Origin of the sequence: [Mycobacterium] fortunisiensis (assembly GCF_019050325.1) — a bacterium.
GTDB lineage: Bacteria > Actinomycetota > Actinomycetes > Mycobacteriales > Mycobacteriaceae > Mycobacterium > Mycobacterium fortunisiensis.
Genome location: NZ_VOMB01000016.1, coordinates 1 through 55598 on the forward strand (window position 1 = coordinate 1; position 55598 = coordinate 55598).

Genomic DNA, 55598 nt, shown 5'->3' on the forward strand with positions numbered 1-55598 from the left:
CCAAGACCGCCGACCAAATCCTGGCCAGCATCGCCAACTACTGCCGACGAATTAATGACTCAGGACACTAGATGTCGACCGCCGCCGGTTGCTGTTCTTCGGTGACGAATTAATGTGCGACATGCCTATTCGCCGCGCGATGATGGAGGTGTTGGCGAAGATGTGGCCGGACTATGCCGTCGGATGGGCTTACGGCGGCACCGCGGAACTTGCGGCGTATGTCGGAGCCGATCCGCGAGCAGATCGAGATCTGCACCCTCCGAACCTGAAACTGGCTCGCGGTCGCAGCGGCCTGTGCCATGTCGTGTCGGCGGCCGATAACTCTGGACAGGTGCGCCTCTGGCCATTGTGGTGGGGCGTCAGTTCCGCACGGCACGGCCCAGCGATGTTGAAGCTCTTGCCGGGCAAGGGTTTGACGCGCCTCAAGCTTGGCCAGATTCCGGTGGGCGGCGTGCACATCGATGTCGCACGACAACGCGTCGGGGTCTGGTACACGGATGAGCCGCAGGATCTCTTCGACCGCCTTCCTGGGCTTTGGCCGGGCTGGCAGACGGAGTGCTGGGACGACCGCTATGAGGAACACGTTGCGAAGTGCGGTGGCAAGCTGCGGCTACCCGCGATGGACCTTGCTGCCGGGGTGATCGCCGGCCGAGATTGGATACACAAGCGGGTGTACCAGAGCTTCGAAGATTCTCCGGCCGGCGCGATTATGCGGATAGCGAGTCTTGTGTCACCCCTGCACCCCGGGCTGGAAGTCAGTGCCGATGCGCTCTCCAATGGAACCACTCGTCCCACGCCGAACCAATGGGCCCAGTTCGAGTCAGCCTGCAGCCAAGTATCCGGACTATATACTCAGAGTGCCTGATGTATATACCGGAGGTCTCTATGACGAAGCGTCTGATCGACATCGATGACGAATTGCTGGCCGCTGCGCAGCGCGAACTCGAAACCACCGGGATTGCAGACACCGTCCGATCGGCATTGCGGTTCGCGTCAACCCGATCGGCCCGTGTGCGGCAGGCGGATTGGCTCGCTTCGGGCGGCTTGGCATCGCTGGCGGAGAAGCGCGACAGGGACGAGGTATGGCGCTGACGGCGCGTTTCCTCATCGACACCAGCGCAGCCGCCCGGATGTCACGCCCCGAGGTCTCGGAAAGACTCCGTCCGTTGATCGAAGCAGGCCTGGTGGCCACCTGCGCAGTACTTGACGCCGAGGCGCTCTTCAGCGCCCGGTCGGCGGACGAGTATGCGCAATTGCGCGCCGACCGTCGCGATGCGTACGAGTACCTGCCCACCGACGATGAGCATTGGCAGTTGGCCTTCGATGCGCAGTTCCGATTGGCTCGAGCCGGCCGGCATCGCTCGGTGGGCATTTCCGACCTGCTGACGTCTGTGATTGCGAGCCGACACCGGTTGACAGTGGTGCACTACGATGCGGACTTCGAAATCGCAGCTACGGTATTGGATTTCGAACACGCGTGGGTGGCACCGGCTGGCACCTGTTGAATCACAGGAGGATTCAGTCGCCGGGCACGATCAGCGCGATCATGGTCTCGAGCTGGCGGGCCATCTGTCGATAGCTCATCGCGCCCGACTGCGCCTGTAGGAGTGCACCCCAGAACACCGACTCCAACGTGGCGAGCACCTCCGGCCAGGCGCCACCGCCCAACGCGGTCGAGATCCGGCGATTGACCTCGGCGGCGATCCGGGATCGGACGTCTTCGACCATCTCGTCGTCGGTGCTCACCAGCGCTCGGGTGCAGGCACGCGCCAACCGAGGCTCATCGGCCATCAACAGCGTGAGTGCCGTGAGCTGCTCGACGACTCGGCTGGTGCTGCTGGCCGCGGGATCGATGTCCAACGGCAACTGGATCACCCGGTCCAGGTACAACTCGGCGAACACCACCTCGATCGAGGGGAAATGTGCGTACAGCGCGGCGGGCGCCATCTTCGCGCACGCGGCCAGCGCCGGCACCGAGACGTCGGTGTGTGCATCGAGTAGTTGCGTCGCTGCACCGAAGACACGACGCTGCGTGCGGATGCGCTGGCACTGGGCGTCGTGGAGGCGGGTGACCGTAGCCACCACTGGCCTGGACATGTGTCCAAGATATAGCCAGGTCGAGCGATTGGCAATTGCTCCCTAAAAACCCATGTATCGACACATTTTCAGGTCTGTCATTTGCGCAGTTCGACTGCTGGTGAGTGGATAGGTGGTCCTTTCGACTCGAGAAACCGGACAGGTGTCCAGTACGATGGGTGGCGATCTGAAAGGAGAGGTCCGATGGCTTACGTGATCACGCAGAACTGCTGCAAGGACGCCAGCTGTGTTCCGGTGTGTCCGGTGGACTGCATCCGCCCGGCCGAGGCCGGCCTGGATTCCGCGTCGGCTGAGATGCTCTACATCGACCCGGAGTCGTGCATCGACTGCGGCGCCTGTTTCGAGGAGTGCCCGGTCGGCGCGATCCACTACGAAGAGGATCTGCCCGGTGAGCTGCAGCGGTTCAAGGACCTCAACGCCGCGTACTTCGAGCGGCATCCACTCGAGCCGGTCACCGTGTCCGCGCCGACGTCCCGCGCACGGGTGGAGGCGGGGTCGCTGCGGGTGGCGATCGTCGGGTCGGGGCCGGCAGCCTGCTACGCCGCAGCGGAGTTGATCGATGTCGACGGTGTGGAGATCAACCTGTTCGAGCGTCTGCCCACGCCGTTCGGTCTGATCCGGGCGGGAGTGGCGCCCGATCATCAACACACCAAGTCGGTCGTCGACATCTTCGAGCGGGTGTTCACCAGCCCACGATCCGCCAGCCATTTCAACGTCGAGGTCGGGCGCACCATCAACCATGACGAGCTGCTGGCCCACCACCACGCGGTGATCTACGCGGTGGGTGCGGCCACCAGTCGACGACTGGGAATCGAAGGCGAGGATCTCATCGGCCACCACGCCGCGGCCGAATTCGTCGGTTGGTACAACGGCCACCCCGACCACGCCGCGCACCGGTTCGACCTGTCGGGCGAGCGCGCGGTCATCGTGGGCAACGGCAACGTTGCGCTCGACGTCGCCCGGGTGCTGCTGATGGACCGCGCCGCTCTGGCCGCCACCGATATCGCTCAGCACACCCTGGATGCGTTGGCCGACAGCGCAATCCGGGAAGTCGTGATCTTGGGCCGGCGGGGCGTCGAGCATGCTGCGTTCTCGGCTGGAGAATTCCTGGCGTTGGGGCACCTGGAAGGCGTCGACGTGATCGTCGATCCGGCGGATCTTCCCGCCGACGACGTGCACGACGACGTCGAGACGTCGTTCAAACTCGCCATCGCCCGCGAGTATGCCCAGCGCACCCCGACACCGGGAAACAAGCGGGTGGTGTTCCGTTTCGGCGCCGCGCCCACCGCCATCGTGGGCACCGATCACGCTGAAGGACTTGAGGTCACGGGCGAGGCAGGAACCGAGGTGATCGAGACGCCATTGATCCTGCGGTCGATCGGCTACCGCGGCCTGCCCATCGCGGGCCTGCCGTATGACCAGGACACCGGAACGGTGCCCAACGACTCGGGCCGTGTCGTACCCGGTACCTACGTGACCGGCTGGATCAAACGTGGGCCCCGCGGCGTGATCGGCACCAACCGGTTGTGCGCCGAACAAACGGTGACGCAAATGTGGGCAGATTTCGATGCCGGGCTGCTGAATCGGGATATCGCCGACCGGGATTCGCTCGAGGCGCTGCTGACCTCACGCGGAGCCGAGCCGCTGAGCTGGCCGGGCTGGCGGGCGATCGATGCCGCCGAACGCGACCGCGGGGTTCAGGCCGCGCGGCCGCGGGTGAAATTCGTGTCGATCGAGGAGATGCTCAGCGCGGGGTTGCGCCGCTGAGCCCGGTTCGGTTCCGCGGATCGGGATCGCGAGGTGTGCGGATCGCCAGGATCGATCCGGTGTCCCGAACCGCCTTATGACGCGGTCAGATCGAGCGCGATGTCGACGAGCATGTCTTCCTGGCCGCCGACCATGCCGCGGCGACCGGCCTCTTCGAGCAGCGAGCGTGCGTCGACACCGTAGCGCTCGGCAGCGGCCTCGGCGTGGCGCAGAAAGCTCGAGTACACCCCGGCGTATCCGAGCGTGAGCGTTTCGCGGTCCACCCGGACCGGCCGGTCCTGCAGGGGGCGCACGATGTCGTCGGCGGCATCTTCCAGGGCATGCAGGTCGCAGGCGTGCCGCCAGCCCAGTTTGTCGGCGGCCGCGACGAACACCTCGAGCGGTGCGTTGCCGGCTCCGGCGCCCATGCCGGTCAGCGACGCATCGACCCGGTTGGCGCCATGCTCGACCGCGACGATCGAATTGGCCACGCCCAGCGACAGATTGTGATGAGCATGAATGCCGATCTCGGTGGCGGGGGACAGGACCGCGCGGAGGGCGTCCACCCGGTCGGCGATGTCGCGCATGGTCATGGCGCCACCGGAGTCGACGACGTAAACACACGTGGCTCCGTAGCTTTCCATGAGTTCGGCCTGACCGGCGAGCCTCGCCGGCGTGGCCATGTGGCTCATCATCAGGAAGCCGACAGTGTCCATACCGAGATCGCGTGCGGCAGCGATGTGCTGGGCCGAGATGTCGGCTTCGGTGCAGTGGGTGGCGACGCGCACGACCGAGGCGCCGGCGCGGTGGGCGTCCTTGAGGTTGTGCACGCTGCCGACCCCGGGCAACAACAGCGTTGCGACCCGGGCGTCGCGTACGGCCGCGGCGACCGCTTCGATCCACTCCAGGTCGGTGTGCGCCCCAAAGCCGTAGATGCAGCTCGATCCGCCGAGACCGTCGCCGTGGGCGACCTCGATGGAGTCCACACCGGCGGCGTCAAGTGCGGCGGCGATGGTGGTCACCTGGTCGAGGCTGTACTGGTGGCGCACTGCGTGCATGCCGTCACGCAGCGTGACGTCGCTGACGTACAAGTCGTGAATCATGATTGTGTGATGGCACTTTCGGAGGCGGCGATGTGTTCGGCGGTTGCTTTGGCAGCCGAGGTCATGATGTCGAGATTGCCTGCATAGGCGGGCAGGTAATGCGCGGCGCCGGTGACTTCGAGCATCACGGTCACCCGGGTCCCGCTGAACTTTCCGGTTTCCGGGATGTACAGCGGCCTTGCGGCACTGAACGTATCGAACTGGACCCGTTGTTTGACCCGGTATCCGGGGACGTAGCTGCTGACCCTGTCGGCCATGGCCACGACGTCGTTCTCGATGGTGTGCCGATCGGCGTCACCGTCGACGAGGCAGTACACGGTGTTGCGCATCAGGACCGGCGGGTCGGCCGGGTTGAGAATCATCACCGCCTTGCTCCGCCGTGCGCCGCCGACGATGTGCAGTGCCGCAGAGGTGGTTTCGGTGAACTCGTCGATGTTGGCGCGAGTTCCCGGACCCGCCGACCGCGACGAGATGGACGAGATGATCTCGGCGTACGACACGATGCCCGCTTGCGCGACGGCGGCCACGATCGGCACAGTGGCCTGTCCGCCGCAGGTCACCATGTTGAGGTTGGGCGCGTCGAGATGCTCCTCGATGTTCACCACCGGAACGCAGTAGGGGCCGACGGCGGCCGGGGTGAGATCGATCATCCGGACTCCGCGATCGGCCAGCCGGGCCCAGTTGGCGCGATGCGCGCCCGCCGAGGTGGCGTCGAAAACCAATTTGACGTCGGCGAATTCGGGCATTGCGAGCAGTCCGTCGACACCGTCGGCCGTGGTGGGCACCCCGAGGCGGGCCGCGCGCGCCAGACCGTCGGACTGCGGGTCGATGCCGGCTATGGCGGCCACGGCCAGCGGCCCGTCGCTGCGCAGGATCTTGATCATCAGATCCGTGCCGATGTTGCCCGAGCCGACGATGGCGACCGGATAGCGGCTCATCGGCTGTCCCGGTCGTTGACCAGCCGACGGGCCGCCTCGATCAGATTGCGCGCGTGCAACTCGAACAATGCGATCAGATCCACCGAATCACCGCCGATCTCCTTGGCGATGAAGAGCCCGTCAGCGCCGGCCAACGCGTAGGTGGCGAGTTGGTTGATGTCGGCGTCGCTGAGTTCGGGTGTCCAGTCCCGAATCGTGTCGGACAACTGGCGGAACGCCTCCGCACGCGCTTGGAGGAACATCGCCCTCGCGCGGGGTTCGACTGGACGCCGCTCAAGGGCCAGCATCAGACCCAGCCGGATGAAGTCGGGGGAATCCAGTAGCGCCTTCGCGACCTGTGTTCCCACGCTTACCGCGCGATCGTCGGTGGTGCCGTCGGTCGGGACCTGCCAGGCTGCCAGCCAGGTACCGAAGCTGCGTTCGATCACCGCCGCGATCAGGTCGTCCTTGTCCTTGAAATGCCAGTAGATCGAGCTGGCCGGTAATCCGCACTTCTTGCTGACCAGCGCGATGCTGGTGCCTTCATATCCGCGCTCGGCGGCGATTTCGGTGGCGGCGTCGAGAATCCGTTCCCGCGACTGCTCGCCATCGAGGCGGCGACGTCGCGGCTTGGGCTGCTCATCAGCGGGCATCAGAACTCCCGTCATTTTCCTTCTTGACTCTGTAGTGATCGCTACATTACCGTAGCGATCACTACAGGACAACCCTCGATGACGAGATGAGGCCACCGTGTCTGCAGACCCCTACGACGTGGCGGTGATCGGCTATGGGCCCACCGGCGCCACTGCGGCCAACCTGTTGGGCCGACAAGGATTGAAAGTGCTCGTCATCGAGCGTGATCCGGACGTATATGGCAGGGCCCGGGCGATCAGTACCGATGAAGAGGTGCTGCGCATCTGGCAGTCGGTCGGTCTGACGGACCGACTGCAGCAGGACACGCTGCCGGACCGGCCCGCGGCGTTCGTCGACGCCAATGGCGTGCCCTTCATCGAGACGACGATCTTCGCGCGAGGTTCGGGCCACCCGGCTCAGCAGTTCATCTATCAGCCCGCGGTCGACCATGTCCTGCGCGAGGGGGTGGAGCGCTTCGACACCGTCGAGGTGCTGCTCGAACACGAATGCTTACGGGTGCTGGCCAAATCGGATCACGTCGAGCTGATGCTCGCCGACCTTCGCACCGACACCTTCAAGAGGGTTCGAGCCTCCTACGTCATCGCCGCCGACGGCGGGTCCTCACCGACACGCGGCCAGCTGGGCATCGGGTATGCGGGCAACACCTACGCCGAACGATGGGTCGTCATCGACACCAAGGTGCTCACCGAATGGGATGCCCACGACCGGCTTCGGTTCCACTGCAATCCGGACCGTCCCACCGTCGATTGTCCGACGCCACTGGGGCACCACCGCTGGGAGTACCCGGCCCGGGCCGGTGAGGACGAGCAGAAACTGGTCAGCGAACCCGAGATCTGGAAGGTGCTGGAGGATCAGGGCATCACTCGCGAGAACGTCGAGATCCTGCGGGCGGTGGTCTACAGCCACCACGTCCGGGTGGCCGACCGCTGGCGGGTGGGCCGCATCTTCCTGGCCGGCGACGCCGCGCACGCCATGCCGCCGTGGATCGGCCAGGGCATGTCGGCCGGCGTGCGCGATGCGGCCAACCTTTGCTGGAAGCTCGCCGCGGTGCTGGCCGGCCGGGCGCCCGATACCCTCCTGGATTCCTATGAGGCCGAACGCAAACCACACGTTGTCGAAGTAACCCGCCGCGCCTGTCTCGTCGGCCGCGTGATCACCGAGCGCAACCGGGTGATCGCCGCCGTCCGTAACCACGCCCTCCGGGCGCTGACCAAGCTGCCCGGGGTGCTGCGCGGCGGTCAGAAGCTCTACTGGATCCCGGACGCGCGCTACGACGAGGGGTTCTTCATCCGGCCCGGAAATCGTGCGGTCGGCTGGCAAATCCCGCAGCCATGGGTCACCGACGACGCGGGCACAACAGTTCGCCTCGACGACGTGGTGGCCGGGCGATGGACGGTGCTGCACACCGGAGTCGCCCCTGCAGGCGTGCGGGCCTGGACCGAGCTGGGCGTGCCTGCCATCGCGTTGGCCGGTTCCGGGGACGCCGTGGGGCCCGGAGCGATCGGCGACATAGACGGCATGCTCATCGCCTGGCTGCAGCAAAAGAAGGCCGCAGCCGTGGTGCTGCGTCCCGACGGATTCATCTACGCCGCAGCCGAATCCGGGCAGCGGTTACCCGCGCCACCGGCCGGCTACGAGCTGGCACCGACCAGAACTGGAGCTCACACATGACCACCACCGCAGTCACCGAACACACCGTGACAGTCGCTGGCCGGGCCATCTTCTACGCCGAAGCCGGCACCGGACCCGCGGTAGTCATGCTGCACGGTGGCGGCCCCGGTGCCTCGGGGGTGTCCAACTACGGCCGCAATATCGAGGCTCTCGCGGCGCATTTCCGGGTCATCGTGCCGGATATGCCCGGCTATGGGCGCTCGGCCAAGGGGATCGACAAGGCTGATCCGTTCGGGTTCCTCGCCGACATGATCCGTGGTCTGCTCGACGAACTGGGCATCGAGACAGCGCATCTGATCGGCAATTCCTACGGCGGCGCAGCGGCATTGCGGTTGGCGCTGGACGCCCCGCACCGCGTCGGCAAGCTGGTGCTGATGGGCCCCGGCGGTATCGGCACCACTCGCGGCTTGCCGACCGCGGGTCTGGGCAGCCTGCTGTCCTACTACACCGGTGGCGGTCCCAGCCGTGAGAAGCTGGGCACCTTCATCCGCAATTATCTGGTATACGACGGCAGTTCGGTGCCCGACGAGCTGATCGACCTGCGGTACCGAGCGTCCGTCGATCCCGAGGTGGTCGCCGATCCACCGTTGACCCGGCCGTCGGGACCGAAGGCCTTGCGCACGCTGTGGCGCATGGACCTCACCCGCGACCGCCGGCTCAAGCACCTGCAGACCCCCACGCTGATCCTGTGGGGCCGTGACGACAAGGTGAACCGGCCGGCCGGTGGCCCGATGCTGCTCAACGCCATGCCGAACGCCGAACTGGTGATGACCTCGCACACCGGCCACTGGATGCAGTGGGAGCGTTCCGAGTTCTTCAATGAACTCGTCACCGAGTTTCTCGGCCAGAACTCGAAGCTCGCGCATGTCTAGCGTGTTCGGCAACGTCCACCTCGGCTATGTCGTCATCGAAACCGAGAAGTTCGGCGATTGGCGGTGTTTCGGCCGCGACGGCGTTGGCCTACACGTCGACGACGCACTGCCCGATGTCCTTCGGTTCCGGCTCGACGAGAATCAGTGCCGGTTTCTGCTGCAACGCGGACCGGCCGAGGATGTCACGGCGCTCGGGTGGCAGATCGACGATCACGACACGTTCGACGACATCGTCGGACGTGTCGTGCGGCACGGCGTGCCGGTCAGCGAGGGAAGCGCGGAAGAGGCCGCGCTGCGTGGAGTGGAGCGGCTCGTGCGGTTCCCTGGCCCCAACGGGTTGACGCAGGAGATCTTCACCCGGGCCTGCTCCGCCGTCACACCACTGCGGATGACCGTGCGCGGCGGGTTCGTGACCGGTGACTGCGGTATCGGGCACGTCGCGATCACCACGAAGAAGCCGCAACAGATGCGGGGCTACTACAACACCGTGTTCGATGCCCGACTGTCCGATTTCATCGACGAGACGATCAGCGGCGTCAAGGTCAAGATCCGGTTCCTGCGGGTCAACCAGCGCCACCACTCGGTGGCCATCGCCTCGGTGAACCGCCTGCCCGTCAACCCGATCCGCACCCGCGTCCAGCACCTCAACATCCAGGTCGCCGACCTCGACGATATGACCACGTCCTACCAGCGGATCAAGGAACTCGGTTTCGGTATGGCGCTGGGAGTCGGGCAGCACACCAACGATCGGGAACTGTCCTATTACGCGATGACCCCATCGGGGTTTGAATGGGAGGTGGGGTGGAATCCTCTGGTCGTCGACGAGACGACCTGGGAGCCCACCACCCACCAGGGCATCAGCATCTGGGGCCACACTCCGGAAGGGCAGACGATCATCGACAAGCTCGCCCAGTTCAAGACCGGGGCCCGCTCGCTGCTGCGGCGTGAGGACAGCGTCGTGGCACTGGCCGGTGCCGGCATCGCCGACAACTAGGGAGGAAATCATGAACCGCATCGACACCCATCACCATATGATTCCGCCCATCTACCGAAAGGCGTTGCAGCAGGCCGGTATTGACGAGGCCGGCGGGCGGGCGATGCCCGACTGGAGCCCGGAAGGCTCATTGCACACCATGGCCGAACTCGACGTCGCCACCGCGGTGCTGTCGGTCTCCACCCCGGGAACGACCTTCTTGCAGAACCCCGCCGACGCCGCCGCACTGGCCACCGACGTCAACGACTACGGTGCCGAGCTGGTGGCATCCCGGCCGGACCGGTTCGGATTCTTCGCCACCGTGCCGATGCCCCATGTCGACGCTGCTGTCGCCGAGTCGGTGCGTGCACTCGACCAGCTCAACGCCGACGGCATCGTGTTGCTGGCCAACAATTCCGGAACCTATCTCGGAGAGGACGGCCAGGACGACCTATGGGCTGCTCTCGACGCCCGGTCCGCGGTGGTGTTCATCCACCCGGCGGACCTGCCCGGTCCGGCGGTGCCCGGTGTGGTTCCGTTCGCCGCGGATTTTCTGCTCGACACCACCCGTGCGGCGTACCTGTTGGTGCGTAACGGGGTACGGCGCAAGTACCCGAACATCAAATTCATCCTCAGCCACGCCGGCGGGTTCGTGCCGTATGCCTCGCACCGGATGGCGGTGGCCATCATGGGGGATACCGGCCGCAGCCCGGCCGACAGTCTCGACGACTTCGCGAGCTTCTACTTCGACACCGCGCTGTCGTCCAGCGCCGCCGCGTTACCCACCCTGCTGGCGTTCGCCAAGCCCGGCCACATCACCTTCGGTTCCGATTGGCCGTTCGCCCCGCTGCCCGCAAGCCAGCTGTTCGCCGCGGGCCTGGACACCTACGCCGGGCTGAACGCCCAGGCACACAACGAGATCGACCGGACCAATGCCCTGGCGTTGTTTCCACGGCTCGGTATCGCTCCGGCACCGCCGAGTCCGTCCCCGTTGGATCAGGTGAGACACCAAGCGACCCGCGCGGTGATGCGCGGGGTGGCCCGGCTCATCAACACCAGATGAGCGGGCTCTGAAACACCGAAACTGAATCCAGGGACGAAATCACCGCCGATTTCGTCCCTGGATTCAGCCTCGGCGCGGGTGCGGCCCTTCAGGTCCGCGCTCAGGACCGACCTCAGGCACGGGTCAGCTCCGCGTAACGGCCGACGTGGTAGTCGCTCGAGCCGAACTCGTACTGAACCGCGGTGAGGCGCTTGAAGTAGTGCCCGATCGCGAGTTCCTCGGTCATACCCATGCCGCCGTGCAACTGCACGGAGTTCTGTCCGACGAACCGTGCTGCCCGGCCGATGGTGGCCTTGGCCGCCGAAACCGCCTTGGCCCGTTGCGCGGGTTCGGCATCGAGGTTCAGCACGGCGAGATAGACCGCGGCCGAAGCCTGTTCGACCTCCATGTGCATGTCGACCATGCGGTGCTGCAGCGCCTGGAAGCTGCCGATCGGCAGGCCGAACTGCTGGCGTTGTTTGCAGTACTCGACCGTGTCGGCCAGCACCTTGCGCATGCCGCCCACGGCCTCGGCGCACACCGCCGCGGCGCCTTCATCGCGGGCCAGTTCGAGTGACGCCCAGGCCTGGCCCTCGGCGCCCAAGAGTGCCCCGGCCGGCAGTCGGACGTTCTCGAAGGTCAGGTCCGAGGCCCGGCGGTCGTCGACCGTGCGGTACTGGTGCGCGGTGAATCCTGTTGTCAGCGTGGAGGTGTCGACCAGGAACAGGGAGATCCCGTCGGTGTCGGCACGTTCCCCCGAGGTACGTGCCGTCACCAACAGGTGGCCGGCCAACGGCGCGCTGACGGCCATCACCTTCGAGCCGGTGAGCACCCACTCGTCACCGTCGCGACGGGCGGTGGTGGACACGTCGCGCAGGTTGTACCCGGAGGTCGGCTCGGTGGCCGCCAGGGCCACGACGGCCGACCCCGCGACGACGTCCTCCAGCAGGGCCGCGGCCGCCGCGTCACCGGACCGGTGCAGCAGTCCGCCGGCCACCACCACGGCGTCCACGAACGGCTCGATCACCAGGGCGTGGCCCAATGCCTCGGCGATGATCATGGTTTCGACCGGTCCGCCGCCGATGCCGCCGGCCGCTTCGGGCAGGGTGGCGCCCAGGATGCCCAGTTCGTCGGCGAATCCGCGCCAGATCTCGGGCTGCCATCCCGGCCCGGTCTTGGCTGCCGCGCGGCTGGAGGCCAGGTCATAACGACTGGCCAAGAACTTGGTCAGCCCGTCGCGCAGCAGTTCCTGTTCGTTGGTCAGGTTGAAGTCCATCAGAGCCCCAGTTCTGCCTTGGCGAGGATGTTTCGCTGAATTTCGTTGCTACCGGCATAGATTGAGCCGGCCCGGTCGTTGAAGTAGCGCAGCGGGGCGACGGCCTGCCACGGCGCTCCGCTGTGATAGCCGTCGGCCGGCGGCTCGTACTCGGCCACCGGGCCGCCCGGGCAGGTGGCGTGCGGTTGGTAGGCGCGTCCGAGTGGACCGGCAGCCTCCATGGACAGTTCGGTCAGGGTTTGGCTCAGTTCGGTGCTGAGGATCTTCAGCATCGACGAGGCGGTGCCGGGGTGGCCGCCCTCGGCCGCTGCCGCCAGCACCTGGTATTCCAGGATTTCCAACACGTCGGTGCGGAGCCGGGCGTCTGCGAGCCGGCGGCTGAAGCCTGGATCGTCGATCAGGAGGCCACCGCCCGGTCCGGGCATTTCGGTGGCGACCGCCGAGATTTCATCGCCCAGCACCTGCAGTGCCGGCGCGTTGGCACCCCCACCGCGCTCGAACTCCAGCAGATACTTGGCCACGGTCCAGCCGTCGTCGATCGTGCCGATCACGTTCGACTTCGGGACCCGGACCTCGTCGAAGAAGACCTGGTTCTGGACCTCTTCGCCGGACGTCATGACCAGTGGCCGGATCTCGATACCGGGGGAGGTCATGTCGATCAGCACGAACGTGATGCCCTGCTGCTTCTTGGCGCCGCGGGTGGTGCGCACCAGCGCGAACATCCAGTTGGCTTCCTGGGCGTGGGTGGTCCAGATCTTGCTGCCGGTACAGACCAGGTCGTCACCATCGGACACCGCGGCCATCGACAGCGCGGCCAGGTCCGAGCCGGCCTCGGGCTCGGAGTAGCCCTGGCAGAAGAACACCTCGCCGGTGAGGATGCCGGGCAGGAAGTAGTCCTTCTGTGCCTGGGTGCCGAACTTGATGATGGCGTGGGCCACCATCCGGATACCCATGGGGGACAACGACGGGGCACCGGACAGCGTCGATTCGCGGCTGAAGATGTAGTGCTGCGTCAGGCTCCAGTCGCAGCCGCCGTGTTCGACCGGCCAGGCCGGCGCCGCCCAGCCACGCTCGTGCAGGATCTGCTGCCAGGCCATGCTGGCCTCGTGATCGGCGTAGACGCTGGTCATCAGCCGGCCGGCGCGGCGGAGCTCCGGAGTCAGATTCTTGGCGAGAAAGTCGCGAACCTCGTCGCGGAATTCCTGGTCGGTCTTCGACCACTTCAGGTCCATGCCTGCCCCTGTCTACTGGTGTTCGCCCCACAGAGTAAACCTAGTTAGTCAAGTGGTGCAGGCCACCCCGGAGTTGCGTGTCCTGCCGGTCGCCGCACCGGCGTTATCCGGCGTTGCTGGGTGTCGTGTGAGCCTGGCCCGGGTCACCGGCGATAATGGGGACGTGGAGCGTCGCCAAACCGGTCATACCGATCAGGATCCCCAATCGCCGATGGCGTTGCTGCAGAACATGCCCGCGCTGGTGATGCTGGAGCGCTTCCCGGTGCCGGTGTTGGCGATCGCCGAAGACGGCACCGTCCTGTTCGCCAACACCGCGTTCGGGGAGATGGTCGGTCGCGACGCCGACGCCGTCACCGACATGCCGTTTGCTGAGGTGTTCCACTCGCTGCCCGCCGACGGGTCGGCGGTGTCGGTGATGCGGGCCAATGCCGGGTTGCTTGTCGATCTGGTCCACCGTGACGGATCGATCGTGCGGGCGCGGATGAGCAAGTCCGCGCTGCTGCGTGGCGACGACCCGGTGGCGCTGGCGACGTTTCAGGATCTCACCGAGCAGCTGTGGGTCGACGAAATCTAGTGTGACAGCCCGGCTTTGACGTCAACCCGCGGCGCGGGTCGGCCGCAGCGATTCGCGGTCGAGGAACTCACGGAAGTAGCCCAGCGATTCGTCGCGGACGATCGCGGGCAATAACAGCTCCCAGGAGCGGGCCACCCGTTCGCGCAGATCGGTGCCCTTGGCGGTGGCCCGCGAGAGTGCCTCGGCGCCCAGCATGGACCCCAGGATCACCTCGGCGACACCCGCCGCGTCGAGGTGATCCTCCAGGTCACCCTCGTCGGCGGCCTGGATCAACTGCGCGGTGAGTTCGTCGAGCCAGCTGGTGTAGACGCGGCCGGCCGCCGCATTGATCCCGCTGAAGGTGCGCAGCAGTTGCATGCCGATCTGCGCGACCTGATCCGAACGGGTGAAGTCGGCCACTACGAACAGTCCGTGGATGGTGTTCTCCAACGCCGGCGAGGACGATCCGGTGATCGTCCGGAACACCCCGAGCATGGCTGCGCCGCCCTCGTCGATGATCGCCTCGGCCAGGGACTCCTTGGAATCGAAGTGGTAGTACAGCGCGCCTTTGGTCATCTCCGCGCGCGTGATGATGTCGCCGAGACCGGTTGCCGGATAGCCACGTTCATTGAACAGGTCGACGGCGGCGGCGATGATCTTCTGCCGGGTCAGCTCGGATCGCGCCTGGCGTGCCATCAGGTCTCCCCGGATCCGTGCGGGCGCAGCGGTGCGGCCTTCTTGATGCCCACCGCGGTGCGTCGCCGGATGAACTGCTCCAGATAGCCGAGCCGCGGCGGCACGACGAACCCCGGAAGTGCCAGCCGCCAACTGTGCTCGAGATCGGTGAGGAACTGCACGGGATCATCGAGGTCGCGGATCTGGCGGGTGCCCAGGTGTGTCGACACCAGTAACCGGGAGACTGCCTCCGGGTCGGTTTCGGTGGTGAAATCGCCTTCCCCGATGGCCCGTTTGGCGACGTCGGCATAGCCGCGCACCCAGGAATCCAGCACGCGCGCTCCCAGCCCGTCAGTCCGTCCGATCGACTCGACGAGGTTCAGGCAGGCACGCGCCATCGGGTTGCCGATGTCCTCGGCGGCCACCAGACAGCACAGGTCGAACAGCGTCTCCGCCCCCGACAGGTTGCGGGCCAGAATGTCCTCGACCGACTGATGCGCCAGGGCGGTCCGATACTCGACGATCGAGACCGCGAGGGCGTGCTTGGAGCGGAAATGGAAGTACAGCGCGCCTTTGGTGACCGTGGCATCGGCCAGGATGTCGTCAAGGCTGACCAGGTTGTACGGCGTATGGGCGAACTGTCTCGCCGCCGCCTGCAGAATCTGGAGACGGGTCAGCTCTGCTCGTCGGTCGAGCTGCTCGGTCACCACGGGCCTTCCTGACGCTGACGATCCGGTGGCGGGGTTCTCGTCTGCCGTTCCATCTGTCGTTTCCTCGGTGGCGCCACCAACAGACTCAAAGTATTCGCCGTCCGTGCATATCATTCTAAAGGTATGTATCGTGCGTAGAGTGATAACTCCTGGTTCGTCGCGCGCTGCCCGCCGGCCGGCGGTGTCCGACTCGGTCGTGAGCGCCGCAGCGACTGCCAAGGGTTATCGTGGAAACGTTGCCATGGCCTGCACCGGCAATCCCCCTCGAATCCCGGTGTGGGCCGTGGCAACCCCAATTTCTACGGATACGACCAGGCGATTTACCTGGGATAACTGTCGATCGGCCCGCCTGGAGTGTCGCTAGCAAATGTGGGATGACGAGGTCGATGTCGTTTGCTGTGGCTCCGGCTTCGGAGCGATGGCCGTCGCCGTGGCGGCAGCCGCTGCCGGGCTCGACGTGCACATCGCGGGGTCGGCACCCACTGGTGGCACACAGCCGCACCCAGCGTCGTGGCTGGGCGCAGGTATCTCCGATCCCGAGACCCGTGATTACTTCGACGCGCTGTCAGCCGACCTGCTACCGGGCGCCGAGATCGAGTGCGACGCTGAACTCGCGGCCCGGGTGGTCAGTGACGGGCCCCCGCGATCCCGACGGGGCCGGATCGCGCCGTTCTTTGGGGCCCGGCTGGGGCAGTGGGCGCAGACTTGCCTGTCGTCTCCCTACGGGGTGCTCTACACGCGTTTGGCGGACCGCGGGACGACGTCGATGACGACCCGCACCGGGGAAGAGATCGCCGTGGCGCTGCTGGGCGCACTCGAGACCGATGGTCCCGCAACGTCCGCGACTTTGGGGCAGTGGTTGTCGACGCAGGTGGCCGAGCACCAGATCCCGGTGTCGGACAGCGGCACATTGCAGCGCCTCGTCTTCGAGGAGGGGCAGGTGATCGGCGCCGTCATCGATACCGCCGATGGGCCGTTGGCCCTACGGGCTCGACACGGCGTGGCGGTGTCGACCGAACCTCGTGGCAGCGCGCCGGTCTCGACGGACGGACAGCTCATCTCGGATCAGCCGGTGCAGGTTGGTCTGGTCGGATACAACGCCAGCAGATTTGGCCGGGTGGAGCTGCTGCAGGTCGAGGCGGACGGAGCCCAACCGGAGTATTGCAGTTCCGGTGGGCGACCTGACTCGCGCCGTGAGTCGGGACGCTCACCGACGCGGCGCGGCCGAGAAATGCACCGGCACCCGCCCTTTGGCCAATAGCGCGGCCATCTCGTGGCCGGGGATCGGTTTGGACAGCAGGAAACCCTGTGCGCGGTAGCACCCGTGCCGCAACAAGGTCAGTGCGGCCCGTTCGGTCTCCACTCCTTCGGCCACCAGTTGCAGGCCGAAAGCCCCGGCCAAGGCGATCACCGCGCGCACGATCGGCAGATCGCCCGGGTCCGAACCCAGCCCGGCGACGAAGCTGCGGTCGATCTTGAGGGTGTCCACCGGTAGCGACTTCAACAGTGACAGCGCGCTGTAGCCGGTGCCGAAATCGTCGATGGCCACCTGCACGCCCACCTTGTGCAGCCCGGTCAGTGTCGAGCGGGTGGTTTCGATGTCCTGCACCACGATGCTCTCGGTGATCTCCAGACACACCGATCCGCGGGGCAGGCGGAACTCCTTCATGACGCCGGCCACCGATTCGACGAATCCGTCGGTCACCAACTGCACCGGGGAGACGTTGATCCGCAGCACGATGTTGCGGCCCACACCGTTGGATCGCCACCGGGCGAACTCGGCGCATGCGTTCCGCAGCACCCAGCGGCCCAATTCCCCGGCCAGGTTGATGGATTCGGCCACTCCGATGAAGGAGTCGGGGGACAGCAGACCGCGCGTGGGGTGTTGCCAGCGGACCAGGGCCTCGGCGGCCAAGACCTCGCCGGTGCGCATGTCGATCTCCGGTAGGTAGTGCAGCAGCAGCGCCCCGCTCTCGATCACGCTCTGCAGGTGCAGCTCGATGTCGTTGCGGAAATCGATCGCCATCGCCATCGTGTCGGAGAACACCGCGACCTGGTTTCCGCCCGAACTCTTCGCGGTGAGTACCGCGTGGTCGGCCCGGTTGAGCACATCGGAGGTGGAATCGCGGCCCGGAATGCCTTCGGCCAGACCGATACTGACCGTCCGGGTCAACATCTCGCCGTCGATGGTGACCCGTTCGCGCAGCACCGATTGCAGACGATAGGCCAGTGTCGTGGCATCCTCGGCCGTCATCGACGCCGCCGGCACCACCACGAACTCGTCACCGCCGAGACGCGCGATCAGCTTGGGCTGGTCGTCGCCGCGCTGCAACCGCTCGGCCAGGATGCTGATGAACGCATCTCCGGCGGTGTGGCCCAGGTAATCGTTGATCGCCTTGAGCCGGTCGAGGTCGAAGAACATCACCACCACCGGACCTGGCTGACCGGGCGCCAACCGAGCCTCCAGATGGGCCATGAGCGCCCGGCGGTTGTGCAGCCCGGTGAGGTGGTCGTGATCGGCCAGGTACCGCAGCCGGTCCTCGGCCTCGATTCGGGCCTGCACCTGAGCGAACAGTGAGGCAATCGCCTTGAGCGCGTTGAGCTCTGCCGGCAGCCACTCGCGATCGCCGAACTTGACGAAACCCAAAACGCCGGTGGTGACGTCGCCCGACAGCAGCGGCACGCACGCCATCGACGTGCTCGCGATGTGACGTCCGGCCTCGATGGTGCGTTGGTAGTCGTCGGTGGCCGGTTCCGGACGGAACACCGCGGGTTCCTTGAGGTGCTCGGCCATCGCGAACACCGGGTCGGCGTCGGCGAAGTGCACGACGGCGATCGGGTCGGTCGCGTCGTCCAGCGGCCGCGGTGGCCACTCGGCGACCAAACGCGTCGCGTGCGTCTCATGATCGTTGTGGCGCAGGAAGCTGACGTCCACATCGAAGAACGACACCATTTCGGCCAGCACCTGCTGGCTGACCGCCACCGAGGTCGCGGCATCGACGGCCATCAACTGTGTGGCGACCGACGTGACGAGCAGCTCGAGACTGCCAGACACCAGATACCTCCGCCTATACCTCAGCACCGGTCTCAGCCGTACTGCGGCGTCGACCCCACTGTGGGTCGCCGTCGACTGCGTACCGTCGGACGTGGTGCATAGGACAACCTGAGCACCAGCGCTTGTGACTCGTCGCGCTCGGTGGTGGTCAACCTGCGAAAATCGTACTGCAGGTTGTGCAGTGTGTTGGCGTGGACAGGCGACAGCGCGTGCAGATCCCGGTCGTCGTGGGCATAGAGGAACACCGGTGAGACGGGTTGAACCGCCAGACCGCGACGCTGGGCGTCGATCCAGACGGCCTCGACCGCCGACCCGGCCACGGCATAGTCGGTGAGCCGACGGCCACGGACCGTGACCACCGCGAGCGCCGAACTGGAGGTGACCCGCTCAACGGTGTCCTCCCCGAGTGCGGAGCCGGCGTTCCAGTCCGACAGTTTCGCCATCACCTCGGGGCGGCGCAGGATGTCCAAGACCACCAGGTCGGACGGGTCCAACCCGAGCGTGCTGACGTCGATACCGGTGTCGGGTGCCGGGTCGCCGGGCCAGCGCAGTTCCGACATCATCTGCTGATGCAGCGTCGGGGTGAGATAGCGGATCCGGTCAGCTTCGGCGAGTATGCCTGCGGCAGCGGCGATCTCGTCGCGACTATCGAGGATGTGTGCCTCGGCACCCTCGGCTCTGGCCACCGCCCGCAACGCGTCGAGCACCTCGTCGGCGATGGGTGCACCGCTGCCCCGGTGCCGATTGGTCTCCCGGGCCAGCATCGGCTGGTACAGCTGCGCCAATTCCGGTGCGCTACCGGTGGAGAACTCGGCGCTTCCGCACAGTGGTGTGCCCTCATCGCCGCGCGACCACCGGACCTGACCGATCCGGTTGTGCGCGGCGGCCGCCACTCGGGCATTGAATGCCGCCGCGCCCAGCGCGACTGCGCTGCCGCGGTATCCGACATCCATTGCCGTGGTGTATTTCGTGGCCAGTCGGAGGTTGATGCCGGTGTCGGTCGACTCGATGTGCCAGGGCTGGACGTTGCCGCCCGAGGGGGCGCGGGTCGCCGCGCTGGTGAGAATGGCCGCCAACCCGGTCGGTTCGGTCTGCTCCGCCGCGGCTACCGGCGCCGGCACGGGTTCGGGCCGGTCGAGAAGCGGATCACCGATGCGATCGAGGGCATCGGCCACATCGATTCGGACCCGCCCGGACGGCATCGGTTCGTCCAGTCCGATGCGGCGCACGGCGTTGGCGACGACGGTGGCGCCCAGGACGACCTCGGCGGCTGACTGCGGCCAGGTGGTCAGGGTCTTACCGACCTCGACCAGCGATGCCGCCATCCGCGGGGAGAGTTGCGGTGCGTCCAGGATCCGCAGTACGTGGGGCACTTTGTCCTTGCTGCTGAGCCCGGCCAGGTCGGCGGCGTCGATGTCGCCGAGCAGCCCGTGCAGCAGCGGGCGGCCGGGCTCCAGGTCGAACCGCTCGACGTCGAGCAGCCCACGGTCGCCGGTGGTCATCAGCACCGGGACGCGCCGGGCCCGGGCTGCCTCGCGGACAAGGACTTTGGCGTCCAGCGAGTCGCACTCTTCGACGACGATATCGAGCCCGTGCAGGAACCGATCGATGGATTCCGGTGCCGCACCGTGCCGATCGATGCGGACCGTGAGATACGGGTCGATCTCGGCGATCCGGCGCGCGGCCACCACGGCCTTGTTGACCCCGAGATCGAAGACCGTGCCGGGCACCCGGTTGAGGTTGGCCAACTCAAGCTCGTCGAAGTCCGTGAGGCGGAGCTCTCCGCACAGCCCCTCGGTGGCGAGGTTGTAGGCGATGGCATGCCCGACGCTGAGCCCGACGACCCCGATCCGCCGGCCCAACAGCCGCTGCTGTTCGTCGGCGCTGATCAGGTTGCGATTGCGATCGAGGCGCAACCGGTGGAACGCGAGTGGTCCCAGGATGTGCACCGCGCACCGGCGCCACGGGTAGTAGACCCATCGGGTGGGCTCGTCGCGAAGTGCGGGCTCGATGGCGGGCACCAGCGTCTGCAACGCGGCCTGCTGCCCACGGCATTCGTCGATCAGGGTGATTCGTGGATCCCGGCGCAGCCGTGCGAGGGTGTCGTCGTCGATGACGGCGGCCCGGTACTGGCCGGCTTCGTCGAGGTCGTCCGCGTCGATCATCGCACCGCCGCGGTCGGGGTGAGCGGACCGTCGGTCACGGCCGAGCGCGGAGCGATTCGCTGTGCCTCGACGAGGTATCGCGACAGTTGCCCGGGATGGGCGTGATTGGCGAAAGTCCGGCGATCCCACCACATCATCTTCGTCCGATAGCGCTCGTCCGGATACGGCGTGGCGGGAATTTTCGTCGCGAGTACTCCGCCCGATGACAGCCAGCGTTTCAGGACATACGCAGCCGCAGAGGCCATGGCAAATTGAATGTCCAACAGCGTCATCGCGTGCAACGGCATACGCGCCAGCGTATCGGTGAGGGCACGACTCTGTTCGGGGTCGTCGCACACCCAGGCCGTCTTCATCTCGACCACTCCGAACGGCAGGCGATCGGCAATCATTTTGCGCACCGAGTCGAGTCCGGGCTGCCCGCTCCATTCCACGAGGGCGTGGCTTTCTTCGACGCCGTGGTGCGGCCCTTTTGCCCGGAGCCCGCCGGCGACGTGGCCCGAGCGGTTGATCCCGACACAGAACAATGCGGTATCCGTGCCTGTCCGTAGGGCTTTCGAGTCCAGTGCTCGCTGGACGCCGTGCTTGCGATAATTGGCCTGGGCGCCGCGGACGTACTCGCGCCACAGGTCGGGTTCTGCGGCGGGTCGGGCCACCACGATCGTGCACTCGCTGTCGGGGTCCCACCAACTCGGGCTTTCGTCCAGGGTGACGGAGCAGCGGGGAGCGGTGTCCAGTCGGGGAGCGGTCATTCGGAATCCATTTCGTCGGTCAGCCGAACCGTCAACTGGACCAGCTGACTTTGTCGGGTGGCACGGGGTGTGCGAATGCGTCTGATGAGTATTGCGCCGCGTCGACGTGGAATTCCAGCGAGCTGTGAAATCTTGTCCGGGCGGGTGGTGAATTTTGTCTGCCGATCCTGGATTTACTCACCGGTACATGCAAATTTGGCAAATTCGGGTCGACCCTATTCGCGCCGAATATGTGTGTCGAACTCGCGGCTGGCAAAAAATCTGAATTGACGCCTGCGGCGGATGGGTCGTTCCGTGCGGTTCGGATACGTTTTTGCTGTCGTGGCCCGCAGCCAGTGCGGGCGCGGTGCGCCCGGATGAACGACGGTCGACGCCGGGGTGAGCGGGGCCTGTCCGATAGCTGACGTCCTCGGTAGGCGGTGTTCTGTCACCGCGGACCGGCCGGTGATGAGATTCTGATGGCGATGACACAGGAATATCCGAGCGCGACCGCGCTGCCGACCCAGGACGTCGGCAGGCTGCTGCTGCGTTGCGCCGACCGGCCCGGTCTGGTCGCGGCGATCAGCGGTTTCCTCACCGGCGCCGGCGCCAACATCGTGTCGCTGGATCAGCACTCCACCGAACAGTCCGGCGGTACGTTCATGCAGCGCACGATCTTCCATCTGCCGGGGCTGGCGGCGGTGCGCGACGACCTCGAGCGCGACTTCGGGCAGCAGGTGGCCGGCCCGTTCGAGATGGACTTCCGGTTGACCGAGGCCGCCAAGCCCAAGCGGGTGGCGCTGATGGCCTCCCGCGAGGACCACTGTCTGCTGGATCTGTTGTGGCGCAACCGTCGCGGTGAGCTCGACATGTCGGTGGCCATGGTCATCTCCAACCATCCCGACCTGGCCGAGCAGGTGCGCGCCTTCGGGGTGCCGTACCTGTACGTCCCCGCAACGCGGGACAACCGCGCCGAAGCCGAACAACGGTTGCTGGAGTTGTTGCGCGGCAATGTCGATCTCGTCGTGTTGGCCCGGTACATGCAGATCCTCACCCCGGAGTTCCTCGATGCCGTGGGCTGCCCGCTGATCAACATCCACCACTCGTTCCTGCCCGCCTTCATCGGGGCGGCGCCATACCGCAGGGCCAAGGAACGTGGGGTGAAGTTGGTGGGGGCGACAGCGCATTACGTGACCGGGGATCTCGATGAGGGGCCGATCATCGAGCAGGACGTGGTCCGGGTCGACCACCGCCACTCCGTCGGCGACCTGGTTCGCCTCGGCGCCGACGTGGAGCGGCTGGTGTTGTCGCGCGCGGTGCTGTGGCACTGTGAGGACCGCGTAATACGGTTCGGGAATCAAACCGTAGTCTTCTGACGACGGTTCGAGAGGAGTGGACGTGAAAGTCTTCAATGGTCTGGACGAGTTTGCCGCGGCGGCGGGCAGTGAGTTGGGCCCGACGGACTGGCTGGAGATCAGCCAGGACCGGGTGAACCTGTTTGCCGACGCCACCGATGACCATCAGTGGATCCACGTCGACCCCGAGAAGGCGGCCGGTGGCCCGTTCGGCGGCACCATCGCGCACGGTCTGCTGACGCTGTCGCTGCTGCCGCACTTCACCCATCAGCTGTACCGCGTCGACAACATCGCGATGGCGATCAACTACGGCTACAACAAAGTTCGGTTCATCACCCCGGTGCGGGTCGGGGCCAAGGTGCGCGCTCGCGCCGCGATCGCCGAGGTGGCCCAGCTCGACGGGGCGGTGCAGGCGACCATGACTGTGACCGTCGAGATCGAGGGCTCGGACAAGCCCGCCGCGGTCGCCGAGTCGATCATCCGTTTCATCGGCTGAAGTTCCCCCCGCGAGCAGACGCAAAACTGCCCTTGAATCGCTGTTTCGAGGCAGTTTCGTGTCTGCTCGCGGTGGTTTCTGACAGTTGTCAGAATTCGTTGACGTCCGTCAAAGCGCACTGTTAGTGTTCTGCATCACAACGTGAGGGAGCACTGGGTTGCAGCATTCACTGCCGCGGACGGCAATCATCGGCGCAGGCATCAGCGGGCTCACCGCCGGAAAGATGCTCAAGGACTACGGGGTGCCGTACACGACGTTCGAGACGTCGGACCGCATCGGTGGGAACTGGGCCTTCGGTAACCCCAACGGCCACAGCAGTGCCTACCGCTCGCTGCACATCGACACCAGCAAGCATCGGTTGTCGTTCAAGGACTATCCGGTGCCCGAGCATTTCCCGGCCTTCCCGCACCATTCCGACATCAAGGCCTACCTGGACGCCTACGCGAACGCATTCGGTTTGCTGGAGCACATCGAGTTCAACAACGGTGTGGTGCACGCGGCCCGTCGCGACGGCGGGGGGTGGGAGATCGAGGACCAGGCCGGTGCCCGCCGGGAATTCGACCTGCTCGTCGTCGCCAACGGTCACCACTGGGATCCGCGGCTGCCCGAGTTCCCCGGCACGTTCACCGGTGAGACGATCCATTCACACCACTACATCGACCCCAGGGAACCCCTGGAGCTGACCGGCAAGCGGATCCTGGTGGTCGGGATCGGTAACAGCGCCGCTGACATCACCGTGGAGCTGTCGTCCAAGTCGCTGCAGAACAAGGTCACGCTCTCGACTCGCTCGAGCGCCTGGATCGTGCCGAAATACATTGCCGGACAACCAGGTGACAAGTACTTCAAGACCAATCCGTATCTGCCGCTGTCCTGGCAGCGCAAGATGGTGCAGTTGATCGCGCCGGTGCTGGGCACCGATCCGCGGATGTACGGCCTGCCCGCGCCGAACCACAAACTGTTCGAGGCGCACCCCACGCAGTCGGTCGAGCTCCCGCTGCGGCTCGGGTCCGGTGACGTCATCCCCAAGCCCAACGTGGCACGGCTGGACGGCGACACCGTGCATTTCGACGACGGCACCAGCGACATCTTCGACGTGATCGTCTACGCGACCGGCTACAACATCACGTTCCCGTTCTTCGACCGGGATTTCGTCAGCGCCCCGGACAACCACATCCGGCTCTACAAGCGGATGTTCAAGCCCGGCATGGACGATCTGGTGTTCATGGGTTTCGCCCAGGCGATCCCGACCCTGTTCCCGTTCGTCGAGTGCCAGTCCCGGCTGCTGGCCGCCTATGCGGTGGGTCGCTACGCGCTGCCGTCGGCGGCAGAGATGGAGCGGGTGATCGACGCCGACCAGCAGTTGCATGCCGGGCACTGCACCGACCGGCCCCGGCACACCCAGCAGGTGGACTACTTCTACTACGAACACGACATCCGGGCACGCGAATTGCCCGCGGGGGCAAAGCGGGCCGCGGCCGGGCAGGACAGCGCCGTCGTCGGGGTGACGGCATGACGTTCACCGAGCTCACGTTCTATTCGTCCGGCGAGCGCTGCAGCGCGTGGCATTTCGCGGGCGCGGGCGAGCGCTTCACCGGCTCGGGCGGGCGGCCGGTCGTGGTGATGGCGCACGGCTTCGGCGGTACCAAGGACTCTGGGCTGCAACCGTTCGCCGAGCGGTTCAGCGCCGCCGGCCTGGACGTGCTGGCGTTCGATTACCGGGGTTTCGGCGCCTCCGACGGGCAACCGCGACAGAGTGTTTCGGTCGAGCGGCAGATGGCGGACTACGGTGCGGCGATCGCCGCCGCCCAACGGCTGCCGGGCGTGGACCGTCGGCGCGTGGTGCTGTGGGGATCGTCGTTCTCGGGTAGCCACGTGCTGCGGGTGGCCGCCCAGTGCGCCGACGTGGCCGCCGTGATCGGTATGACGCCGTTGACCAGTGGGCTGGCGGCCAGCCGTGCGGCAGTCGCGCACCGCGACCTCGGCTCGGCGCTGCGCTGGACGCTGGCAGGGGTCAAGAGCCGGGTGGCCGTGGCGGCGGGCGGACACCCGACGCTGATGCCGCTGGCCGCCAAGCCGGGGGAGGCCGGAGCGCTGGCACTCGATGGCGCGTATGACAGCTATCGCGCCATCGCCGGCCCGACGTGGCGGAACGAGGTGGATTCGGCGATCGGTATGGAGCTGGTGCAGATCCGCACCGGCGCAGCGGCCAAGGCCCTGAAATGCGCTGTGCTGATTCAGATTGCCGACTTCGACCGGTTCGTCCCGGCCAACTCGGTGATGAAGACGGCGGTGCAAGCCAGGGCTCAGGTCCATCACTACCCGTGCGACCACTTCGACGTATGGCCCGGGCACGACTGGTTCGACACCGCCGCCGAGGATCAGGTGAAGTTCTTGTCCGCTCACCTTTCCCCGCGAGCCGGCGCGTAGGTACCCCGCCGAGGCGCAAATGGGGTACCTACGCGTCTGCTCGTGAGGGAAATCAGGGAGTGTAGAGCGCCGCGATGTCGCCGGGCCGCACCTTGAGGGCGGCGTTGCGGGGGAGTGCGTCCACGATCACCACGGACACTGGCACGTGATGGCTCGGAAGGGCCTCACGCACCAGGTCCTTCAGCTCATCCTCGGTCGGGACCCCGGCGCCGCGGCGCAGCTCGACCGCGGCGAAGGGCACCTGGCCGAGGCGGGAATCGGGCACCCCCACCACGCCGGCGTCGAGCACGCTGGGATGTGAGATCAGCACCCGGCGCACGGTTTCCGGGAGGATCTTGAACCCGCCACGGTTGATCGCACCGTCGCCGCGGCCGTGCAGGGTGACGAAGCCGTCGTCGTCCATCGAGGCCAGGTCGGTGGTCCGGACCCAGTCGGGACCGATCACCTCGACCCGGGCTTCGAGCCGCCCGATGCTGCCGGCCGGGGCCTCGGCACCGGTGTCGGGGTCGACGATGCGCACCCGCACCCCCGGCAGCGGCCGTCCCACGCTGTCGGGTTTGGCCGCGCCGAAGCGCCGGTAGGACTCCGGTGTCCAGCTGCACACCGACCCGGCAAATTCGGTTGCCCCGTATGCCCACAACAACGGTATCCCGTAACGGCTCTCGAACTCGGCCCGCAACTCCGGCTCCAGTGGTCCGGAGCCTCCGGACAGACCTTCCAGCGAGGCCAGGTCCGCCCGCGCAACATCGGCCTGCAGCAGCATCCGCAGAATCGCAGGCTGCACCCCGGCCCAGGTGATCCGGTGGGTCCGCACCGCCCGCACCCACTCGTCGACGTCGAACTTCTCCAGAAGTACCAGGCGTTTTCCGGCACACGGTGCGGCCAGCAGCTGACAGACACCGATGCTGCCGAACGGCCAGTACACCAGCGCCGGTGGGGTGTTCGGGCCGACCACTTCGGTGCCCGAGCCGATCGTCATGCTGAGCACGGTGTGGGCGAGGACCTTGGTGGCGACCGGAATTCGCTTGGGCGGCCCGGTGGTGCCGCTGGTCAGGATGTGCAGGCCGGACTGCGCCAAGCTCGGATCGTGCCGGCTGCCCGGTTGCCGGGTTACGGTGACACCGACCGCGAGCGGCTCACCGGACAACGAGATGCCCGCCGAGCCCGCCGAGCGGACGGCGCTGTTGAGCTCCGGTGTCCAGTCGTCGATGTCGGCGAGAATCCCCGGCAACGAAAGGTTCTCGACATCGCGGGCGATCGCGGCAGCCGATTGGTACGAGTAGATCATCACCACGGGCCGGCGGGACGCGATGAACCCGAGGATTGCCGCGGCGTGCGGGACACGGTTGCGCACCACGATGCCGACCGGCTCGTCCGAAGCTAGTCCGGCCTCGGACAGCGCGGCCGAGATCTGTTCGATGTAGCGGGTTATCTCGTTGCCCGAGTACCACTTTCGGGCGAACTCGACGAACGGCCGGTCGCCGTAGCTGTCCAGGCCGGCGGCCAGCTCGTCGGCAATGTCCGTGGATACTGGGCTGGACATTGCGGGTCAGAACTGGGTGGAACCCAGATCGACGGCGACCCGACTGGCCGTGACATACCGCGATTCGTCGCTGGCCAGCCAGATCGCCGCGTCGGCGATGTCTTCGGGCTCGGCGATGTAATCGGGCAGGAAGGGCGTGACCATCTGCATCAGACCGGGATTGGTGTCGTTGGCCCGGTTGAGCGCGGCCAGCATGTCACCGGTGCCCATCGGGGTGTTCACCGCACCCGGATGCAAGCTGTTGACCCGGATCTTGTGCTTACCCAACTCGGCCGCGAACGCCCGTGCCATACCCGCGACAGCGTGCTTGCTGGCGGTGTAGTGCACCATGAACGGCTGCATCTTGATCCCGGCAGCCGAACTGATCAGGATGATCGACCCGCCGCGACCGCCGTCGATGATGTGCTGGGCACCGGCCATCACGGTGTTCCAGGTGCCCGTGACGTTGATGTCCATCACGTCGCGGAACGACTCCGGCGTGGTCTCGTTCCACGGCTCGGGCACCGTGATCCCGGCGTTGGCGACGATGACGTCGAGCCGGCCGAACTCGGCGACACCCTTACCGACGATGGTCTGCAGCGCATCGTGGTCACGGGTGTCGGCCGCGGTGGCGACGATGCGCTTGCCGGTGGCCTCCACCAGTCGGACGGTCTCGACCAGATCCTCGGGAGTAGCCGAGTCGTAGGGCACGCTCGGCGGCAGCGGCCCGGCGATGTCGACCGCGATGATGTCGGCGCCCTCCTTGGCCATCCGGACCGCGTGCGCGCGCCCCTGGCCGCGGGCGGCTCCGGTGATGAAGGCGACCTTTCCGGCGAGCCGCTCAGTCATGGATTCTCCTTAGGGGGTTGGGTGTTCAGAGCTGGCGCTGGGCGGCCTTGACCAGCCCGCCGCCGATGATGAGTCGCTGGATCTCGCTGGTGCCCTCGTAGAGGCGCAGCAGCCGGACCTCCCGGTAGATGCGCTCGACCGGGACCTCACGCATGTACCCGGTGCCGCCGTGGATCTGCACCGCGAGATCGGCGACGTTGCCGGCCATTTCGGTGCAGAACAGCTTGGCTGCCGACGGTGCGATGCGGCGGTCCTCGCCGGACACCCACTTTGCCGCGGCGTCGCGGACCAACGCGCGGCCGGCCATCACCCCGGTCTGCTGGTCGGCGATCATGGCCTGCACCAGTTGGAAGCTGCCGATCGGTTGACCGCCCTGGGTGGCCGCCGCGGCGTAGGCCACCGATTCGTCGAGCGCGCGCTGGGCGGAGCCGACCGCCAGTGCGGCGATGTGCACCCGGCCGCGGGCCAATGACGTCATCGCGGCCCGGTAGCCGACGTCTTCGCTGCCGCCGACGAGCGCGGCGTCGGGCACCTGCACGTCGGTGAAGGTGACGTCGGCAGTCCAGGCGCCTTCCTGACCCATCTTCGCGTCTTTGACGCCGACCTCGACGCCGGCGGCGTCGGCCGGCACTAGAAAGACAGCGACGCCGGCCCCGTTTTCGTCGGCCGGACGCGTGCGGGCGAACACCACGAACAGGTTGGCGTTCGGCGCGTTGGTGATGAAACGCTTCTGGCCGCTGATCACCCAGCTGTCACCGTCGCGAACCGCCTTGGTGCGCAGGCCGGCCGGGTTGGATCCGGCGCCGGGCTCGGTCAGGGCGAAGGAGGCGACGACGTCGCCCGAGGCGATGCCGTCGAGCCACCGGGTCTTCTGCTCGTCGGTGCCGAAGCCCACCAGCACCTGCCCGGCGATGCCGTTGTTGGTGCCGAACATCGACCGTAGTGCCAACGAGGTGTAACCGAATTCCATTGCCAGCTCGACATCTTGGGCCAGGTTGAGCCCGAGCCCGCCCCACTGCTGGGGGATCGCGTAACCGAACAGGCCCATGTCCTTGGCCTGCTGACGCAGATCGTCGGGCACCTTGTCGGTGGCCAGGATCTCGTTCTCGCGCGGCACCACGGCGGTGCGGATGAAGTTGCGGGTCTGCGCCAGGATCTCGGCGAAGTCCTCGGCGCTGACTTCGGTGGTGGCCGCGGTGGTGGTCACAGGGAAGCTCCATTTCTTCGCGCGGAATCCGCGGGGCGGTGAATCTCCAATATCGTATATGAAATATGATCTGGCTCTGACAGAGCCCCCGGGATCGAAAGTTAGGTGATCAGGTGTCGTTGCTGACCGGTCAGACTGCAGTGGTGACAGGCGGTGCCCAAGGCCTGGGCCTGGCCATCGCGAGACGCTTCATCGACGAGGGCGCGCGCGTCGTGCTCGGCGATGTCAACCTCGAGGCCACCGAAGCGGCGGCACAAGAGCTCGGCGGCGCGCAGGTCGCGACCGCGGTGCGGTGCGACGTCACCTCCTCCGCCGAGGTCGAGGCGCTGGTACAGGCCGCGGTCGAGCGGTTCGGCAGCTTGGACATCATGGTGAACAACGCCGGCATCACCCGCGATGCCACGTTGCGCAAGATGACCGAGGACCAGTTCGATCAGGTCATCGCCGTGCATCTGAAGGGCACCTGGAACGGCACCAAATCGGCCGCGGCGATCATGCGGGAGAACAAGCGCGGCGCGATCGTGAACATGTCGTCGATCTCGGGCAAGGTCGGTCTGGTCGGACAGACCAACTACTCGGCGGCCAAGGCCGGCATCGTCGGCATGACCAAGGCGTCGGCCAAGGAACTCGCCCATCTCGGCGTGCGGGTCAACGCCATCCAGCCGGGCCTGATCCGCTCGGCGATGACCGAGGCGATGCCGCAACGGATTTGGGACGAGAAACTGGCGGAGATCCCGATGGGCCGGGCCGGCGAACCCGACGAGGTGGCCAAGGTGGCCTTGTTCCTGGCCAGCGACCTGTCGTCGTACATGACCGGGACCGTGCTCGAGGTGACCGGCGGTCGGCACGTATGAGCACCGGCATGGGTCTGCGCGATGCCGTCATCTGCGAACCGGTCCGCACCCCGATCGGCCGCTACGGCGGCATGTTCAAGTCCCTGACCGCCGTCGAACTCGGTGTCGCTGCGCTCAAAGGACTGCTGCAGCGCACCGGGGTGCCTGTAGGAGATGTCAACGACGTTATTTTGGGCCACTGCTATCCGAACAGTGAGGCCCCGGCCATCGGCCGGGTGGTGGCGCTCGACGCCGGTCTGCCCGTCACGGTTCCCGGTATGCAGGTCGACCGGCGCTGCGGCTCCGGATTGCAGGCGGTGATCCAGGCCTGCCTGCAGGTGCGCAGCGGGGACAACGACCTGGTGGTGGCCGGCGGCGCCGAGAGCATGAGCAACGTCGCGTTCTACTCCACCGACATGCGCTGGGGCGGAGCCCGTTCCGGTGTGCAGATCCACGACGGGCTCGCGCGCGGGCGCACCACGGCCGGCGGCCAGTTCTACCCGGTGCCCGGCGGCATGCTGGAGACCGCCGAGAACCTGCGTCGCGAGTATTCCATCACCCGTGCCGAGCAGGACGAGCTGGCGGTGCGCTCGCACCGCAGCGCCGTGGCCGCCCAGCAGTCCGGGGTGCTGGCCGACGAGATCATTCCGGTGACCGTCCGCGACCGCAAGGGTGAAACGGTGATCGACACCGATGAGCACCCGCGGGCCGACACCACGGTCGAATCGCTGTCCAAGCTCAAACCCGTTCTGCTCAAGCAGGATCCGGAATCCACCGTGACCGCCGGCAACTCCAGTGGCCAGAACGACGCCGCATCGATGTGCATCGTCACCACCCCGGAGAAGGCCGCCGAGCTGGGCTTGCGCCCGCTGGTGCGGATGGTGTCGTGGGGCGTGGCCGGCGTCGCCCCCAACATCATGGGGATCGGTCCGGTGCCGGCCACCGAGGCGGCGTTGGCCAAGGCCGGTCTGCAGCTGTCCGACATCGACCTGATCGAACTGAACGAGGCGTTCGCCGCACAGGCGTTGGCCGTGCTGAAGGAGTGGAAGTTCGGCGAGTCCGACTTCGACCGCACCAACGTCCGAGGGTCCGGGATCTCGCTGGGCCATCCGGTCGGGGCGACCGGCGGGCGGATGCTCGCCACGCTGGCCCGGGAGCTGGATCGGCGTCAGGCCCGCTACGGGCTGGAGACCATGTGCATCGGTGGCGGGCAGGGCCTGGCCGCTGTCTTCGAAAGGGTGAGCGCATGACCAAACTCGCACAAACTCTGGGACTCACCGAGTTCCAGACCGAGATCGTCTCGACCGTACGGCAATTCGTCGACAAAGAGGTGATCCCCACCGCTCAGGAGCTGGAACACTCCGACACCTACCCGCAGGCCATCGTCGACAAGATGAAGGAGATGGGCCTGTTCGGGCTGATGATCCCCGAGGAGTACGGCGGCCTCGGGGAGTCGCTGCTCACCTACGCGTTGTGCGTCGAGGAGCTGGCCCGCGGCTGGATGAGCGTGTCCGGGGTGATCAACACCCACTTCATCGTCGCCTACATGATCCGCCAGCACGGCACCGATGCGCAGAAGCAGAAGTTCCTGCCGCGCATGGCCACTGGTGACACCCGGGGCGCGTTCTCGATGTCGGAGCCGGAGCTGGGTTCGGACGTGGCGGCCATCCGGACCCGGGCCAAGAAGAACGACGACGGTACCTACACCATCGACGGTCAGAAGATGTGGCTGACCAACGGCGGCAGCTCGACCCTGGTGGCCGCCCTGGTGCGAACCGACGAGGGCGCCGAGAAGCCGCACCGCAACCTGACCGCGTTCCTGGTCGAAAAGCCCACCGGCTTCGGTGAAGTCGTGCCCGGGCTCACCATTCCGGGCAAGCTGGACAAGTTGGGTTACAAGGGGATCGACACCACCGAGTTGATCTTCGACGGCTACCGGGCCGACGCCGAGGACGTGCTCGGCGGGGTCACCGGGCAGGGCTTCTTCCAGATGATGGACGGGGTCGAGGTCGGGCGCGTCAACGTCTCGGCCCGAGCCTGCGGCGTCGGGATACGGGCCTTCGAACTGGCGGTACGTTACGCGCAGCAGCGCGAGACGTTCGGCAAGCCGATCGCCGAGCACCAGGCGGTGGCCTTCCAATTGGCCGAGATGGCAACCAAAGTCGAGGCCGCGCATCTGATGATGGTCAACGCTGCCCGGCTCAAGGACTCCGGTGAGCGCAACGACGTGGCCGCGGGCATGGCCAAGTACCTGGCCAGCGAGTTCTGCTCGGAGGTCACCCAGCAGAGCTTCCGGATCCACGGCGGGTACGGCTACTCCAAGGAGTACGAGATCGAGCGGCTGATGCGGGACGCCCCGTTCCTGCTGATCGGGGAGGGCACCAGCGAGATCCAGAAGAACATCATCAGCAAGCGGCTGTTGTCCGACTATCGGGTGTGAGCCGTGACCGTCCCCGATTTCGCTGCCCGGCCCCAGCTGGCCGAGGATGTGGCCCGGCTGATCCGACGACGGATCTTCGACGGCACCTACCCGGCGGGGAAGTATATCCGGCTGGAACAGCTTGCCGCTGAACTGGGTATCAGCGTCACGCCGGTGCGCGAGGCGCTGTTCGGTCTGCGCACCGAGGGGCTGCTGACGCAGCAGCCCCGGCGCGGGTTTCTGGTGCTGCCGGTCACCCGGCGTGACATCGACGACGTGGCCGGTGTGCAGGCCCACATCGGCGGGCAGTTGGCCGCACGGGCGGCGGGGCAGATCACCGACGGTCAGCTTGAGGAGCTCGACCGGATCCAGCGGGAGCTGGAGGAGGCCTACACCAACAACGATCACGAGGCGGCGGTGCGGCTCAACCACGCCTTCCACCGAGGGGTGAACCGGGCGGCCGAGTCGCCGAAGCTGGCCCAGCTGATGTCCCAGATCACCAGGTATGCACTGGAATCGGTGTATCCGACGGTCGAGGGGTGGCCCGAGCAGTCCACCCACGATCATCGGCGGATCCTGGCCGCGCTCCGGGATCGTGACGGGTCTTCGGCCCGCGACGCGATGGCCGAGCACCTGTGTGCGGCGTCCAAGCCGTTGACCGACCACCTCGAGCGGTTGGGCGTGCTCGGGTAGCGATGAATTTGTCCCGCGAGCAGACACAAAACTGCCCATTTCTGGGCTGAAAAGGGCAGTTTTGTGTCTGCTCGCGGAAGGAAAGGTGAGCAAATGGCAGGGGTTCTCGACGGGATACGGGTGCTCGACTACGGCCGGTTCATCGCCGCGCCGTGGTGCAGTGCGATCCTGGCCGACATGGGCGCCGACGTGTTGCGCGTGGAGAAGCGGGAAGGCGGCGAAGACCGCTGGGTGCAGGCCGTCACCGAGGGCGGCGAAGGCGGAACGTTCCTGCAGTGCAACCGCAACAAGCGCTCGCTCACGCTGGATTCCACCACCGTCGAAGGGACCGAGATCACCCGCCGCCTGGTGGCGAGCGCCGACATCGTGATCGCGAACATGCCCGCGGCCGGCATGCGGGCCAGCGGGCTGGACTACGACACGCTCAAGGCGATCAAGCCCGACATCATCCTGGCCAGTGCCACCGCCTACGGCGAGGGCGGCCCCTACAGTGACAAGATCGGCTTCGACGGTGCCGGACAGGTGATGTCCGGGGCGGTCTACCGGCAGGGCCTGCCGGACCAGCCGATCCGAACGGTGGTGCCCTACGCCGACTTCGGGACCGCACTGACCCTGGCGATCGGTGTGATGATGGCGCTGTACCACCGGGACAAGACGGGGCAGGGCCAACATGTGGAAGGGGCGCTGCTGCCCACCGCGCTGATGCTGTCGAATGCCTTTCTCATCGAGCGCGAACTGCTGCAGGTGGACAAGCCCCGCATGGGTAACAAGGGCGCTTCGGTCGCGCCGTGCGATCTCTACCGCACCGCCGATGACCAGTGGGTGCTGCTGCAGGTGGCCGGACAGCCGATGTTCAAACGTTGGTGCCGGCTGGTGGAGCGGGAAGAACTGTTCGACGATCCGCGGTTCGCCAACGACGACATCCGCTGGACCAACGGCGATGTGCTCAACGACATCATGGCCGATTGGTGCGCCGACAAGACCAAGGCGCAGGTTTTGGAACTGTTGGAGAAGGCGAAAATGCCCGCCGCCCCGCTACATTCCACCCAGGACGTGCTCGACGATCCGCACGTGCAGGCCATGGGTTACCTGCAGCGGGTGGCATTCCCGGGTGCGTCGCGTGAGGTGCCGATCATCGAAACACCGTTCCGGATGTCGGCGACGCCCGGTACGATCCGTCGTCGTCCGCCCCTGCTGGGCGAGCACACCGATGAGGTCCTCGGTGAGATCGGTTACGACGCAGCCCAGATCGCCGAGTTGCGGGCGAACGCGATCGTGTGACTCAGAGATCCTCGCCGATCTTCTGCAGCGCTTCGAGCTGCTCGCAGAAATGTTCGGCGTCGCGCGCGGCCACCGAACAGTTGGCGATGGTGGCACCGACGTCGCGCAACCGGCCCAGCCGGTCACGCGCGGTATCCGGCTCGCCCCGTGGGTCCAGCGGCACACCGGGGGACAGGATGACGTCGAAATTCGCCGGTAATTGTCGCTGCGCGAGAAACTCTGCGATGACGTCGGGGGACAGACCGAACGGCATCCAGCCGGTACCCAACTCCACGGCCCGACGCAACGAGCGTCTGGTCCGCCCACCCACCCAGACCGCGAGATCGGTTGTGATGGCGTGCGGTTCGATCGCGAAGCCGTCGACCACCGGTTGACCCCACGCGGCCCGCAGCGTGGCGATGTCGCGGTCGGCAGCCGCACCCCGGCCGTCGAACTGCGCGCCGAGCAACTCGAACTCCTCGGTCAGCGACCCCACCCCGACACCGAGCACCACGCGACCGCCGCTGAGCCGGTCGAGGGTGCCGTAGCTCTTGGCCAGCGCCACCGGGTGGTGATAGGGCAGCACCACCACGGCGGTGACCAGGCGGATACGTCGGGTCACCGCGGCCAGGAAGGACAGGGTGGCCAGCGGATCCCAATACACCGTTCCGCGCACCGCGGCGGCCGCGGCCGGGATCCCGGTGTGCTCGGCACAGGTGAGGTGATGAAAACCCAAGCGGTCGGCGGCCTCGGCGATCAGGGCGAGTTCGTCGGGGCCGGCGGTGGCCTCCCACGGGGAGAACTCACCGGGGTGTTGCATGACGACGGGGGTGGATAGTCCAAGCTTCATGAGGCTGCCTCCTTGGACTGGATCTTCGCAAAGCTGACCGAGGCGACGACGGCCAGGTGCTCGTCTGGGACGGTGAAGATCTCGACGTGGATCACCATGGACCGCTTGCCGGTGTGGACCAGACGGGCCACCGCCCGCGCGGCACCGTCGGTGACGGGCCGCAGATAGCGCAGGCTGAGGTCCGAGGTCACCACACTGTGGCCCGGCGGCACCTGACGCATGGCGAGCTTGCCCGCGGCAGTGTCGACCAGGGTGGCCAGTAGCCCGCCCTGCAGCCCGCCGTTGGTGTTGACCACATGTGGTGCCACCGGCAGTTCGACCACGACCTCATCGGCGGATCCCGGTGCGTCCCGATAACCGATCAGCTCGAACAACTCGAAGATCGTCGTCGTCATCGGTCAGCCTCCGTATAGCGGATCACGCCACGAATATTGCGTCCCTCCAGCATGTCCCGGTAGGCCTCGTTGATCTCTTCGAGCCGGTACTCGCGAGTCACCATGTCATCGAGGTTCAATTCACCGAGCTGATAGAGCGTCAGCAGATTTGGAATGTCGAACTGAGGATTACCCCCGCCGAACAGGCTGCCCTGCAACGTCTTCTGCAACAAGGTCAGACCGGCCAGGTTCAGCGTGGCGTCGGTGTCGACGACGTTGCCCATTGCGGTGAGCACGCAGGTGCCGCCCTTGGCGGTGAGCTGCATCCACGATTCCACCTCACGGCCCTCGGTGCGCCCGACGGTGACGATGACCTTGTGACACATGCGGCCGCCGGTGGCTTCGGCCACTGCCGCCAGAGCGGAGGAGACATCCGGATAGGCCTGGCAGGCTCCGAATTTCAGGGCCTGCTCACGTTTCCATTCGACCGGGTCGACGGCGAAGATACGGCGTGCACCGGCGATCGCAGCGCCCTGTAGGGCCGCGGTGCCGACGCCACCGATGCCGATCACAGCCACATCCTCACCGGGCCGGACATCCGCGCTGCGCACTGCAGAGCCGTATCCGGTGGTCACCCCGCATCCCACGAGGCAGGCGACGTCGAATGGAATCGACGGGTCGATCTTCACCACGGACGTCCGGTGCACGACCACGTACGGAGAGAAGGTGCCCAGCAGCGACATGGGAATCACGTTCTTGCCCTTGGTCTGTACGCGGAATGATCCATCCGACACCGACGCGCCGGCCAGCAGGCCCATGCCGAGATCACATAGATTGCGCAACCCGACCTGGCAGGCCGGACAATTCCCGCAGGAAGGGATGAACGACATCACCACGTGATCGCCGACCTCCAAGCCTTCGGTGTCGGGCCCGACTTCCACGATCACCCCGGCACCTTCGTGACCGCCCAGGATGGGGAAGTCTGCCATCGGGATGTCTCCGGTCATCAGATGGTGGTCCGAGTGGCACAGGCCCGCCGTTTCCAGGGCAACCTTGACTTCGCCCTTGCGGGGATCGCCGATCTCGATCTCTTCGATCGACCACGGTTGGCCGAAATCCCAGACCAGCGCACCCTTTGTCTTCATGGTCGGACACCTTTCCTCAACATGGTCCGCAATGCGGTGTTGTCGACCTTTCCGGTCGCCCCGCGCGGGATGGCCTCGTCGTCGCCGAGGAGCCGCCACAGCGTGGGCACTTTGAACGAGCTGATGGCCGCGCGGGTGGCCGCACGCAGCGACTCCACCGACAATCCATCGCCCACCACCACGGCGCCGACCTGATTGGCACGGTCGTCAGGGACATTGACGACGTACGCGGCCCGCACCCCGGGCAGTGACCGCAGCGCGCGCTGTACCTCGCCGGGATACACCGTGGCGCCCCGGACCTTGAACATGTCATCGGATCGGCCACGGTGGAACAGGAACCCGTCGGCATCGAGGTAGCCGAGATCGCCGGTCGGATAATAGCCGTCGGCGGTGAACACCTGCTCTCGGCTGCGCCGGCAGATACCCCGCATCACGTGCGGGCCACGGATCTGGATCTCACCGGTTTCGCCACGCGGCAGCGGACCGCCGGTTTCGGAGTCGACGATGCGAAGGTCCATGCCGTCGAACGGTTGTCCGCAGCTGCCCCACGCCGAGTGCGGCATGTCGGTGTCGGCGCGGTAACCGCAGTACGGGCCGAATGATTCGGTCATTCCCAGCAGCGAGGCGCGGGCACCGGGCCGTGCGTGCAGGTGTGCCGGCAGCAGGGCTTCCAGGCTGCCCGGCTGCAGCGCGGACAGATCCGCGGTGCCGGCGTGGCGGGCCAGTGCCTCGGCCTGTTCGGGCCAGCCCCGGAACAACGTGACCCGTTCGCGCTGCAACAGGTCCAGGGTGGACGCCGGGCCGGGGCTGGGTTCGGTGACCAGGGTGGCCCCGGCCAGCAGGGCCGACAGGATGCCGGCGCCGAACCCGCCGACCCAGAAGAACGGCATGGGTAGGTACAGCCGGGTGCCGGCGTCGACGCAGCGCGCCTCCAGCCCGGACCGCACGGCGCACAGGGCATTCCGGTGCGAATGGACGGTGCCTTTCGGCGGCCCGCTGCTGCCCGAGGTGAACATCACCACCATCGGGTCGCTCTCGCGTACCCGCGCGGCGAGCGCATCGGTGGCGCCGCGCGTGCCGTTGAACGCCAGCGCCTCGTCCGCTTTCCAGATGACGCGCAAGGCGGGCAACTGGTCCCGATCCACCGGGTAGCGGTGACCGCGGAATTCGTCGACCGCGATGAGGAACTGCACCGACGCCATGCGCAATTGCCCGGTCAGTTCACCGGGCCGTAGCAGGGTGCTCAATGGGACGAGCACCGCACCCACGCGCATCACCGCGATGGCGAGCCGAACCCAGGCGACCCCGTTGGGCATGATCAGGCCGACCCGGGACCCCTTGGTCATCCCCGCGGCGAGCAAACCGGCGGCCAATTCGGCAGTGCTGGACTCCAGTTCGGTGTAGCCGATCCGGTCGACAGGGTCGATCACCATCGGCTTCGGCCCGAACAGACCGGCCTGGGCGCGCACCAGCGCGTCGATCGTCTCAGGCATCGAACAATCCGATCAGGGCGGTGGAATCGACCTTGCCGCTGGACAACGTGGGAAGCTCACCGTGGCGGAGCACCGCGAATCGGCGCGGCACCTTGAATGCCGAGAGCGCACCGCGCAGGGCGGTTCGCACCGCATCGACGTCAACCGGGGCATCGCTGACGATCACCGCCGCAACGACCTGCCCCCGCTGCGCGTCGGGCAGGCCGAGCACATGCGCGGGGTAACCCAGCGCTGCCAACGCTTTCTCGACCTCACCCGGGGTGACATTGGCGCCGGCGGTCTTGATCATCGAGCCGGCCCGGCCGAGGAAGTAGAAGTACCCGTCGTCATCGACACGGACCAGATCGCCGGTGTGGAACCATCCGTCCGCGTCGAAGCAGTCCTCCCGGTTGCGTCCGTAATAGCCCTGCATGACATACGGCCCGCGGATGCACAGCTCGCCGGACTCCAGCACCCTGGTCTCGAAGCCGGGCGCCGGGCGGCCGTAGCTGCCGCGCCGATGTTCGGGTTGGTCTCCGTCGTCGCCGTCGAGCAGCACCACGCTTGCGGCCTCGGTCAGACCCAGCATGTTGTGCCGCAGCTCGGGATCGGCCGGGCGGACCTCGGGCGCCATGATCGGGTACAGATTGCCGCGGCGCATCGAGGACAGATCGCGGTCGGCAAAGCTCGGATGTCGGGTCAGGTGGGCGATCCCGGAGACGAAACCGTTGGTGATGGTGGGTTTCTCGGCCTCCAGCAAGTCCAACGTGATGCCGGCATCGGTGGCGTTGGAGCAGATCAGGGTCGCCCCGGCGACCATCGTCGCCACCAATCCGAAGGCGAATCCGCCGATCCAGAAAAACGGCGAATTGCAGAACAGCCGGTCGGCGGCGGTGAGACCGCGAATCACGTTGAGGTTGCCCTGATGCGCGAGGAGGGCGCCGTGCGTGTGCACGGCGCCCTTCGGCGGGCCGGTGGAACCGGAGGTGTAGATGATCGCCAGCGGATCCGACGCGTCGACATCCTCCTCGGCGCCGGCCAGCACGGATTCCGCCACGGCGGCGGGCGGCGGGTCGAACAGCACATGCCGCAGACACGGCGCATCGGTGACGGCGGCCAGCCGCTGCTCGTAGTTGTGATTGCGGAACCTCCTGGCCGACAGCAAAATCACAACCTCGCTGTCGAGCAGTTGGCCCCGCAGTTCTGCTGCGGTGAGAAACGTGGAGAACGGCACCACCACCGCGCCGATCCGGGCGGCGGCCAGCATGCCGACCACGAAGTCGATCCCGTTGGGGTAGAGCAATCCGATATGGCTGCCCTTGCCCGCGCCGAGCGCCAACAATCCGCGGGCCAGTTCGGCCGAGCGGTGATCGGCTTGCGCGTAGCTGATCCGCTCGTCGTCGCACAGCAGCAGCGGGTGCTCGCCGGCCCGGCGCAGCAGGTCGGCGAGCATGTCAGACACGGGTGCCGAAGTGGTCTCGGACCGCACCGAGATCGGCCTTGCCCGAGGGGGTTCGAGGTATGGCATCGACGATGCTGATATCGGTGGGGATCTCGTAACGGGCCAGCCGGCTCTGCAGGAAGGTCTCCAGGTCGGTCGACGTCGCCGCGGCGTGTAATTCCACCATGGCGACCGGCACCTCGCCGAGCCGTTCGTCGGGCACACCGATCACGGCCGCCCCCCGCACCGCCGGATGACTCTCCAACGCGGTGCGGACGTCGTCGGGCATCACCTTGAACCCGCCGCGGATGATGGCCTGATCCGCCCGGCCGAGAATCCAGACGAAGCCGTCGGCGTCGATGCGGGCCAGATCGGTGGTGCGCAGCCAGTCCGCGTCGGCATCGAATTGTGCCGGCTTGACCTCGAGCAGCCCGGTCTCGTCGGCGCGCAGTGGCTTCCCGCCCTCGTCGACCACCCGCAATTGTGCTCCCGGGTTGGCCCGGCCCACGCTGCCGCGCTTGTCTTTCCAGTACTTCTGGTGGTCGGCCAACGTCCAACCGGCCACCCCGCCACCGAATTCCGTTGCCGCATACGAGGTCAGCACCGGGATGCCGAACTTCTCGGTGAACGCGTCGGCGTCGTCCGCGGACAGCGGTGCCGTCCCGGAGGTGACCGCGCGCAGACTGGACAGGTCCTCGCGGGTCAGATCGGAATGCAGCACCATGCGCAACGCGGCCGGCACCAGCGACGCCGCCCGGGGGCGATGTTCGCGCACGGCATCGGCCCAGCGGGTCAGCTCGAACTTGGGCAGCAACACGAACGGCCGGGCCTCGGCGATGCACAGCAGCACCCGGAACACCCCACCCACATGCACCAGCGGAGAGTTGACGATCGCCACTCCGCGGCGCAACTCGGTTGGGGCCTGGGCATTCGCGGGGTCGCGGCCGATGACGCTGCGGGCCAGCATGTCGTAGGTCAGGTCCACCCGCTTGGGTGGGCCGGTGGTACCGCTGGTCAGCATCCAGACCGCAACCCCCGGCCGGCCCGCGTCCTCGGCCGGCCGTTGGGCGGCGGCGACCTCGGGTGCGGTGTCGAGATCGTGGATCGTCACGGTCGTCCTGGTCGGGGACGGAGCTGCCAAGGTGGCGAGGTCCTCGGGCAGACCGATCAGCACCGGCAGATCGAGCGCTTCGATGTCGGCCCGGGTGCGGGCATCCCCGCGGGACGGGTTGATCACCACCACGGTGCCACCGGCGGCCAGCACCCCCAACAGCGCTGCGACGTGCGCGGGCTGGTTGCGCAGCATGATGCCGACCCGTGCCCCCGCCGACACTGCGGCGACGCGCCGGGCCAACGTGGCGAGCCGGCCCCAGCTGTGCCATTGGCCCTCGTACTGGATCGCTCCGGCCGAGTGGTCCAGGTCGAGGACATCTTCGATGCGACGGGAAAGCGGATGCACCATCAGCGGATCCGCGGCGTGGTCTTGGGCAGCGGACGGTCGGCCAGTTCGGCCTTGGCGATCGGGTTGCCCAGCCGGGTGTAGATCAGGCCCTGATCCATGGCGGCCCGGTAGGGCTTGTCCAGCGACTCCCAGATGGCCTTGACGGTGCCCTGGGTGGCCGTCGGTGGTTTGGCGGCGATGGTGGCGGCGATCTCGTGCGCCCGGTCCCACAGCTGCTCGCGGGCCACCACCTCGGTGACCAGCCCGATCCGCAGCGCGGTGTCGGCACCGACGCGTTCGTCGTTGCCCATCAAGGCCATCCGCAGCGTGTCGCCGAGACCGACCCGGCGCATCAGACCGATCGGCTCCAGCGCCGAGACCAGACCGGCGCTGACATGTGAGTCGAAGAACGTCGCCTCGGTGGAGCAGATCACCACGTCGGCCTCGTTGACGAAGTACAGCGCGCCGGCCGTGCACATTCCCTGCACCGCGCACACCACGGGCTTCCACATCTTCTGCCACTTGGGGCTGAGCAGTTCACCGGGATCCTCGTGGTTCCACACGATCTCGGGCTGTCCGTAGCTGGATTTCACATCCAGGCCGGCGCTGAACGCGCGGTCGCCTGCCGCCCGCAGCACCACGGCATTGATGCCCTCGTCCGCCTTGATGGCATGCCAAACGTCGCGCATCTCATTGCACATGGTGCGGTTGAACGAGTTCAGGGCGTCGGGACGGTTCAGTGTGACCGTGGCGACCCGCGATTCGTGGTCGAAGTCGAGGAGCAGTGTCTCCATTGCCGATTACCGTGCCTGCCAGTTGGGTTTGCGCTTCTCCACGAACGCCCGCGGCCCTTCCAGGGCATCCTCGGTGCGTACCACCCGCTCCCGGAATGTCTCGGCCAGGATCTCGCCGTCGTGCAGCGGCAGGTCCAGGGTCTTGTGGATGGCCAGCCGGGTTCCCCGCACCGCCAGCGGCGCGTTGAGGCACACCGTGTCGGCGATCTCGTGGGCCCGCTCCAACAACTTGTCGTGTTCCACGATCTCGGTGATCAGCCCGAGCTCGTAGGCCCGCTCGACGGTCATGCGTTCGTGCTTGCCCATCAACGCCATTCGCAGCGCCACCGAACGTGGCAATGCCTTGGCCAGCCGCACCATCTCGCGCGCGGCCACCAGGCCGATGCTCACGTGCGGATCGAAGAAGGTCGCCTTGTCCGAGGCGATCACGATGTCCCCGGTGGTGACCCAGTCCAGCCCGGCGCCACAGCAGATCCCGTTGATCGCCACCACGACCGGCTTGGCCATGCTGCGGAACGGCGGGGTGCCCTCCTGCGGTGCCTCCCACTGCTCGTAGGTGGAAAGATACGGCCGTTCGTTGACCACCTTGCCGTCGCCCGGGATCTCCTTGACGTCGGCGCCGGTGCAGAACGCGCGGCCGGTGGCGGTGACGATCATCAGCCAGACGTTGTCGTCGTTCTCGGCTTGGGCGTAGGCGGCCCGCAATTCGGTGATCATGTGGGGCGAGAGCGCATTGAGCGCGTCGGGCCGGTTGAGCGTGATGGTGGCCTTGTGGCCGTCCACCTCGTATTTGATGGTGTCGTACGCAGCAGATTCGGTCATTGGTTCCTCTGGTTATCGGCCCTGGAAGTCCGGGTCGCGGCGGTCCCGGAACGCGGCCAGGCCCTCTTTGAAATCACTTGTACGGCAGGAGAGTTCCAGGTTCGACAATTCCTGGTTCATGGACTGGGTGAGGGTCGCGTGCTGGCCGTAGGCGATGGACTGTTTGGCCAACCCGATCGCGACGGTGGGTCCGGCGGCCAGCCGGGCCAGCAGTTCGTCGGCGCTCGCGTCCAGGTCGTCGGGCTGGACCGCAGTGTGGATCAGGCCCCAGTCAGCCGCCTGCGCCCCGCTGACCTTCTCGCCGAGCAGCAACATGCGCTTGGCCCGGGCGACCCCGGCCAGCCGTGGCAACAGCCAGGTCGCACCGGAGTCCGGGGTGAACCCCCGGCTCATGAACGGCTCCCAGAATGTCGCGCCGTCCTCGGCGACGGTGAAATCGGCGGCCAGTGCCAGATTGCAACCCAGTCCTACCGCCCAGCCACGGACCGCGCACACCACCGGCAGCTGGATGGTGGCCACGAGTTCGATGACCCGGTGCGCGGTGTGCGGGATCCGGCGGACCAGATCGCCGGTGCGGGGACGTTGCCCAGTGCTGTTGGTGGCCACCCAGTCGGCGCCGGCGCAGAAGTTCTCCCCGGCGCCGGTGATCGCGATCGCCCGCAGTGAGTCGTCGTGGGCGGCGGCTGACAGCGTGGCAACCAGGTTGTCGATCATGCTGTGACTCAACGAGTTGCGGCGCGCCGGCCGATCCAGCGTGATGCGCAGGACGGCGCCGTCTCGGGACGTCGATATCGCCTCGTCGCTCACCTGGAACCCGCCTTTCGGAGCCATACAGTTGCCCATACAGTAGACGATGCGATTACTATCCTGTACAAGTTAGCAAGGAAAGGCCGTCGGCGGAACAGGGGAGGGCTGGGTGCGGGCACACCGGATACGTCAGCCTCGGGTGGCCGAGATCGTGGCGTCCAAGCTGCGCGACGACATCCTGTCCGGGCGGCTGCGTGAAGGGGACATCCTGCCCACCCAGGAGAGCCTGTTCGGAGAGTTCGGGGTCAGTCCACCCGCATTGCGTGAAGCCATCCATCTGTTGGAGACCGACGGATTGATCTCGGTGCGTCGCGGCAACGTCGGTGGCGCGGTGGTGCAGATGCCCTCGGCCGACCGCACCGCCCACATGATCGGGATGGTGTTGCAGACCCGGGCCGCCACGCCGGCCGACGTCAGCGAGGCGCTCCTGCATCTGGAACCGATCTGTGCGGGGATGTGCGCCGCACGCGAAGATCGCGCCACCGAGGTGGTTCCGTTTCTGCAGGCCGAGATCGACCTGCAGACAGGGCAATTCGACGACCTGTCGCAATACGTGCCCAATGCCCGGCGGTTCCACGAGGCGTTGGTGTCCCGCTGCGGAAACGAACCCATGATCCTGCTGATCGGGTCGCTGGAATTGATCTGGTCGGCACACGAATCGTCGGTGTGGGGCGACGACGTCGACCAGGCCACCATGCGGGCTGCGCTGCGCGACCACCAGCGTCTGCTCGATGCGATAGCCGACGGAAACTCGGCCCGGGCGACCAAGCTCGCCGCCGACCACCTCACCGCTGCGCGGCGCACCACCCTGGCCGCCGGTAACGACAAAACCATTGAAGCGAGGCTGATTTCGCATGACCGATGACCGCGTGCTCTACGAGGTCGATGCGGACAACCGCATCGCCACCATCACGTTGAACAATCCGAAACAACGCAACTCCTACGACGCCGCGATGCGCGACGATCTGGCCCGTTATCTCGACATCGTGGCCGAGGACGACGACATCACCGTGGTGTTGTTGCGCGGCGCCGAAGGGGTGTTCTCGACCGGCGCCGATATGAACAATGCCTACGGTTGGTATGGCGAAGAGCGCAGGGGTGGAGCCGACAAGCCCGATCCGAAGAAGTCACGGCCCAGCCAGCGCCGTCGACTCACGGTGGATCGCAAGACCTTCGGCTTCTACCACAACTTCATGGGCTTCCCGAAGGTGACGGTGGGGGAGATCGGCGGGTACGCCCTGGGCGGCGGATTCGAGATGGCGTTGATGACCGACATCTCGGTGATCGCCCGGGACACCAGGATCGGCATGCCGGCCACCCGGTTCCTGGGCCCGGCGCTGGGCAGCCTGCACATGTTCTTCCACCGGCTCGGCCCCGTGCTGGCCCGGCGCCTGCTGCTCACCGGCGACATCATCGAGGCCGGTTCCGTGGAGCACCTCGGCGTATTCACCGAGACCTGCGACGCCGACCAGCTCGCGGCGCGGGCCCGGTACTGGGCGCAGAAGGCCTCGAAGATGCCGGCCGACGGCGTCGTGATCGCCAAGGAAGCGTTCCGGCTCGTCGAACAGAGCCAGGCGTACCAGGGCGAGGAGGTGGCCAGCTACATCTTCCACGCCTACGGCACCAACCTGCAGTTTTCGCCTGGCGAGTTCAACTTCGTCAAGACCCGGGCCCAGCACGGGACCAAGGAGGCGTTCCGGCTGCGTGACGAGCATTTCGACGTGCCCGAACCGCACTGACCAGCGACCTGGTACGTTTACATAACCCACTGAAATCGTAAAGGTTGAATCTCATGGCAACACCCGTCATCGTGGGCGCCGCCCGCACCGCAATCGGCCGCTCCTTCAAGGGCACGCTGGTCAATACCCCACCCGAGGATCTGCTGGTCCCGGTCCTGGCCGAGGTCGTCCGCCGGGCCGGCATCGCCCCAGAGGCGATCGACGACATGATCATCGCCGAGTCCAACTATGGTGGCGGCGATCTGGCGCGCTATGCCGCCGACATCCTGGGCTGGCAGTCGGTACCGGGCCAGGCCGTCAACCGGCATTGCGCCGGCTCGCTCACCGCGATCGGCAACGCCTCGGCCCAGATCGGTTCCGGCATGGAGCGGGTGCTGATCGCCGGCGGTGTGCAGTCCCTGTCGATGACGCCGCTGACCAACTGGCGCATCCCCGGCCCGGAACTCAAGTTCGAAGAACGCTGGATGACGCCCACCCACGTGGAGACGCCGGACGCGCCGATGCGCGACATGTCGATCACCGTCGGCTGGAACACCGCCCAGTCGGCCGGGCTCACCCGCGAGGACATGGACGCCTGGGCCGCGCGGTCCCACGAGCGCGCGATCGCCGCCATCGATGCCGGCAAGTTCGTCGACGAGATCGTGCCGCTCAAGATCACCCAGCCGGACGGTTCGGTCATCGAGTTCAGCGTCGACGAGCACCCGCGCCGCGGCACCACGGTCGAAAAGCTCGCCGAACTCAAGGTCCTGCACCCGGAGATCGAAGGATTCTCCATCACCGCGGGCAACAGCAGCGGCACCAACGACGCTGCCGCTGCTGTCGCGGTGGTCGGTGACGACTACGCGGCCGCCGAGAACCTCAACGTGCTGGCCACCGTCAAGGCGTGGGCCGCCGTCGGCGTCGCCCCGCGGGACACCGGTCTGGGCGGGGTCAAGGTGATCGGCAAGGTGCTGGACCGTGCCGGGCTCAAGCCCTCGGACGTGGCGCTGTGGGAGATCAACGAGGCGTTCGCCTCCGTACCGATCGCCGCGGTCCGCGAATACGGCATCGACGAGGAACTGGTCAACTTCTCCGGCAGTGGCTGCAGCCTCGGCCACCCGATCTCGGCATCGGGCGCCCGCATGGTCACCACCCTGGTCTATGAGCTGAAGCGCCGTGGCGGCGGAATCGGTGTCGCCGCGATGTGCGCCGGCGGTGGCCAGGGCGGCGCGGTCGTCATCGAGGTTTAGTCCGTTTGTCGTGAGCCCGGCGGGGGCCGTCCGGTGTGGCGTCCCCGTCGGGCTCACGTTCGTCGGCTGTCTCGGATCCGGTCTGGGCCTTGCCCGCGGCCTGATACTCGTGCAACTCGGCCCGGACCGCTTCGTCGAACGCCCGATCCAGGCTCGCGTGAGCGAGGCGGCGGGCGGCGCGGCGCATGGTGTCGACCAGATCGGCGGCCCAGGCGAGCTCGGATTCGTTCGTGGGCAGCCATCCGGCGCCCCGCTGCCGAACGACTTCCCGGTGACCGCCGCGGGTCATTTCGCGAGCGGCGGCGTCGAGTTTCTTGTCCACCGACGCGGTGGTTTTCAGGACTATCGCGAGCGGCATGCCGCGGGAGACGAGCGCGGCGAAATCGTCGATCAGACGGACATCGGTGACGGCATAGACGTTTTCGTCCGCGGTGGCTGCGACGACCCCCTGGCCGATCAGCTGGCGCACCATTGCCGCGTCCAGTTGGCCGAGCCGCTCTTCGAGCTCGGCGAGGGCCATGGTGCGCGGCTCCGGACGCGACCACGGCGCGGTGACCAGCTCCTCGAGATCGGACAGATCGAGGACATCGACGAGATTCTGTCCGGGCTGTAGCCCGGTCAGGAACTTCATGATGTGCTTGAGCGTGAAACCTTCGCTGAGCAGCCGGGTGATCGCCCGCAGTTGACGCAGGTGCCGGTCGGTGTAGATCGCCACCCGGCCCCGGCGCTGTGGCCGGGGCAGCAGGCCGCTGTCCTGATAGACGCGTACGTTCCGGGTTGTCGTCCCCGCTTCTCGAGCGAGGTCGTCAATCCGATACTCGGCCACCAGCGAATCCTATCCGGTGGCGAGCGGCTCGCCGCTGGTCTGCGCGACGGTGATCGTGTAATCGGCCAGGTTCACGGTCTTGAGCTGCTTGACGTATTGGGTGGCGAACCCGGGATACATGGTCGCGTTGAAACCGTCGTCGGTCAGATACCAACTCTGGCAACCCGAGTTCCACGTCGTGGCCCGCAGGCGCCGCTGGATGTCGGCGTTGTAGCCGTCCTGGACCTCGGGTCGCACATCGAGCGACTTCCAGCCGAACCGCAGCAGCGTGCCGATCGCCTCGACGATGTAGTTGATCTGGGCTTCCATGTACACCAGCGCCGAACTGTGTCCCGGCCCGGAATTGGGACCGAAGGTGAAGTACAGGTTGGGGTAGCCGGACACCACGACGCTGCGGTACGCGTAGGCGCCGCCACTCCATTCCGCAGCCAGCTCACGGCCGTCGATCCCGGTGACCGGGAACGGCGTGGCGGCTTTGCAGACATCGAACCCGGTCGCGAACACGATGCAATCGAATTGGTGCTCGATCCCCTCGACAGTGCGAATTCCGTTGGGGGACAGCCGCGCGATGGGCCAGGTCACCAGCTTGCAGTTGTCGGCCTGCAGGGCCGGGTAGTAGTCGCTGGACATCAGCAGCCGTTTGCAGCCGGCGGCGAAGTCCGGCGTCAGCTGCCGCCGCAACCACGGATCTTTCACCTGCCGACGGAGATTGGCGATGCTGATCGCCTCGACCACACGGGTGACCGGGCTGTCCCAGACGACGCCGAGGGCGACCGACTCGTGCCCCCAGTACCAGGCGCTTCGCATCAGGTTCTGGGTCACCGGCAGCGCGCGGTAGAGGCGCTTGAGCCGGCCACTGGTCGCGGAGTTGGCCCGCGGCAGCACCCAGCCGGGAGTGCGCTGAAAAACCTTGACCGATTTCGCCGTCTTCACCAGTTCTGGCACGATCTGCACCCCGCTGGCGCCAGTGCCGACCACCGCGACCCGCTTGCCCCCGAAATCGTAGTCATGGTCCCAGCGGGCACTGTGGATCTTGTGGCCCGCGTAGGTGTCGATCCCGGGGATGTCCGGAAAGCTGGCGTTGGACAGCGGTCCGGAGGCCATGATCACCGTTCGGGCCCGCACCGGCTCCCGACCGTCGAGATCGACGGTCCACTCGCCGGCAACCGCGTCGTACGCGATGCCGACGACGGTATGGTCGAACCGGATTTTTGGTGCGATGCCGGATGATTCGACCATGCCGTTGATGTACTTCAGGATCTCGGTACTGCCCGAATAGGTGTGGGACCAGTCCGGGTTCGGCGCGAAACTGTACGAGTACAGTCGCGACGGGATATCGCAGGCGGCGCCGGGATAGGTGTTGTCGCGCCACGTTCCACCGACCCTGCAATCCCGCTCGAAGATCACGAAGTCGGTCACGCCCTCATCCTGCAGCCGGATGGCGGCGCCGATGCCGGCGAATCCGGCCCCGATGATGGCGACTGAGATGGAAGAAGAAGTCATGTCAGAAAGCCCTTCAGGCCACGGGCTCGTAGGTCAGTTCCTGCGACCAGGTCGGGGTGTTCTGCACCAACGACATCGGAATCACACCGGTGATCTTGACCAGCGAATCGGCCAGCCAGTGATACTTGGAGGTCCGGTCGATCACCTTGCGGCTCTGCCACGAGATCAGTCGGTACATCGGTAGACGGCGGGCGAATTCACTTCGCTCACCGACATTTTGGAACCGGCGCATCGCCTGATACAACCGGTCCTCGCTGACCCCCATGGCAACGATGTTGTCGCGCATCTTGTTCAGCAGCGGAAAGTAGCTGAGCACGCCGACCAGGAAGGTGGGCTTGATCCAGCCCCCGACCAGTTCGATGAGCAGTTTGCGCATCTGGGCGTGCCCGAGGATGTCCATCACCTCGAAGTCGACGGCCAGGTGTCGGGACTCGTCGGAGTTGATCCGCTTGAACACCTCTTGGGCGACCGGGTCTTTGACCTCATCGGTGATGAACTTGATCAGCGCTCCATCCAGGGCCACTTCGAGCATCGGGATGACGGTGCCGAGGAACGTCAGACCCATGCCATCGGAATGCTTGTCGAGCCAGTTGATGACCAGCTGGACATTGACGTTCGGCGGCGGGATCTCGTCGTCCTCGAGCATGCCCCACCGGCGCATCAGCGCGAGCTCGGCGTTGGCGTGCTTCTGCTCTTCGGCGTGGAAATGTTCGTAGATGCTCTTGAGCGTCGGATTCGGCGCCTTCTTCGCCAGCGCGGCAAAGCCCCGGGCGCCGACGTTCTCGATCCACATCAGGTCGGTCATGAACGGCTTGAGCTTGGCGTGCAGTTCCGGATCGATGAGCTCGGCTCCCGGTGCATCCCAGTCGATGTCGATCAGGGCCCACTGCCGGTCCTTGATCATCTGGAGCATGTTGTCGAGGTCCATCGCCATGACGGGTCCTTTCGCAGAAATCGGGCGGGGGCAGCTTTCGCCGCAGGGGTCAGTCTTTGGGGAGAACCCGGCCGAGCAGTCCGGCGCCGCGGACGTAGAGGCCTGGGAAGTGCCGCTTGAGATGCCAGATGACGGTGGCGTCGATCTGGGGGACCACGTACAACCGACCGTTGCCGTGTGCGTCGAGGGTGCGGGCCGCGACATTGTCCGGTGACAATCCGGTCCACCGGGCGAGCTGTTGGCTGAGGTTCATCGACCCCGGCGTGATGCGACCGTCCTGAAAGACGTTGGTCTTCACGAACGTCGGACACAGCACCGTCACCGCGATGCCGGTGCCCGCGAGTTCGGCGGCCAGAGTCTCCGACAGCGACATCACCCCGGCCTTGGAGACGTTGTACGGGCCCATCGACGGCGCGGCGGCGAAGCCCGCGGCGGAAGCCACATTGATGATCCCGCCGCGGCCGGCTTCGCGCAGGATCGGCGTGAAGACCTCGCACCCGTAGATCACACCCCACAAATTGATCCCGAGCGCCCAGTCCCAGTCCTCGAAACCGATGGCGCCGATGGGTTTGCCGCCGGCGCCGACACCCGCGTTGTTGATCACCAGTGTCGGTGGGCCACCGAAGATCTGGTCGGCCTGTTTGGCCAGCCGTTCGACCGCGCCGCGATCCGAGACGTCACAGACCACGGCGTGGCCGGCACCGCCGGGCAGGTTGCCGATCAGTTCGACGGTCTCCTCGGCCCGGTCTGCGTTGATGTCGGCGCAGATGACCTCGCCACCCCTCCGGGCGAGCTCAAGGGCGAACGAGCGGCCGATCCCGCTCCCGGCACCGGTGACCACCGCGCGTGCGTCGGCGCACCGGCGAACACTGCGGAAAGCGTTGGACAGCAAGTCGAATCCGAACATCAGCAGGCCTCCGTCCGGGCGTTCGGCCGACTGTCCGCCGGTGCGGCGGCGATGAACGCGGCGGCTCGGCGCAGTGCCGACTCGGCCTCGGGCGCCAGCCGCGGCAGCGCCTGGAACACGTGCACCATGCCGGGCCACACTTCGAGCACGCTGGAGCCACCGGCTCGGCGCACTTCGGCGTCGAGGTAGCGGGCGTCGGCACTGAGCATCTCGAACCCACCCGCCTGAATCAGCATGGGTGGCAGGCGATCCGCCTTGGCGAAGTCCAGGCGCAGTCGCGGGTGATCGGGGTCCTGCGCCGCGGTGTACAGCCCGACCAGCCGGCGGGCCGCGGTCGCCGACATCGCCGGATCGCGCCGTACCGCCTCCTGCCGCTGGGCCAGGCCCATGGTGAGGTCGATGAGCGGTGAGAACAGCACCAGCGCGGCAGGCTGGAACTCCGGCTCGTCGATGTGGGCGAGCAGCAGGTCACAGGCCAGGTGGCCACCCGCGGAATCGGCGGCGATCGCGATTTCGGACGGGACGTAGCCTTCGGACCGCAGCCAGTGGTAACCGGCGGCGACGTCGTCGGCGGCGGTGGGGAAGCGGTGTTCGGGAGCCAGCCGGTAATCGACCGAGAAGAACGGCATCCCGGTGGCCTCGGACAACCGCGCCACCAGCTTGCGGTGCGTGTGCGCCGAACAGATCACGTAGGCACTGCCGTGGATGTAGTAGCCGGCCCGCGTGCCGAACTCCACACCCGGCCCGAGCACCCATTCCCCCCGGACGCCCGGCCGGCGGACCGGGACGACCCTGGTGCCGGCGGGCATGGACCCCAGCGTCGCCATGATCGCTGCGACGAGGCTGCGGGAAAACCTGACCCCCGCCCGGTTCACCGGGACTGCGCCGGTCAGGCAGCCCAACGTCCACCGGGTGGCGGCACCGGCGACGACGGCACGCAGGGAGGGTTTGGCCGGCACGCCGGGGAGATCAGCTGCGCTCACGGGCATTTACGTCACCACAGACTGTGACAGTTGTCAATGTAACAATTGGCCATGGCAATGTTGGTCGGATCCGGTAACGCGCGGGAATGTCGGTGGCTGTTGATGAAATTGCCGCATGTTCACGATGCCGACGTTCATGAACGACCTGACGCACGTCGATCCGCAGGAGCGGCAGTTGGGGGAGGCGTTCGCCCACTGGCTCGACGCGGTCGCTTCTCTCGCGATTCGTTACGAGCAGGGCGCGTTCGACAGTTACTGCCCGCGGACCTACTGGCGTGGGCAAGCGCGGGCCTGGGTCTTGTCACCTGGCATGCATCGGCGGATCGCCGGGATGTCCCAGGCTCCGTTGGACGATCAGGCGGTGGTCGAGACCACCGACCATCTCCTCGCCGGTGCCCGTGCGGTGGGTCTGTACCCGCCCACCGTGTCGGCGCTGGGCGATCTTCAACTGCTGGCATACCTTCAGCACCAGGGCGCGGCGACGCCGTTGCTCGATTTCTCGACCGATTTCCTGACTGCACTCGCCATGGCGTGCTTCGACGCCACGTCCGATGAGCACGATGGTGTGCTCCTCTGCTACCGGTATCGCCCTTGCAACGCCAGCTATGTCCCGGCGTTCACCCACGTCACGCCAACGGTGGCGTTCGGCGGCGGTGGAGATGGCAACGTGGCGCTCTTCCATGCGCCGTACCTCACTGCACGGCAACGTATTCAGCGCGGCGTGTTCATCTTTTCGGAGGTTGTCACCGACAACCCCAACGCCACCGTGGCGGTACCGATCAGCGACCACTCGGACGCCATCGCGACCTACTACCACGAGCACAGGTCGGTGGGGCCGTCGATGCTGCGCGAGCATCCGGTCGAGCCCGGCCAGTGCGCGGCAATCGTCGTACCCAGGGAACACAAGATCGCCATCCGTGGCTGGCTGACATCCCAGCATCAACTCAACGACACGTACGTCTATCCCGAGGCGCTCGCGTTGGACGTCCACCGCCAGTACATCGGTGAGAACGCGGCCACGTCACCGCTCGGTTCCAACTTCGGCCGAAAACTGTTCTGACGTAATCGGATCGGCCTCGGTGAGGCGGCGCCTATCTGCGCTTCGCCTTGGGCGTCGACTGCTCTGCGATCCGGCCGGCGGCGTGGTCGAGGATGCATTCCAGGCCGTACTCGAAGTTCTTCTCGTCAGCCGCGCCGATCCGGTGGCCTTCGCTGGTCACCTGCGCCAGGAGCGGGGTGACTTCGGGGTCGATGACCATGCTCTCTTCGTAGTACCCGGGCGCGTTGTCGTCGGCCCGGTTCTTCTCGTAGAGCCGGTGCAGCACCACCGATCCGCGGACGTGCACCGACACCGCCGAATAGGTGTCGAAGGCGTCCTCGACCGAGAGTCCGGCCTCCACCAGGCCCGAGATCGCGGTCTCCATCTCCTGTACGCCGAGGCGCGCGGCCCGAGGGCTCAGAGCGGACCGAATGAGAATGAGATCACACAGGATCGGGTTGGCGATGAAGGCTTTTCGCATGGTTCTGGCGTGGTTGGCCAGCGACTCGCGCCAATCCTTGGCCTCGACGTAGGGGGTGGCGACGACGAACTCGCGCAGCGCGCGGTCGGTCATCGCGTTGAGCAGATCGTCCTTCTTGCGGAAGTACCAGTAGATGCTCGTGACACCCACGCCCAGATGTTTGCCCAGCAGCGGCATGCTGAGATTGTCGATCGACACCTGCTCGGCGAGTTCGAATGCGCCCTTGATGATGTCGTCGGGATTGATGGACCCGCGTTCGCGCCGTTGACGTTTCTCAGCGGTCGGTTGCTTTGCCACTGCGGGCACCTCCATCGAAATCGATACTGGTCGAGCCGTCCCTGTGCCGCGGGTCAATCGCAGTTGAATTTACCGCCGGCTGCCACCTGAACTGCGCCTATGCGCGCGTGTCGCGGGGTCTTGTCGCTGTCAACCTTACCGGTAGCCCTTCCGTTGCTCCGCAGCTACGGTTGACCCGTGGCCGTCGCTCGGCAGAATGGACGGGGTTCCCGCCTCTCTACTGTAATGCCTATAGTAGGCTTTTCCGGGTTATTGGACTTTATGTAAAGGGGCACTGGTGTCGGACGAAGTTCTGCGGGAGCGACGGGGGCGCACGCTCATCATCACGATCAACCGGCCGGAAGCGCGCAATGCGTTCAACCTGGCGGTGGTCCAGGGGCTCGCCGATGCGATGGACGAACTCGATGACACACCGGAGCTGTCGGTCGCGGTCCTCACCGGCGCGGGCGGCAATTTCTGTGCCGGCATGGACCTCAAGGCCTTCGCCGCCGGGGAACTGCCCTATGTTCCCGGTCGAGGAGCGGGTTTCACCGAGCGTCCGCCGCGTAAGCCGCTGATCGCCGCCGTGGAGGGATTCGCCCTGGCCGGTGGCACCGAGCTGGCTCTGGCCACCGACCTCGTGGTGGCCTCCAAGGTCGCCAAGTTCGGCATCCCCGAGGTCAAGCGCGGGCTGGTGGCCGGTGGCGGTGGCCTGCTGCGGCTGCCCCAGCGCATCCCGTACCAGAAGGCGATGGAGCTCGCGCTGACCGGTGACAGCTTCACCGCAGAGGACGCCGCCGCGTGGGGTTTCGTGAACAAGCTGACCGAGCCCGGCGAAGCGCTGGCCGGCGCGCTCGAACTCGCCGACCGGATCACCGCCAACGGCCCGCTGGCGGTGGCGGTGACCAAGGAGATCATCGCGTCGTCCTCGGAGTGGTCGGCCGAGGAGATGTGGAAGAAGCAGGGCGAACTGCTCGGCCCGGTGTTCTCGTCGAACGACGCCAAGGAAGGCGCCATCGCGTTCGCCGAGAAGCGCGCCCCGAACTGGACCGGTTCCTGACGATCCGGCGGACAGGAGCGGGGGACTGATTCGCGATGGATCTCGGATTTGCCGGTGCGGCCACCGTCGTCGTGGGCGGCGGCCGCGGGATGGGGTTCGCGACGGCGCAGTGCCTGGCCGAGGACGGGGCCCGGATCGCGATCGTCGGGCGGTCCAAGGACGTACTCGACGCTGCCGCAACGCAGCTGAGTCGGCTGGGTTCGCCGGAGGCGGTGGCGATCGTTGCCGACACCACCGACAGCGGCCAGGTCGAGCGGGCCTTCGGCGAGGTCGATGAGCGCTGGGGCGAGATCAATGCCCTGATCAATACGGTCGGCCCGGGAGCGGCGGGCAACTTCGAAGAGTTGACCGACGACCAGTGGCAGCAGGCGTTCGACGCCGGTCTGATGGGCATGGTGCGTTGCGTGCGGGCGGCGATACCGTTGCTGCGCAAGGCCGAATGGGGCCGGATCGTCAATTTCTCGGCGCATTCCACCCAGCGGCAGAGCACCCGGCTGCCGGCCTACACCGCGGCGAAATCGGCGGTGAACAGCGTGTCGAAGAACCTGTCGCTGCTGCTGGCAACGGACGAGATCATGGTGAATGTGGTTTCCCCGGGCAGCATCTCCTCGGAGGCGCTGCAGGACTGGGCCGATACCGTGGGCGTCGACGGCAACGATCCGTACGCGCTGATGGCGGCCATCGACGAGCACTTCGGCCATCCGGCCCACCTGCCACGCGCCGGGTTGCCCAGTGAAATCGGTCCGGTGGCAGCGTTTTTGGCGTCCAAGCGCAACTCGTACATGACCGGTGCCAACGTCAATGTCGATGGCGGTAGCGACTTTATCTAGGGAGCGGTATGGCGACAGCCGGTGAAGCACGGGAGTGGGCTCGTAATGCGCTCCGCGGCATAGGCGATTCGCTGTACACCCCGTTCTGCGGTACCGATGGCGACGACATCGACTG

The 55598-nt window shown here is 66.6% G+C and carries 55 protein-coding genes (1 of these 55 running past the window's edge); 26 read left to right on the forward strand and 29 right to left on the reverse strand.

The window, feature by feature from the left end; genetic code table 11:
* Window positions 1-88 precede the first annotated feature (88 nt).
* The 3 genes from FR943_RS26385 to FR943_RS10285 are packed head-to-tail and all read left to right on the forward strand — an operon-like array spanning window position 89 to window position 1505.
* Window positions 89-865: a hypothetical protein gene (locus FR943_RS26385; protein WP_246584962.1), complete on the forward strand. Its 777-nt coding sequence runs from the start codon at window positions 89-91 to the stop codon at window positions 863-865.
* A 20-nt stretch (window positions 866-885) separates the two neighbouring features.
* Window positions 886-1092, forward strand: a complete 207-nt coding sequence (locus tag FR943_RS10280) for a DUF2191 domain-containing protein (RefSeq protein WP_076239604.1) — start codon at window positions 886-888, stop codon at window positions 1090-1092.
* Window positions 1083-1505 carry a PIN domain-containing protein gene (locus FR943_RS10285; RefSeq protein WP_217156606.1) on the forward strand — a complete coding sequence of 141 codons (423 nt, stop codon included), beginning with the start codon at window positions 1083-1085 and terminating at the stop codon, window positions 1503-1505. Before FR943_RS10280 ends, FR943_RS10285 begins: the two co-directional genes overlap by 10 nt.
* A 13-nt stretch (window positions 1506-1518) precedes the next feature.
* Here the strand turns inward: FR943_RS10285 and FR943_RS10290 are convergent, their stop codons facing one another.
* Complete coding sequence (locus tag FR943_RS10290) at window positions 1519-2097, reverse strand: TetR family transcriptional regulator (protein WP_218045543.1); 579 nt, start codon at window positions 2095-2097, stop codon at window positions 1519-1521.
* Between the two features lie 183 nt (window positions 2098-2280).
* On the opposite strand from FR943_RS10290, the gene FR943_RS10295 reads away from it, so the two are divergent.
* Entirely contained in the window at window positions 2281-3864 is a 1584-nt protein-coding gene (locus FR943_RS10295) for an FAD-dependent oxidoreductase (protein ID WP_217156608.1), read from the forward strand.
* A 74-nt stretch (window positions 3865-3938) separates the two neighbouring features.
* Here the strand turns inward: FR943_RS10295 and dmpG are convergent, their stop codons facing one another.
* Genes dmpG through FR943_RS10310 form a run of 3 tightly spaced genes read right to left on the reverse strand, consistent with a single transcriptional unit; the run spans window position 3939 to window position 6516 of the window.
* Window positions 3939-4946, reverse strand: coding sequence for a 4-hydroxy-2-oxovalerate aldolase (dmpG, locus tag FR943_RS10300; RefSeq protein ID WP_217156610.1), 1008 nt, complete (start codon window positions 4944-4946; stop codon window positions 3939-3941).
* Window positions 4943-5884 carry an acetaldehyde dehydrogenase (acetylating) gene (locus FR943_RS10305; protein ID WP_217156611.1) on the reverse strand — a complete coding sequence of 314 codons (942 nt, stop codon included), beginning with the start codon at window positions 5882-5884 and terminating at the stop codon, window positions 4943-4945. Before FR943_RS10305 ends, dmpG begins: the two co-directional genes overlap by 4 nt.
* Window positions 5881-6516, reverse strand: coding sequence for a TetR/AcrR family transcriptional regulator (locus tag FR943_RS10310; RefSeq protein WP_217158116.1), 636 nt, complete (start codon window positions 6514-6516; stop codon window positions 5881-5883). The genes FR943_RS10305 and FR943_RS10310 overlap by 4 nt, the downstream gene beginning before the upstream one ends.
* A gap of 97 nt (window positions 6517-6613) precedes the next feature.
* Between FR943_RS10310 and FR943_RS10315 the strand changes: the two genes are divergently transcribed.
* From FR943_RS10315 to FR943_RS10330, 4 genes are read left to right on the forward strand one after another with little or no spacing between them, the layout of a single operon-like run.
* Window positions 6614-8188, forward strand: coding sequence for a bifunctional 3-(3-hydroxy-phenyl)propionate/3-hydroxycinnamic acid hydroxylase (locus FR943_RS10315; protein WP_217156613.1), 1575 nt, complete (start codon window positions 6614-6616; stop codon window positions 8186-8188).
* Complete coding sequence (locus FR943_RS10320) at window positions 8185-9060, forward strand: alpha/beta fold hydrolase (RefSeq protein ID WP_217156615.1); 876 nt, start codon at window positions 8185-8187, stop codon at window positions 9058-9060. The genes FR943_RS10315 and FR943_RS10320 overlap by 4 nt, the downstream gene beginning before the upstream one ends.
* Window positions 9053-10054 (forward strand): VOC family protein, encoded by a 1002-nt coding sequence (locus FR943_RS10325; protein ID WP_217156616.1) that lies wholly within the window; start codon window positions 9053-9055, stop codon window positions 10052-10054. Before FR943_RS10320 ends, FR943_RS10325 begins: the two co-directional genes overlap by 8 nt.
* A 10-nt stretch (window positions 10055-10064) precedes the next feature.
* Window positions 10065-11096: an amidohydrolase family protein gene (locus tag FR943_RS10330; protein ID WP_217156618.1), complete on the forward strand. Its 1032-nt coding sequence runs from the start codon at window positions 10065-10067 to the stop codon at window positions 11094-11096.
* A 112-nt stretch (window positions 11097-11208) separates the two neighbouring features.
* On the opposite strand, the gene FR943_RS10335 is transcribed toward FR943_RS10330, so the two are convergent.
* Both FR943_RS10335 and FR943_RS10340 read right to left on the reverse strand, forming a co-directional pair.
* Window positions 11209-12351, reverse strand: a complete 1143-nt coding sequence (locus FR943_RS10335) for an acyl-CoA dehydrogenase family protein (RefSeq protein WP_217156620.1) — start codon at window positions 12349-12351, stop codon at window positions 11209-11211.
* The gene (locus FR943_RS10340; RefSeq protein WP_217156622.1) at window positions 12351-13583 is read right to left on the reverse strand and encodes an acyl-CoA dehydrogenase family protein; all 1233 of its coding nucleotides are present in this window, start codon (window positions 13581-13583) and stop codon (window positions 12351-12353) included. Before FR943_RS10340 ends, FR943_RS10335 begins: the two co-directional genes overlap by 1 nt.
* A gap of 211 nt (window positions 13584-13794) precedes the next feature.
* Here FR943_RS10340 and FR943_RS10345 point away from each other — a divergent pair, with 211 nt between their 5' ends.
* Entirely contained in the window at window positions 13795-14157 is a 363-nt protein-coding gene (locus FR943_RS10345) for a PAS domain-containing protein (RefSeq protein WP_217158118.1), read from the forward strand.
* A 21-nt stretch (window positions 14158-14178) separates the two neighbouring features.
* Here the strand turns inward: FR943_RS10345 and FR943_RS10350 are convergent, their stop codons facing one another.
* Both FR943_RS10350 and FR943_RS10355 read right to left on the reverse strand, forming a co-directional pair.
* Complete coding sequence (locus tag FR943_RS10350; RefSeq protein WP_217156624.1) at window positions 14179-14832, reverse strand: ScbR family autoregulator-binding transcription factor; 654 nt, start codon at window positions 14830-14832, stop codon at window positions 14179-14181.
* The gene (locus FR943_RS10355; RefSeq protein ID WP_308170523.1) at window positions 14832-15518 is read right to left on the reverse strand and encodes a TetR family transcriptional regulator; all 687 of its coding nucleotides are present in this window, start codon (window positions 15516-15518) and stop codon (window positions 14832-14834) included. Before FR943_RS10355 ends, FR943_RS10350 begins: the two co-directional genes overlap by 1 nt.
* A gap of 370 nt (window positions 15519-15888) precedes the next feature.
* Here FR943_RS10355 and FR943_RS10360 point away from each other — a divergent pair, with 370 nt between their 5' ends.
* The gene (locus FR943_RS10360; protein WP_217156628.1) at window positions 15889-16782 is read left to right on the forward strand and encodes an FAD-binding protein; all 894 of its coding nucleotides are present in this window, start codon (window positions 15889-15891) and stop codon (window positions 16780-16782) included.
* Here FR943_RS10360 and FR943_RS10365 read toward each other — a convergent pair.
* The 3 genes from FR943_RS10365 to FR943_RS10375 are packed head-to-tail and all read right to left on the reverse strand — an operon-like array spanning window position 16729 to window position 21490.
* Entirely contained in the window at window positions 16729-18576 is a 1848-nt protein-coding gene (locus FR943_RS10365) for a putative bifunctional diguanylate cyclase/phosphodiesterase (protein WP_217156630.1), read from the reverse strand. The two genes, FR943_RS10360 and FR943_RS10365, sit on opposite strands and share 54 nt — an antisense overlap.
* A 32-nt stretch (window positions 18577-18608) precedes the next feature.
* Window positions 18609-20741, reverse strand: coding sequence for an Rv1355c family protein (locus FR943_RS10370; protein WP_217156631.1), 2133 nt, complete (start codon window positions 20739-20741; stop codon window positions 18609-18611).
* Window positions 20738-21490 carry a hypothetical protein gene (locus FR943_RS10375; RefSeq protein WP_217156633.1) on the reverse strand — a complete coding sequence of 251 codons (753 nt, stop codon included), beginning with the start codon at window positions 21488-21490 and terminating at the stop codon, window positions 20738-20740. Before FR943_RS10375 ends, FR943_RS10370 begins: the two co-directional genes overlap by 4 nt.
* Window positions 21491-21954: 464 nt before the next feature.
* Between FR943_RS10375 and purU the strand changes: the two genes are divergently transcribed.
* The 4 genes from purU (at window position 21955) to FR943_RS10395 (ending at window position 25747) form a co-directional block, all read left to right on the forward strand.
* On the forward strand, window positions 21955-22845 hold the full coding sequence (purU, locus tag FR943_RS10380) for a formyltetrahydrofolate deformylase (protein WP_217158119.1): 891 nt from the start codon (window positions 21955-21957) through the stop codon (window positions 22843-22845).
* Window positions 22846-22867: 22 nt separating this feature from the next.
* The gene (locus tag FR943_RS10385; protein ID WP_217156635.1) at window positions 22868-23320 is read left to right on the forward strand and encodes a MaoC family dehydratase; all 453 of its coding nucleotides are present in this window, start codon (window positions 22868-22870) and stop codon (window positions 23318-23320) included.
* 157 nt (window positions 23321-23477) lie between these two features.
* Window positions 23478-24833: a flavin-containing monooxygenase gene (locus tag FR943_RS10390; protein WP_217156637.1), complete on the forward strand. Its 1356-nt coding sequence runs from the start codon at window positions 23478-23480 to the stop codon at window positions 24831-24833.
* On the forward strand, window positions 24830-25747 hold the full coding sequence (locus FR943_RS10395; RefSeq protein ID WP_217156639.1) for an alpha/beta hydrolase: 918 nt from the start codon (window positions 24830-24832) through the stop codon (window positions 25745-25747). Before FR943_RS10390 ends, FR943_RS10395 begins: the two co-directional genes overlap by 4 nt.
* 52 nt (window positions 25748-25799) lie before the next feature.
* On the opposite strand, the gene FR943_RS10400 is transcribed toward FR943_RS10395, so the two are convergent.
* Genes FR943_RS10400 through FR943_RS10410 form a run of 3 tightly spaced genes read right to left on the reverse strand, consistent with a single transcriptional unit; the run spans window position 25800 to window position 29325 of the window.
* The gene (locus tag FR943_RS10400; protein ID WP_217156641.1) at window positions 25800-27290 is read right to left on the reverse strand and encodes a class I adenylate-forming enzyme family protein; all 1491 of its coding nucleotides are present in this window, start codon (window positions 27288-27290) and stop codon (window positions 25800-25802) included.
* Window positions 27291-27296: 6 nt separating this feature from the next.
* Complete coding sequence (locus FR943_RS10405) at window positions 27297-28118, reverse strand: mycofactocin-coupled SDR family oxidoreductase (RefSeq protein WP_217156643.1); 822 nt, start codon at window positions 28116-28118, stop codon at window positions 27297-27299.
* Between the two features lie 25 nt (window positions 28119-28143).
* Complete coding sequence (locus FR943_RS10410) at window positions 28144-29325, reverse strand: acyl-CoA dehydrogenase family protein (protein WP_217156645.1); 1182 nt, start codon at window positions 29323-29325, stop codon at window positions 28144-28146.
* A 113-nt stretch (window positions 29326-29438) separates the two neighbouring features.
* Between FR943_RS10410 and fabG the strand changes: the two genes are divergently transcribed.
* The 5 genes from fabG (at window position 29439) to FR943_RS10435 (ending at window position 34551) form a co-directional block, all read left to right on the forward strand.
* Window positions 29439-30179: a 3-oxoacyl-ACP reductase FabG gene (fabG, locus tag FR943_RS10415; protein ID WP_217156647.1), complete on the forward strand. Its 741-nt coding sequence runs from the start codon at window positions 29439-29441 to the stop codon at window positions 30177-30179.
* 8 nt (window positions 30180-30187) lie between these two features.
* Window positions 30188-31408: an acetyl-CoA C-acetyltransferase gene (locus FR943_RS10420; RefSeq protein ID WP_217158121.1), complete on the forward strand. Its 1221-nt coding sequence runs from the start codon at window positions 30188-30190 to the stop codon at window positions 31406-31408.
* Window positions 31405-32598 (forward strand): acyl-CoA dehydrogenase family protein, encoded by a 1194-nt coding sequence (locus tag FR943_RS10425; RefSeq protein ID WP_217156649.1) that lies wholly within the window; start codon window positions 31405-31407, stop codon window positions 32596-32598. The genes FR943_RS10420 and FR943_RS10425 overlap by 4 nt, the downstream gene beginning before the upstream one ends.
* Window positions 32599-32601: 3 nt before the next feature.
* Window positions 32602-33270: a GntR family transcriptional regulator gene (locus FR943_RS10430; protein WP_217156656.1), complete on the forward strand. Its 669-nt coding sequence runs from the start codon at window positions 32602-32604 to the stop codon at window positions 33268-33270.
* A 93-nt stretch (window positions 33271-33363) separates the two neighbouring features.
* Window positions 33364-34551: a CaiB/BaiF CoA transferase family protein gene (locus FR943_RS10435; RefSeq protein ID WP_217156658.1), complete on the forward strand. Its 1188-nt coding sequence runs from the start codon at window positions 33364-33366 to the stop codon at window positions 34549-34551.
* Window position 34552: 1 nt separating this feature from the next.
* Here FR943_RS10435 and FR943_RS10440 read toward each other — a convergent pair whose 3' ends face one another.
* Genes FR943_RS10440 through FR943_RS10480 form a run of 9 tightly spaced genes read right to left on the reverse strand, consistent with a single transcriptional unit; the run spans window position 34553 to window position 43700 of the window.
* Complete coding sequence (locus tag FR943_RS10440; protein ID WP_217156666.1) at window positions 34553-35380, reverse strand: TIGR03619 family F420-dependent LLM class oxidoreductase; 828 nt, start codon at window positions 35378-35380, stop codon at window positions 34553-34555.
* A complete protein-coding gene (locus FR943_RS10445; RefSeq protein ID WP_217156668.1) occupies window positions 35377-35775 on the reverse strand; it encodes a PaaI family thioesterase in 399 nt (132 codons plus the stop codon). The genes FR943_RS10440 and FR943_RS10445 overlap by 4 nt, the downstream gene beginning before the upstream one ends.
* Window positions 35772-36899 (reverse strand): NDMA-dependent alcohol dehydrogenase, encoded by a 1128-nt coding sequence (locus tag FR943_RS10450; RefSeq protein WP_217156674.1) that lies wholly within the window; start codon window positions 36897-36899, stop codon window positions 35772-35774. Before FR943_RS10450 ends, FR943_RS10445 begins: the two co-directional genes overlap by 4 nt.
* On the reverse strand, window positions 36896-38392 hold the full coding sequence (locus FR943_RS10455; protein WP_217156676.1) for a class I adenylate-forming enzyme family protein: 1497 nt from the start codon (window positions 38390-38392) through the stop codon (window positions 36896-36898). The genes FR943_RS10450 and FR943_RS10455 overlap by 4 nt, the downstream gene beginning before the upstream one ends.
* Window positions 38385-39824, reverse strand: coding sequence for a class I adenylate-forming enzyme family protein (locus FR943_RS10460; RefSeq protein ID WP_217158123.1), 1440 nt, complete (start codon window positions 39822-39824; stop codon window positions 38385-38387). The genes FR943_RS10455 and FR943_RS10460 overlap by 8 nt, the downstream gene beginning before the upstream one ends.
* A gap of 1 nt (window position 39825) precedes the next feature.
* Window positions 39826-41274: a class I adenylate-forming enzyme family protein gene (locus FR943_RS10465; RefSeq protein ID WP_217156678.1), complete on the reverse strand. Its 1449-nt coding sequence runs from the start codon at window positions 41272-41274 to the stop codon at window positions 39826-39828.
* Entirely contained in the window at window positions 41274-42047 is a 774-nt protein-coding gene (locus FR943_RS10470) for an enoyl-CoA hydratase/isomerase family protein (RefSeq protein ID WP_217156681.1), read from the reverse strand. Before FR943_RS10470 ends, FR943_RS10465 begins: the two co-directional genes overlap by 1 nt.
* Before the next feature lie 6 nt (window positions 42048-42053).
* On the reverse strand, window positions 42054-42869 hold the full coding sequence (locus FR943_RS10475) for an enoyl-CoA hydratase/isomerase family protein (RefSeq protein WP_217156683.1): 816 nt from the start codon (window positions 42867-42869) through the stop codon (window positions 42054-42056).
* A 12-nt stretch (window positions 42870-42881) separates the two neighbouring features.
* Window positions 42882-43700: an enoyl-CoA hydratase/isomerase family protein gene (locus FR943_RS10480; protein ID WP_217158125.1), complete on the reverse strand. Its 819-nt coding sequence runs from the start codon at window positions 43698-43700 to the stop codon at window positions 42882-42884.
* A gap of 85 nt (window positions 43701-43785) precedes the next feature.
* On the opposite strand from FR943_RS10480, the gene FR943_RS10485 reads away from it, so the two are divergent.
* The 3 genes from FR943_RS10485 to FR943_RS10495 are packed head-to-tail and all read left to right on the forward strand — an operon-like array spanning window position 43786 to window position 46644.
* Window positions 43786-44541: a FadR/GntR family transcriptional regulator gene (locus FR943_RS10485; RefSeq protein ID WP_217156685.1), complete on the forward strand. Its 756-nt coding sequence runs from the start codon at window positions 43786-43788 to the stop codon at window positions 44539-44541.
* Complete coding sequence (locus FR943_RS10490; RefSeq protein ID WP_217156687.1) at window positions 44531-45415, forward strand: enoyl-CoA hydratase/isomerase family protein; 885 nt, start codon at window positions 44531-44533, stop codon at window positions 45413-45415. Before FR943_RS10485 ends, FR943_RS10490 begins: the two co-directional genes overlap by 11 nt.
* 53 nt (window positions 45416-45468) lie before the next feature.
* Window positions 45469-46644, forward strand: a complete 1176-nt coding sequence (locus FR943_RS10495; RefSeq protein ID WP_217156689.1) for a thiolase family protein — start codon at window positions 45469-45471, stop codon at window positions 46642-46644.
* Here the strand turns inward: FR943_RS10495 and FR943_RS10500 are convergent.
* From FR943_RS10500 to FR943_RS10520, 5 genes are read right to left on the reverse strand one after another with little or no spacing between them, the layout of a single operon-like run.
* Window positions 46631-47470 (reverse strand): MerR family transcriptional regulator, encoded by an 840-nt coding sequence (locus FR943_RS10500; RefSeq protein WP_217156690.1) that lies wholly within the window; start codon window positions 47468-47470, stop codon window positions 46631-46633. The two genes, FR943_RS10495 and FR943_RS10500, sit on opposite strands and share 14 nt — an antisense overlap.
* A gap of 9 nt (window positions 47471-47479) precedes the next feature.
* Window positions 47480-48973 carry a flavin-containing monooxygenase gene (locus FR943_RS10505; RefSeq protein ID WP_217156692.1) on the reverse strand — a complete coding sequence of 498 codons (1494 nt, stop codon included), beginning with the start codon at window positions 48971-48973 and terminating at the stop codon, window positions 47480-47482.
* Between the two features lie 13 nt (window positions 48974-48986).
* Window positions 48987-49907, reverse strand: coding sequence for a ferritin-like domain-containing protein (locus FR943_RS10510; protein WP_217156694.1), 921 nt, complete (start codon window positions 49905-49907; stop codon window positions 48987-48989).
* A 49-nt stretch (window positions 49908-49956) separates the two neighbouring features.
* A complete protein-coding gene (locus FR943_RS10515; protein WP_217156696.1) occupies window positions 49957-50814 on the reverse strand; it encodes an SDR family NAD(P)-dependent oxidoreductase in 858 nt (285 codons plus the stop codon).
* Complete coding sequence (locus tag FR943_RS10520) at window positions 50814-51803, reverse strand: alpha/beta hydrolase (RefSeq protein WP_217156698.1); 990 nt, start codon at window positions 51801-51803, stop codon at window positions 50814-50816. The genes FR943_RS10515 and FR943_RS10520 overlap by 1 nt, the downstream gene beginning before the upstream one ends.
* 109 nt (window positions 51804-51912) lie before the next feature.
* On the opposite strand from FR943_RS10520, the gene FR943_RS10525 reads away from it, so the two are divergent.
* Window positions 51913-52857: an FRG domain-containing protein gene (locus FR943_RS10525; protein ID WP_217156700.1), complete on the forward strand. Its 945-nt coding sequence runs from the start codon at window positions 51913-51915 to the stop codon at window positions 52855-52857.
* A 31-nt stretch (window positions 52858-52888) separates the two neighbouring features.
* On the opposite strand, the gene FR943_RS10530 is transcribed toward FR943_RS10525, so the two are convergent.
* On the reverse strand, window positions 52889-53629 hold the full coding sequence (locus FR943_RS10530; RefSeq protein ID WP_217156702.1) for a TetR/AcrR family transcriptional regulator: 741 nt from the start codon (window positions 53627-53629) through the stop codon (window positions 52889-52891).
* A gap of 262 nt (window positions 53630-53891) precedes the next feature.
* Between FR943_RS10530 and FR943_RS10535 the strand changes: the two genes are divergently transcribed.
* The 3 genes in view from FR943_RS10535 to FR943_RS10545 are tightly spaced (at most 35 nt apart) and all read left to right on the forward strand, a layout consistent with a single transcriptional unit that may run on beyond the window.
* Window positions 53892-54653 carry a crotonase/enoyl-CoA hydratase family protein gene (locus tag FR943_RS10535; protein ID WP_217156704.1) on the forward strand — a complete coding sequence of 254 codons (762 nt, stop codon included), beginning with the start codon at window positions 53892-53894 and terminating at the stop codon, window positions 54651-54653.
* A gap of 35 nt (window positions 54654-54688) precedes the next feature.
* On the forward strand, window positions 54689-55483 hold the full coding sequence (locus FR943_RS10540) for an SDR family NAD(P)-dependent oxidoreductase (protein ID WP_217156706.1): 795 nt from the start codon (window positions 54689-54691) through the stop codon (window positions 55481-55483).
* Between the two features lie 8 nt (window positions 55484-55491).
* Window positions 55492-55598 carry the 5' end (the start) of a dihydrodipicolinate synthase family protein gene (locus tag FR943_RS10545; RefSeq protein ID WP_217156708.1) on the forward strand. The gene runs 901 nt beyond the window's last position, so only the first 107 of its 1008 coding nucleotides appear in the window; the start codon lies at window positions 55492-55494; its stop codon lies off the right edge, out of view.

What these genes read in the sequence shown, in the direction of transcription:
- FR943_RS10280 (WP_076239604.1), top strand. Translation starts at nt 886, where the DNA reads ATGACGAAGCGTCTGATCGACATCGATGACGAATTGCTGGCCGCTGCG.
- FR943_RS10285 (WP_217156606.1), top strand. Translation starts at nt 1,083, where the DNA reads ATGGCGCTGACGGCGCGTTTCCTCATCGACACCAGCGCAGCCGCCCGG.
- FR943_RS10290 (WP_218045543.1), bottom strand. Translation starts at nt 2,097, where the DNA reads ATGTCCAGGCCAGTGGTGGCTACGGTCACCCGCCTCCACGACGCCCAG.
- FR943_RS10295 (WP_217156608.1), top strand. Translation starts at nt 2,281, where the DNA reads ATGGCTTACGTGATCACGCAGAACTGCTGCAAGGACGCCAGCTGTGTT.
- dmpG (WP_217156610.1), bottom strand. Translation starts at nt 4,946, where the DNA reads ATGATTCACGACTTGTACGTCAGCGACGTCACGCTGCGTGACGGCATG.
- FR943_RS10305 (WP_217156611.1), bottom strand. Translation starts at nt 5,884, where the DNA reads ATGAGCCGCTATCCGGTCGCCATCGTCGGCTCGGGCAACATCGGCACG.
- FR943_RS10310 (WP_217158116.1), bottom strand. Translation starts at nt 6,516, where the DNA reads ATGCCCGCTGATGAGCAGCCCAAGCCGCGACGTCGCCGCCTCGATGGC.
- FR943_RS10320 (WP_217156615.1), top strand. Translation starts at nt 8,185, where the DNA reads ATGACCACCACCGCAGTCACCGAACACACCGTGACAGTCGCTGGCCGG.
- FR943_RS10325 (WP_217156616.1), top strand. Translation starts at nt 9,053, where the DNA reads ATGTCTAGCGTGTTCGGCAACGTCCACCTCGGCTATGTCGTCATCGAA.
- FR943_RS10330 (WP_217156618.1), top strand. Translation starts at nt 10,065, where the DNA reads ATGAACCGCATCGACACCCATCACCATATGATTCCGCCCATCTACCGA.
- FR943_RS10335 (WP_217156620.1), bottom strand. Translation starts at nt 12,351, where the DNA reads ATGGACTTCAACCTGACCAACGAACAGGAACTGCTGCGCGACGGGCTG.
- FR943_RS10340 (WP_217156622.1), bottom strand. Translation starts at nt 13,583, where the DNA reads ATGGACCTGAAGTGGTCGAAGACCGACCAGGAATTCCGCGACGAGGTT.
- FR943_RS10345 (WP_217158118.1), top strand. Translation starts at nt 13,795, where the DNA reads ATGGCGTTGCTGCAGAACATGCCCGCGCTGGTGATGCTGGAGCGCTTC.
- FR943_RS10350 (WP_217156624.1), bottom strand. Translation starts at nt 14,832, where the DNA reads ATGGCACGCCAGGCGCGATCCGAGCTGACCCGGCAGAAGATCATCGCC.
- FR943_RS10360 (WP_217156628.1), top strand. Translation starts at nt 15,889, where the DNA reads ATGTGGGATGACGAGGTCGATGTCGTTTGCTGTGGCTCCGGCTTCGGA.
- FR943_RS10370 (WP_217156631.1), bottom strand. Translation starts at nt 20,741, where the DNA reads ATGATCGACGCGGACGACCTCGACGAAGCCGGCCAGTACCGGGCCGCC.
- FR943_RS10375 (WP_217156633.1), bottom strand. Translation starts at nt 21,490, where the DNA reads ATGACCGCTCCCCGACTGGACACCGCTCCCCGCTGCTCCGTCACCCTG.
- purU (WP_217158119.1), top strand. Translation starts at nt 21,955, where the DNA reads ATGACACAGGAATATCCGAGCGCGACCGCGCTGCCGACCCAGGACGTC.
- FR943_RS10395 (WP_217156639.1), top strand. Translation starts at nt 24,830, where the DNA reads ATGACGTTCACCGAGCTCACGTTCTATTCGTCCGGCGAGCGCTGCAGC.
- FR943_RS10400 (WP_217156641.1), bottom strand. Translation starts at nt 27,290, where the DNA reads ATGTCCAGCCCAGTATCCACGGACATTGCCGACGAGCTGGCCGCCGGC.
- FR943_RS10405 (WP_217156643.1), bottom strand. Translation starts at nt 28,118, where the DNA reads ATGACTGAGCGGCTCGCCGGAAAGGTCGCCTTCATCACCGGAGCCGCC.
- FR943_RS10420 (WP_217158121.1), top strand. Translation starts at nt 30,188, where the DNA reads ATGGGTCTGCGCGATGCCGTCATCTGCGAACCGGTCCGCACCCCGATC.
- FR943_RS10425 (WP_217156649.1), top strand. Translation starts at nt 31,405, where the DNA reads ATGACCAAACTCGCACAAACTCTGGGACTCACCGAGTTCCAGACCGAG.
- FR943_RS10435 (WP_217156658.1), top strand. Translation starts at nt 33,364, where the DNA reads ATGGCAGGGGTTCTCGACGGGATACGGGTGCTCGACTACGGCCGGTTC.
- FR943_RS10440 (WP_217156666.1), bottom strand. Translation starts at nt 35,380, where the DNA reads ATGAAGCTTGGACTATCCACCCCCGTCGTCATGCAACACCCCGGTGAG.
- FR943_RS10445 (WP_217156668.1), bottom strand. Translation starts at nt 35,775, where the DNA reads ATGACGACGACGATCTTCGAGTTGTTCGAGCTGATCGGTTATCGGGAC.
- FR943_RS10450 (WP_217156674.1), bottom strand. Translation starts at nt 36,899, where the DNA reads ATGAAGACAAAGGGTGCGCTGGTCTGGGATTTCGGCCAACCGTGGTCG.
- FR943_RS10455 (WP_217156676.1), bottom strand. Translation starts at nt 38,392, where the DNA reads ATGCCTGAGACGATCGACGCGCTGGTGCGCGCCCAGGCCGGTCTGTTC.
- FR943_RS10460 (WP_217158123.1), bottom strand. Translation starts at nt 39,824, where the DNA reads ATGCTCGCCGACCTGCTGCGCCGGGCCGGCGAGCACCCGCTGCTGCTG.
- FR943_RS10465 (WP_217156678.1), bottom strand. Translation starts at nt 41,274, where the DNA reads ATGGTGCATCCGCTTTCCCGTCGCATCGAAGATGTCCTCGACCTGGAC.
- FR943_RS10470 (WP_217156681.1), bottom strand. Translation starts at nt 42,047, where the DNA reads ATGGAGACACTGCTCCTCGACTTCGACCACGAATCGCGGGTCGCCACG.
- FR943_RS10475 (WP_217156683.1), bottom strand. Translation starts at nt 42,869, where the DNA reads ATGACCGAATCTGCTGCGTACGACACCATCAAATACGAGGTGGACGGC.
- FR943_RS10480 (WP_217158125.1), bottom strand. Translation starts at nt 43,700, where the DNA reads ATGGCTCCGAAAGGCGGGTTCCAGGTGAGCGACGAGGCGATATCGACG.
- FR943_RS10490 (WP_217156687.1), top strand. Translation starts at nt 44,531, where the DNA reads ATGACCGATGACCGCGTGCTCTACGAGGTCGATGCGGACAACCGCATC.
- FR943_RS10495 (WP_217156689.1), top strand. Translation starts at nt 45,469, where the DNA reads ATGGCAACACCCGTCATCGTGGGCGCCGCCCGCACCGCAATCGGCCGC.
- FR943_RS10505 (WP_217156692.1), bottom strand. Translation starts at nt 48,973, where the DNA reads ATGACTTCTTCTTCCATCTCAGTCGCCATCATCGGGGCCGGATTCGCC.
- FR943_RS10510 (WP_217156694.1), bottom strand. Translation starts at nt 49,907, where the DNA reads ATGGCGATGGACCTCGACAACATGCTCCAGATGATCAAGGACCGGCAG.
- FR943_RS10515 (WP_217156696.1), bottom strand. Translation starts at nt 50,814, where the DNA reads ATGTTCGGATTCGACTTGCTGTCCAACGCTTTCCGCAGTGTTCGCCGG.
- FR943_RS10520 (WP_217156698.1), bottom strand. Translation starts at nt 51,803, where the DNA reads ATGCCCGTGAGCGCAGCTGATCTCCCCGGCGTGCCGGCCAAACCCTCC.
- FR943_RS10525 (WP_217156700.1), top strand. Translation starts at nt 51,913, where the DNA reads ATGTTCACGATGCCGACGTTCATGAACGACCTGACGCACGTCGATCCG.
- FR943_RS10530 (WP_217156702.1), bottom strand. Translation starts at nt 53,629, where the DNA reads ATGGAGGTGCCCGCAGTGGCAAAGCAACCGACCGCTGAGAAACGTCAA.
- FR943_RS10540 (WP_217156706.1), top strand. Translation starts at nt 54,689, where the DNA reads ATGGATCTCGGATTTGCCGGTGCGGCCACCGTCGTCGTGGGCGGCGGC.